We start from the raw sequence: 57,671 nt of genomic DNA, 5'->3' as shown, positions 1-57,671 counted from the left end.
GGTACCTACTACCCGATGACGGTCAAGAAGCACCTCCGCGCCCAGGAGATCGCAGAGCAAAACCACCTGCCATGTATCTACCTCGTTGATTCCGGTGGCGCGATGTTGTTGCAGCAAGACGATGTATTCCCGGACCGCAATCACTTTGGCCGTATCTTCTTCAACCAGGCGAACCTGTCAGCGAAAGGGATTCCACAACTATCTGCTGTGATGGGTTCCTGTACCGCAGGCGGTGCCTATGTTCCTGCCATGAGTGACGAGACGATCATCGTGGAAAACCAGGGCACGATCTTCTTGGCTGGCCCTCCACTGGTGAAGGCTGCGACCGGCGAGGATGTCACCCCGGAAGAACTCGGTGGTGGAGCAATGCATTCCCGTATTTCCGGTGTGACGGATCACCTGGCCGCCGATGATGAAGACGCACTGCGGATCATGCGTGGGATCGTCGAAACTCTGCCAGAATCCAAGCCGACTCCCTGGAAGCGCAGTGCCCCCGTGCCGGCTCCGCGCCCGCAGGAGGATCTTTACGACATCGTGCCCACCGATCCGAAGATTCCCTATGACGCGCATGAGGTCATCGAAACGCTGTGCGACGAGGGCAGCCTCTCGGAGTTCAAAAGCGAATATGGCAACAGCATCATCACGACCTTTGCGCGGCTGGAAGGCCACCAGGTCGGAGTGATCGCCAATAACGGCATCATCTTTGCCGAGGCCGCCATGAAGGGCGCACACTTCATCGAACTTTGCGAGCAGCGCAACATTCCCATCATCTTCTTGCAAAACACCACCGGCTTTATGGTGGGGCGTCAATACGAAGAAGGCGGCATCGCCAAGCACGGGGCGAAGATGGTTAACGCCGTGGCTACCGCATCGGTGCCCAAGCTCACCGTTGTCACTGGTGCGGCTTTCGGCGCTGGCAATTACTCCATGTGCGGCCGAGCGTATTCGCCGCGATTCCTGTGGATGTGGCCGAATGCGCGTATCGCAGTGATGGGCGGACCACAGGCGGCCATGACACTTTCTACCGTCCGACGTGCGCAGATTGAGCGCCGGGGCGAGGAGTGGTCTGCCGAGGCACAAGAGGCCTTCGAAGCGCCAATTCGCGAGATGTTCGACGAGAAATCCACCTGCTGGTACTCCACAGCACGACTGTGGGATGACGGAGTGATCGATCCTGCGGACACACGCCGCACGCTCGCCATGGCCCTCGATATCTGCGCTCAAGCTCCGCGCGAGGAAACCGGTTTCGGCGTTTTCCGCATGTAAGGCGTTCAAATCCTTTCAACGCAGCCCACCAACGCAACGCACCCACAGAAAAGAGAAACTGCCGTGAGTAAAACAACTGCTACCACCGGCCCGTTCGATACGGTGCTGGTCGCCAACCGCGGTGAGATCGCCCTGCGCGTGATCCGCACCGTGCACCGCATGGGGCTTAAGGCCGTGGCCGTCTACTCCGATGCCGACTCCGCAGCACCGCACGTCCACGCTGCAGACAAGGCTGTGCGCCTAGGTCCTGCCGCCGCTGCCGAGTCCTACCTCAAGATTGACAAGGTTATTGACGCCGCGAAGGCGGCCGGCGCCGGCGCTATCCACCCCGGTTACGGATTCCTCTCGGAAAACGCGGCTTTCGCCAAGCGCTGTGAAGATGAGGAAATCATCTTCATTGGTCCACCGGCCAGCGCCATCGAGACAATGGGTGACAAAATCACCGCCCGCGCGACCGTCGAATCCCGCGACGTGCCCACCGTTCCCGGAATCTCCCGGCCAAATCTAACGGACCAGGAGATCATCGACGCTTCTGAATCCGTTGGCTTCCCCGTGCTCATCAAACCCTCCGCTGGTGGTGGCGGCAAGGGAATGCACTTGGTGGAGGAGCCGGAGAAGCTGGCCAGCGCGCTGGTCTCCGCCCGCCGCGAGGCCGCAAGCTCCTTCGGCGACGACACGTTGTTCTTGGAGCATTTCGTAGATACTCCGCGCCACATCGAGGTGCAGATCGTCGCTGACTCCCACGGCAATGTGATTCACCTGGGTGAACGTGAATGCTCTCTACAGCGTCGCCATCAAAAGGTCATTGAGGAAGCACCCTCTGCACTGCTGGACGAAAAGACTCGGCAGGAGATCGGCGAGGCTGCCTGCGATGCCGCCCGAGCCTGCGGTTACCGCGGTGCGGGCACGGTGGAGTTCATCGTCTCGGCCAAACAACCAGAACGCTTCTTCTTTATGGAAATGAACACCCGCCTTCAGGTCGAGCACCCGGTCACCGAAATGGTCACTGGTCGCGACCTGGTGGAATGGCAGATCCGTGTGGCGCGCGGGGAAGCTCTGCCCATCTCACAGGACGACGTGCAGCTCAACGGCCATTCCGTAGAAGCGCGTGTTTATGCTGAGGACGCAGCCGCCGGGTTCCTGCCCACCGGCGGAATGATCACGGGACTCTCCTGGCCGGGTGGGGACGGGGTACGTGTGGACGCTGGTGTAGTCGAAGGCCAAGAGGTCAGTTCTGATTATGACCCAATGTTGGCGAAAATCATTTCCCACGCTGAGACGCGCGAGGCTGCCCTTCAACGCCTCGACCAGGCGCTGGCCCACACCCGCATTGAAGGTCTGACGACCAATATTGACTTCAACCGCTTCCTGGTCACCCGCCCGGAGGTTATCGCTGGAGACCTGCACACCGGCTTACTGGATTCCATCGTCGAGGACTTCCAACCTCGCGCAGTCCCCGTGGACACTCTCGCCGTTGCCGTGCTCCACCTGGCGGGCGCGCTAGGTGGGGGAGACGAAGGGGCGTCACAAAGAACGACCTCGGAACTCACCCTCGGCAGTGCCTGGACCGCGTGCGACGGGTGGCGCGGCGCTGGGAAGCGAGCACCTTTGCGTTTGGTGCTTGCCGATCCAGGCGGGGTAAGCGCGCCGGTTGAGGCACGTGCCGAATTTGAAGACGACGCGTGGACGATACGGCTCACTCCATTAGTCAGCGATGAAGGGGAAGACGAAGCGTCAGCTTCGGAAACCCGCCGCATCAAGATCGTTGCCGACCCGCAGGCCACGCGCAACGAATGGCGGCTGTCCATCGACGGCGCGCCTGCTGAGAAGTGGAGTGCCGGAAGACACGGCAGCATCACTGGACCGAACGGCACCCACGTGGTGGAGGTGTTCTCCGGCACGGCGCACGACGCAGAGGCCAGCACTCAGGATTCGCCGGACATCCTCAGTCCCATGCCCGGCACCGTTATCGCAGTGGAAGTCGCAGATGGCGATGAGGTCACCGAAGGCCAACCCGTAATCGTGATTGAGGCCATGAAGATGGAGCACACTCTGGCAGCGCCTCGCGGCGGAAAAGTCAAGGTCAGCGCTGAAGTTGGCCAGAAGGTCGGCACTGGAGAAGTCCTGGCGGAAGTCATTTCTGCGAACGACGCGTCCGATTAGCCAGCAGCTAAGCACATTCAACAGTTCACAAAACACAAGCACACCAAAAACCCACAGAAAGAGGAGAACAATGAGCCAAAGCACCAAGGACCGCAACCCCTACCTCTCCGACGAACTGCACGAACTGCGCGCCAGCGTGGAGGACTTCGCCAACTCCGTAGTCGACCCCGTGGCCGCCCAGCACGACCGCGACCACACCTTCCCCTATGATGTCGTCCGCCAGATGGGCGAGATGGGTCTCTTCGGCCTGCCAATCTCCGAGGAATACGGAGGCATGGGCGGTGACTACATGGCCCTCGGCGTGGCATTGGAGGAGCTGGCTCGTGTGGATCAGTCCGTCGCCATCACCCTGGAGGCCGGAGTTTCCCTGGGAATCATGCCGATCTACCGCTTCGGCAGCGACGAGCAAAAACAGACCTTCCTGCCGAACCTGGTGGCGGGCAAGAACCTGGCAGGCTTCGGCTTGACCGAACCTGAGGCTGGTTCCGATGCCGGTGGAACCAAAACGACCGCCAAGCTTGACGGCAACGAGTGGGTGATCAATGGATCGAAGCAGTTCATCACCAACTCTGGCACGGACATCACCTCCCTGGTCACGGCCACCTGTGTGACCGGCCAGCGTGACAATGGCAAGAAGGAAATCTCCGCCATCATCGTGCCGACCGGCACACCGGGCTTTACCGCCGAGCCCTCGTACAACAAGGTCGGCTGGAATGCCTCCGATACTCATCCGCTTACCTTCGATAATGTCCGCGTACCCGAGGAGAACCTGGTCGGCGAGCGTGGCCGCGGATTCGCCTACTTCCTCTCTATCCTCAACGAAGGCCGCATCGCCATCGCCGCCCTGGCCACCGGTGCTGCGCAGGGCTGTGTGGATGAATGCGTGCGCTATGCGAAGGAGCGCACCAGCTTTGGCAAGCCCATCTCCGAGTACCAAGCCATCAGCTTCAAGATTGCCCGCATGGAGGCTCGCGCCTGGACTGCCCGGCAAGCCTGGTATGCCGCGGCGGCGAAGATGGCCGCAGGCCTGAACTTCAGTAAGGAAGCCTCCATCGCGAAAATGGTTGCTTCTGAGGCAGCCATGGATAACGCCCGTGATGCCACTCAGATCCACGGCGGCTATGGATTCATGAACGAATATCGCGTTGCTCGCCACTACCGCGATTCCAAGATCCTCGAGGTAGGCGAGGGAACCACCGAGGTACAGCAAATGCTTATCGCCCGCGCTCTCGGCGTATAGGCCGCGCTTCAACCCCTAAGCACGTCGGATACCGACGAGGCGTCACAAAGAAAACTAAGGAGACCTGTAACAATGAGCGAAGAAAAAGAGGTTGTGCAGCGCGGCCTGTGGTTCGAGGAGTTCGCCGAGGGTGTGGTGTACCGGCACCAACCCGGGCGCACCGTCACCGAGGCGGATAACACGCTGTTCACCACCATGACCATGAATACCCAGCCGCTGCACATCGACGCAGCGTGGGCTGCCGCCCAGGACGGCTTCCGCGGCGAGCGACTGGTGAACTCCATGTTCACCTTGTCGACGGTAGTGGGGCTATCAGTGAGCCAACTTTCCCTCGGCACGATTGTGGCCAACCTGGGATTCAGCGAGATTTCCTTCCCGGCCCCCATGTTCCACGGCGATACTCTCTACGCCGAAACGCGCTGCGTGGGCAAGCGGCTTTCGAAGTCGCGCCCTGGGCAGGGCATCGTGGAACTCGAACACATCGGGCGCAACCAGGATGGCACCATCGTCTGCAAAGCCACGCGCAAGACACTGATGCAATGCGCACCGGGTGGGGAGGAGCCCAGCAATGGTTAGTTCGAGAACTCCCCAGCCGAACTCTTGGCTGCCGAAGGGGCCTGCGCTTTTGTTCGCCCCTGCCGACCGACCCGAGCGTTTTGCAAAGGCCGCGGATCGTTCAGACATGGTGATTCTCGACCTCGAAGACGGTTGTCGCGCCGAGAACCGAGAAGAAGCCAGGAAGAACGTCCAACATGCAGACCTCGACCCGGAGCGCACTATCGTTCGCATCAACGCAGTGGACTCGCCGGATTTCGCCGAGGACCTCGCCGCCGTCGTCGATTCGCCGTATCGAACCGTGATGGTGCCGAAGGTAGAGTGCGGTTTCTCTCTTGGTGACGCCAACTCCAACGACCGTCCGCTGCCCGCTGACTTTCGAGTGATTGCGTTGATCGAAACCCCCAGGGGCGTGGTGAACCTCCCGGAAATCGCGGCAGACCCGCAGGTTGTTGCTTTGTTTTGGGGTGCCGAGGATCTGACTGCTGCACTGGGCGGGACAAGCTCGCGTTACAGTGCCGACGAGGTTCCCACCCCGGGAGGTGGCCCATCAGGCCATCCAGGTGGTTACCGCGAAGTACCGCGCCTCACCCGTGCGCTGGTGCTTACGCATGCGGCGGCGGCTGGCATCGTCGCGCTGGATTCGATTCACGCCGACACGACGGACACTAAAGGCGCCAGTGCTGAAGCCATCGACGCAGCTGCCAGCGGCTTTACCGCCACCGTGTCCATTCACCCTGGCCTGGTGCCCGTTATTCGCGAGGCCTATGCCCCAACCGAGGAACAGGCCACGTGGGCGCGCCGCGTCATTGAAGGCGCGGCCAAGAACACCGGGGCTTTCGCCCTGGATGGCCAGATGATCGACGCACCTTTGCTCCGCCAAGCGGAAATCATCGCCGCCAGAATCCACTAGTTTCCTCCGCCAGTTTTCTCTATTCCTCTTCTCACAACTCTTTAGCGAGATTCCTTTCGCACGAAAAGGTTGATATCCATGACACTTCCGATTCGCAACGACCGTCCGATTGTGATTTCCGATCCGGCGGATCTAGACCCCACACTGTCGCACCAGGTTGGCCGCACTGACGTCGATCTGCTGGACGAGACCATTGGACAGTGTCTAGCCCGCATTGTGGCCGAGTATCCAGAGCACGATGCGGTCATTGACTTCTACGGTGATGTGCATCTGACCTACACGGAGTTCTATCGCAAGGTTCAACGTCTGGCCTCTGGGCTGCACGCAGCTGGTTACCGCAAGGGCGATCGTATCGGCATTTGGGCTCCCAACCGCTGGGAATGGACTCTGGTGCAGTTCGCCACCGCTGAGATCGGCGCGATCCTGGTGTGCATTAACCCCTCCTACCGTCACAAGGAATTGGTCTATGCCATGGGGCAGTCGGGAGTAAAAGGACTGTTCTCCGCCGGTCGCTTCAAGGACTCGAATTACCGGGCGATGATTGATGCAGCAGAGAGCCAGTTCAGCCGCCACAATTACAAGGAAACGATCTTCTTTGGTTCGGAACGTTGGGATGAGCTAGCTAACCACGCCATCTTGGACCTCAACCCAGTTCGCGAACAGCTGCACCCGGATGATCCCATTAATATCCAGTACACCTCCGGCACGACAGGTATGGCCAAGGGGGCGACGCTGACCCACCGCAACATTCTGAACAATGGTTACCTGGTGGGGGAGACCCTCCAATACACAGACCGCGACAAAGTCGTCATCCCCGTACCTTTCTTCCACTGCTTCGGCATGGTGATGGGCAACCTCGGCGCCATCACGCACGGTGCGACGACCATTATTGCGGGCCCAGTGTTCAACCCTCAATCCGTGTTAGAGGCAGTGGAGCACGGCAAGGCCACCAGCCTTTTCGGCGTTCCAACGATGTTTATGGCGGAGCTGGATGAGATTGAACACGCCAAGGCCAAGGGGAAGACCTACGACCTATCCAGCCTGCGCACCGGCATCATGTCCGGAACTGCCTGCCCCACCCGCACGATGCGGCAGGTGATGGACATCATGAATATCAATGAAATCACCATTGCCTATGGCATGACGGAGACCTCGCCGGTGAATCACCAGACGTTGGTCGACGACCCGATTGAAAAGCGTGTGGGTACTGTTGGACGCCCCAATCCGCACATCGAAGTAAAAATCGTTGACCCGGAGACCGGGGAGACCGTTAAGCGCGGAGAGCAGGGCGAGATTCTGATCCGTGGCTTCCTGGTGATGCAGGGCTACTGGGACATGCCCGGGAAGACCGCAGATGCGATTGATGAGGACGGCTGGATGCACTCTGGTGACCTCGGAACGATGGACGAGGAAGGCTATGCCCGTATTACGGGTCGGGCGAAGGACATGGTGATTCGCGGCGGAGAAAACCTTTACCCGCGCGAAATTGAGGAGTTTCTGATGACCCACCCGGATATCTCCGATGTGCAGGTCGTGGGTGTGCCAGACGAGAAGTACGGCGAGGAACTAATGGCCTTCCTCATCATGCGGGAGGATACCGAACCGCTGGACAAGGAAGCTATCCGCGAGTTCTGCGACGGTGAGCTGACCCGACACAAGATCCCCAAGTACGTCCAGTGCGTTGATTCCTTCCCCATGACCCTGTCGGGCAAGGTGCGCAAGGTTGAGCTGCGCGAACAGGCCGTCGAGATCCTCGGAATCTACCAGAAGTAAGCCGTCACTCAAACAGTGTCAAGCAAGCAAATTCCTGCCATCAGATCCACGCCGACAGATCCAAGCAGGGACATCCACACAGACACACAGAAAGGAAGCAACCGTGAGCACTACAGCGCCACATCATTCAAAACTGCGTACCGCCGCGGAGGCAATTGCTGATATCCCAGACGGCGCCACCCTGGCCGTCGGCGGATTCGGAGTATGCGGAATCCCGCAAGTCCTCCTCGAAGAGCTAAGCCGATCCAATGTGAAAGACCTGGAGGCCGTAAGCAACAACGCCGGCCTTGATGGTCGAGGCCTGGGTCTGCTGCTGGCTAACCATCAGTTGCGCCGCATAGTGGCCAGCTATGTGGGGGAGAACAAGGAGTTCGCCCGCCAGTACTTGGACGGCGAACTAGAGGTGGAGCTCACTCCGCAAGGCACCCTGGCGGAGCGTCTACGCGCCGGCGGTTCGGGCATCGGAGCTTTCTTCACCCGCACCGGCGTGGGCACGCTTGTTGCCGACGGTGGGATGCCATGGAAGTACGATGCCAACGACAAGACGAAGGTGCAGGTGGCCTCGCCTGCGAAGGAAACCCGCACCATCGACGGCGAGGACTATGTGCTGGAAACCGCTATCCGCGCCGACTTCGGCCTGGTTCGGGCCGCAATCGCAGATAAGGATGGCAATCTGCGCTTTTCCAAGACCGCCCGCAACTTTAACCCCCTGGCCGCCATGAGCGGCAAGATCTGCATCGTGGAGGCCGAAAAAGTTGTGGAAGTCGGAGAACTTGCCCCGGACGATATCCACCTGCCGGGTGTTTTCGTCCACCGCATTGTGGAGCTGACCCCAGAACAGGCAGATGACAAGATGATCGAAAAGGAGACCGTACGATGACCGGCTGGACCCGCCAGGAAATGGCCGCCCGTGCCGCCCAAGAACTCGAAGACGGCCAGTACGTAAACCTGGGCATCGGTATGCCCACGCTCGTACCCAACTATGTGCCAGAAGGCGTGACTGTATCTCTGCAATCGGAAAACGGCATGCTGGGAATCGGCCCGTACCCGGAAGCCGGTCAGGCTGACCCGGATCTCATCAATGCAGGTAAGGAAACCGTCACAGCTTTGCCTGGCACTAGCTACTTCGACTCTGCCTTAAGCTTTGGCATGATCCGCTCGGGCAAGATCGACGTCGCCATCCTGGGCGCCATGGAGGTCAATGCCCGCGGCGACATCGCCAATTGGATGGTGCCCGGCAAAATGGTCAAAGGCATGGGTGGTGCTATGGATCTGGTCGTTGGTGCGCGCCGGGTGATCGTGTTGATGGACCACACCACCAAAACCGGCGAACCGAAGCTCATCAAGGAACTCACTCTGCCCACTACCGGGCTTGGAGTGGTAGATCGGATCATTACGGATCTGGCCGTATTTGATCGTGACGACGATGGTTTGAAGCTCGTGGAGCTGGCACCTGGCGTCACCACAGAAGAGGTAGAAGAAAAGACCGCAGTTCCGTTTACAACGGCCCTGAGTTAGACCAACCAATCGGCTTCGCTGAGCGGTCGTTCGTGCCATACTTGAGGGCACAACGCAGGCTTTTTAAGCGATGACGCCACTAGTTTCGAAAGTTAGGATTTATCAGATGACCTTGCAGGAAGACCCTAAGGATATTGTCGTTGTAGGTGCAGCACGTACCCCGCAGGGACGCATGCTCGGTGCGCTGGCGAAGAAGAGCTCGGTTGATCTGGGTGCAGAGACCATCAAGGCCGTATTGGAGCGCTCCGGTGTGGCAGCGGGAGACGTGGATTACGTACTGATGGGGCAGGTCGTACAGGCAGGTTCCGGGCAGAACCCGGCGAAGCAGTCCGCTGTGGCGGCGGGTATTCCGATGAACGTTCCGGCCATGACTGTGAACAAGGTGTGCCTGTCCGGCCTGGATGCCGTTATTAATGCTTCCCGTCTGATCCGCCTGGGCGATGCCAGCATCGTCGTCGCCGGTGGTCAGGAGTCCATGACCAACGCCCCGCACATCGCCGCAGGCGTGCGAGCAGGTAAGGGCTATGGCTCCCTGGCGTTGCAGGATTCCCTGGAGCGCGATGGTCTGTCTGACCCGAACGAGGGTACGGCCATGGGCCTTGAGACCGACGAGGGTAACGCTGAGCGTGGCATCACCCGCGAGGAGCAGGACGAGATTGCAGCCCGCTCTCACCAGCTCGCCGAGGCTGCCACCAACGAGGGCGTCTTTGCCGAGGAGATCGTTCCGATCGAGGTGAAGGGCCGCAAGGAAACCGTAACCGTTACCGCCGATGAGGGCATCCGCCCCGGCACCACAGCCGAGGGGCTAGCGAAGCTGCGCCCGGCCTTCGTGAAGGACGGTACGATCACCGCTGCTTCTGCCTCCCAGATTTCCGATGGTGCTGCGGCCGTGGTGCTGACCACCCGCGAAAACGCTGAAGCCAAGGGGCTGGAGATCCTGGCCACCCTGGGGGAGTACGGACAGACTGCCGGCCCGGACACTAAGCTGCACTCCCAACCGTCGCAGGCCACCGCTGCAGCGCTGCAGAAGGCCGGCTGGGAGGCTGGCGACCTGGACTTCCTGGAGATCAATGAGGCATTCGCCTCCGTGGTTGCACAGTCCATCAAGGACCTGGACTACCCGCTGGACAAGACCAACATCCACGGCGGCGGCATTTCCCTGGGGCACCCCATCGGTGCCTCCGGCGCACGCCTGGTGGTACACGCAGCGCATGAGCTGAAGCGCCGCGGCTCCGGCAAGGCCGCCGTTTCTCTGTGTGGCGGTGGCGGCCAGGGTGACGCTCTGCTGCTGTGGTGCTAAGCCGGCTTAAGAGCGGCGGGGCTTTCTCCAAGCTGCTGCCCTTAGCAGTTGGTGCGGCAGCCGTCTGCGCGTGCTGCGCCATTGCCGCAGCTGACCCACAGACCCCGGGCGGGTTCATCCCGGAATGCCCCACGAAAGCGCTTTTCGGATTCAACTGCCCGGGCTGCGGCTCGATGCGCATGATCCAGGCGCTGGTACAGGGAGACTTCGGCGCGGCGCTGCGCTATAACGCCGTTGGGGTACTCGGACTATTCCTCCTCGTGTGGAGCTGGTTAGTCTGGGCCGGGCGAGCCTGGGGGAAGCACATACCCAATTGGGAACACTATCGACACGCACCTCTGGTCGTAGGGGTGGTGATAGGGCTGTGGTTTATAGCTCGCATACTGCCGTTTTCGCCATTTTTGGAACTTCGAGTGTAGGTTCCTACAGCCTTTAGGCTTTGCTCGTAGTATGGGTGTGCTAGGAAGATAGCGTCACTTGAGAACCCAAAGTGCGAAAAACTAAGGACACCAATGACCAATCCCTATGACCAGGGGCCTTCCAATGAAGACCCGTTTGGACTAGAGGACAAGCAGGTTTATCCGTACAACAGTGGGTATAACCAGACTCCCTCCCCTGACCAATCTTCCAGCTATGGCGGTTACCAGAACAGTGGTTACCAGAATGGCGGGTACAGCGGCTACCAGAACCAGTCAGCTGGTTATGGAGCGCAACTGGGGCAGGCATACCAGCCGGGAGTGGGACGAACTCCACCCGATAACTGGATGTGGGCAACGATTTTGGCCACTATCATTTGCTGCCTACCGTTGGGGGCAGTTGGAATCTACTTTTCCTCCCAAGTGGAAAGCCGCTGGCTCCGTGGGGACTATGCAGGCGCACAAAGTGCCTCCGACACTGCGAGAAACCTGGCTCTCGCATCAGCATGCGTCTTCGCCGTGGGTTTCATCGTCTACTTCGTTATCTTTGCGGGTTTTCTAGGACTCAGCCTTAGCGACATCTAGACTCTTAGCAACATCATTATGAGCGCCATCACCGGTAGCGCGAGACCCGTGGAAACCACCGCGGTGTCTCGCGCTAGTACTTTATTGACGCCGAAGCGCTGCGCATAGGTAAAGACGTTCTGTCCGGTCGGGAGGGCGGCCAGGAGCACCATGGCCAGAAGCAACTGAGACGAGGCGTCACAAAGAAAAACGCCGTAGAACGTGGCGATGGCGGGGTGCACGACAGTTTTGACCAGCGACGCCGCCCACACAGAACAACGGGGCGATAGACCAGGTTGGAGTACGCGAACCTCCGCCATCGACATGCCAAAGGCAATGAGGGCACAGCCGACAGTCGCGTCTGCAATGATTCCCATTGGGTCGGCGATGATGCCGGGCAGAATGAAGCCCGTGTTGTGCTGCAGCAGCGAGATGACGATTCCGATTACGGCGCCGATGATGAGTGGGTTCTTCAGGATCGTCAGCACAGTGGAGCGGACGAAGCTGGTGGTCTGATTGCCCGTGCGCATGTCCAGCGCAAGCACGCTCAGCGGGCCGTAGAATCCGACCTGGAAGAGGATGACGGGGAGGGTAAGGGTGGGATCGTCCATCAAGTGGGCGGCCAGGGGGATGCCGAGGTTTGAGCCGTTGCAGTAGGTGCAGGCGAGCATCGCGATGATGGAATCCTCGGTGGAACGCCTAGTGAGCCAACGATAGCCCAAGAAGGCCATAAAGCCCGTGGTGAGGGTGGACAGCGCCACAACCAACAAATTCGGCCCGAAAAGCTGGGCGATGTCCGTTTTGGACATGAACGTGATCAGCGTGCAGGGCAGCGCGATCCAGAACACGAACATGTTGAGGGTGTAGACCGCATTGGGGCCTAAGAGACGAAGACGCCCTACTCCGAAGCCGATCGCGATGACGAAGATGACGACGGCAAAGCCGGAGAGGACGTTGAGCATTCGTTTTAGATACGGGAGTGGACTGGCTAGAAGCTACTTGTTCACTACGTAGGCATTAGCAAGTTTGTCGGTGAACGACTGCTTCTGAGAATTGGTACCGATGCTGACGCCGACGGCGATGTAGACGGCGAGCAATAGGAAGGAGCCAACAGTAGGAATGAAGTTGAAAATCACGGTGAGGAAGTACCAGGAGTTCCGCTTCATCGAGTCAATTGGGGTGATGTTCTGACCATTGGCAGAGACCACGCGGGCTCCGATAGCCATCTTGCCGAGAGTGCCACCCTTCTTGGACTCCATGAAGACACGGTAAACAAACCAAAGGATTGCCGTGAGCACATTAGCGATTGCCATCTTCGCAGTGGGGTAGGGGACGCTTGGCGTTTCACCGGGGTTAGCTGAGGAACTCGCCTCGACCCAATCCATAAAGTCCTGGCCGCCAATGACAAGCACCAAGATGATAGCAGGGATCAGAATCAGCAAGCTGTCGAGGAATAGCCCCAGGAAACGCTTCCAAGCGCCGGGACGACCATTGCCAAGAAGCGGGGCGTTCCCCGGAGCATCGTTGAAGGCCGGAGCGTTAGGGAAGGCAGGGGCACCGTATTGATTGTTATTTACTGCGCCGTAATTATTTCCGCCGTAGCCGTTGCCAACACTCTGATCATAGGAGCCGGCTTGCTCGTAGGGATTTCCCTGATTGAAGGGATTCGACTCGCCGGCATTGCCTCCGGGTTAATCGTTGAAGTTCGGCAGATCGCCATTCGGGTTGGAGTTATTGGGGTAGTTGTTGCTCAACGGCAGACATCCTCACTGTTTCTCAGTACGTGCACGAGTGTGCTCGAATTGGTTTACTGTGCCAGCATAGCCGACATTTTTCTTTGCTGGCGGAGGGTACGAAAAAGACCCACCGCCGGGCTCGTGCTTTAGAGCACAAGGGCGTTGGGTCTTTAATCGTGTCTGTTAAACGTCTGCGGGCAGCGACGCTTTAAGCGCGCAGCCCTGCTGCGCAGCCACTGCGCATCCCCTTTTTGCAAAGGAGACGGCTATTTAGCGGCTGTGGAAGGGCAGGAGTGCCATCTCGCGCGCGTTCTTCACGGCGGTGGCAACCTGGCGCTGCTGCTGCGGGGTCAGGCCCGTTACGCGACGAGAGCGAATCTTGCCACGCTCGGAGATGAACTTACGCAGCAGGTCGTAGTTCTTGTAGTCAACCGTCTCAATGCCCTCGGCCTTGAGTGGGTTCTTCTTCGGGCGGCGGGACTGTTCCATCCGCGCCTTCTTCATGTTGGTGCGCTTCATTGTTAAAGCTCCCCCTTACCAGCTGGACTTGCGTACGCCCGGCAGCTCACCGCGGTGAGCCATGTTGCGGACACGTACACGGGACAGGCCGAACTTACGCAGGTAGCCGCGCGGGCGGCCATCGGCTGCGTCGCGGTTACGGACGCGAACCGGGGAAGCGTCGCGGGGCTGACGGTTCAGCTCCCACTGTGCATCCAGGCGCTCCTCGTCGGTGCTGTTCGGGTTCTTGATGATCTTCTTGAGCTCAGCGCGACGCTCCGCGTAGCGGGCGACGATTTCCTTGCGCTGCTCGTTCTTCGCGATCATGGACTTCTTAGCCATAAATTATCGCTCCTCGCGGAATTCGACGTGCTTGCGGGCGATCGGATCGAACTTCTTCAGGGTGATGCGATCCGGGTTGTTGCGCTTGTTCTTACGGGTGACGTAGGTGTAACCGGTGCCAGCCGTAGACTTCAGCTTGATGATTGGGCGGATATCGTTACGTGCCATAGTTAGATCTTCTCCCCACGGGCGCGGATCTTGGCAACGACAGACTCGATGCCGTCACGGTCAATGGTCTTCAGACCCTTAGTGGACACGTTCAGCGTGATGGAACGGCCCTCAGAGGGCAAGTAGAACGTACGACGCTGGATGTTCGGGTTCCAGCGACGGTTCGTGCGGCGGTGCGAGTGGGACACAGACTTGCCGAAGCTCGGCTTGCGTCCCGTGACCTGGCAATATGCCGACATGGGTTTTCTCCTTCCGCCGGAGATCAAAGGTGCCAGCGCCGCGCACATCTAAAACCCATGGTTAGACGGGCCTTGAGTTTTACGTGGTGGGGCGCTGTTTTTAGCCTTAAATCCGTCCGGCGATGACGTTTACATAGACAACAGCGGGAGCTAACTTTACCCCACGGGTGCGCTATAACCTAATCGCTCTTTGTGACGCCCTATGCTTCCGTCGCGCCGTGCTGTGACACCGTCCCAGCACGGCAAACGCGATTTTATTAATGAGGTGTTCGTTCGCTATCATAGTCCCTCGTTGTGCGACTAACCTTGTCGCGCCTTGATAGCTCCTCGGTAACCGAGTGGCCTGAAGGGCGTCAATAAAGAAGGCAGAGAAGGCGCACTGCTTTTTATGACCCGACTCAGGCACGACCTTCGTAACAGATTCGCAGGACCGACCTGATGTACACACACCTAAGGGAATAAGAGGAAACCATGAAGAAGGATATCCACCCCGACTACCACCCCGTAGTCTTCAAGGATGCGAGCACCGGACACCAGTTCATCACTCGCTCCACCGCTACCTCCGACCGCACCGTTGAATGGGAAGACGGCAACGAGTACCCGCTCATCGTCGTTGACGTGACCAGCGAGTCCCACCCCTTCTGGACCGGCGCTCAGCGCGTTATGGACACCGCCGGCCGCGTGGAGAAGTTCCAGCGTCGCTACGGCAACATGACCCGCCGCAAGAAGAAGTAAGAACTCTTCTCGCTAAACAGATCCCAAGAAATCTATTTCACACCTTTAATAAGGAGGTAGAAGACAATGGCAGTACCGAAGCGCCGTATGTCTCGTGCAAACACGCACTCCCGCCGTTCCCAGTGGAAGGCCGACAACGTTGCTCTGCAGAACGTTAAGGTCCAGGGCCAGGAAGTTCAGATTCCTCGCCGTCTGGTAAAGGCCGCTCAGCTGGGTCTCATCGACCTGGACTAGGTCTGATTCCATAGCGATTTTAAAGCTACGTTCGTAGCGTATCGATCCCCACCGCACACACAGTGTGGTGGGGATTTTGCCTTGTTAAGACATATAAGAAAAGCTGTGTGTTCATTAAAAAAGTTGTTGCGCACGAGCATGGCCACAGATTCGAAGGCACAATGGTTCGTATGAAGATTCTTGTTGTAGATGACGACCAGGCAGTGCGTGAATCCCTACGCCGTTCCCTGATCTTTAACGGCTACACTGTCGTACTGGCGACGGATGGTGAAGAAGCTCTGGAATCCATCACCAATGAGCGACCAGACCTTGCCATCCTTGACGTGATGATGCCGAAAAAGGATGGGCTGGATGTCTGCCGCGAACTGCGCAGCCATGGCGATGATCTGCCTATCCTTCTACTCACTGCCCGCGACTCCGTGGAAGAGCGCGTTGCCGGTCTCGATGCTGGTGCAGACGACTACTTGCCGAAGCCCTTTGCGTTGGAGGAGCTGCTGGCGCGTACCCGCTCACTGTTCCGTCGCGCTGCCCGCCCGGCGATTCAGGAGGGTGAGTCCCACGAACCGCTGCGTTTCGAGGATCTAACCCTCAACCCGGAGACTCGCGACGTGTACCGCGGCGACCGCCAGATCAGCCTGACCCGCACGGAGTTCGCCCTCCTGGAGCTGCTGATGAGCAACCCGCGAAAGGTTCTTTCTCGCAACACGATCCTGGAAGAGGTTTGGGGGTACGACTTCCCAACCTCCGGCAATGCTCTGGAGGTGTACATCGGTTACCTCCGACGCAAGACCGAGGCCAATGGCGAAAGCCGTTTGATTCACACTGTGCGGGGAGTGGGCTACGCGCTGCGTGAGACTGCACCGTGATCCTGCGTAGGCTCCCGGAGGAGAATCTTGCGGTCGAGCCCGGAACGGATTACACCCAGGCCGAGAAAGACGGTGGCTCTAGCGAAAGCAGAAGCGGCCGACTAGTAAAGTCGGTGCGTTTTTCTCTGCGCGGATTATCTCTGCGTGTCCGCTTGGCTGGGCTCACAGCCATCGTAGTGATGCTGTGTATCGCGATTATCACCGTAGCTTCCTATGCCACTGTCAAGCAGGTGCTATCGCAAGAAATGGATAAGACGCTGCAGACTCAGGCACAGGCTTATATCGATTCTGGATTCGAGTTTCCAACCAGTGAAACCGGCGAAGGGGAGAATTACCGCCCTCGCTTCTTTGACTCCGACAACAACATGAGTGTGCTCGTCGTCCCCGCTGAGCAGGCGGGACGGCAGGCAGATTTATCGAAGTTCGAGGGTATTCTCAGCGCCGACGAAGTCGGTGTGTTGGTGGGCGATGACCCATACGTTTTCGAAAGCAACGGCGATACCCGCAGTTTCGCCATTGCTGCGCTAGACGGTCGTGTCATCGTGCTGCGTCTGGATATTTCCTTTACCAATCAAACCCTGGAATCTCTGTGGCTAGTGTTGATTCTCATTGTCACGACAGGTTTTATTGCCTCGATTATCGTGGGCATAGCGGTGGCGAACTCCGGTGCTCAGCCGATCACCCGGCTGCGCCGGGCTGCTGATGAAGTCTCCCGTACCGGTGAGCTGCGGCAGATCCCCGTCTACTCTCAGGACGAGCTAGGGGCGCTGACCGTGTCGTTCAACAACATGATGAATGCGCTGCAAGAGGCCCAGACGAAACAGAAGAATCTGGTTGCGGATGCCTCACACGAGCTGAAGACACCTCTGACGTCGCTGCGTACAAACGTGGAGCTGCTGATGTTGGCGTCGCAAAGAAAAGACGGTGACGGTCCCGGCATAAGTGATGAAGACCGCAAAGACATAGAGCGAGACGTCATTGCGCAGATCGACGAAATGAGCGGTCTGATCGGCGATCTTGTTGACCTAGCCCGTGAGGACTCCGACCCAGAGGTCTTGAGCACTGTCGAGATTTCCGAGCTCATCGCGCAAGGCATTACACGCGTGCAAAGGCGTCGTCCCGACGTGACCTTCGATACCCACCTCATTGAGTGGAACCTGCAGGGAGATTCTTTCGCCCTGTCGCGTGCGCTGCTTAATTTGCTGGATAATGCGGCCAAATGGTCGCCCGAAGGCGGTGTGGTGCGGGTCTGGATGCAGCCAATCGCTGGTGAGGGATGTGACGCCGCAGCTTCCCATCTAGAAGATTCAGCATTGCAAGAGGTGGAGATCCGTGTGGCAGATTCGGGGCCGGGCATTCCGCAGGAGGATCGAGAACTTGTATTCGATCGCTTCTATCGGTCAATAAAGGCTCGATCAATGCCAGGATCCGGTTTGGGGTTGGCGATCGTGAAGCAAGTTATTGAGCGCCACCACGGTGTGATCGTGGTTGACGAGTCCGATGACGGCGGTGCTCTCATGCGTGCCGTTCTTCCTGGACTGCCTGGGGAATCGCAGGAGTGACGTGGGTCGGGAACATTTGTCCGCTGATTTTTCTTAAACTGGCAGAAAAGTTACAGCGTTCGTAGCGCTGACCTACATATATGACAGACATACTGGTGTCCATGAACGAAAGGGAACACGATATGGGTGAGAACACTTCGGGGAATGGGCAGCGAATGCCGGGCGAACCGGACTTTTCCGATGGGGGACGGGAAGCAGCTCAGAATCCTGGAGCTAGTGCAGGCGCTAGCGGCGCCAACGCGGACGCTAATGCAAACGGTAACGTCGGTGGTGGCACAGAGGCTCGCAAGATAGGGCGCGAGCATATTCATTGGAATGGCGAGCAAGGTACGCCACAGTATCCGGCAACGCACGCTGGCTCGCCGGTGCAACCGGGAGCGTGGCCAACGGGTCTGGAGGATAATCAGACTCAACAGATCCAGGCTCAGCACATTCAACCCCAGCAGATGCAGCCCCAGCAGGCGCAGAGCCAACCGTTCCAGGATCCGCTAGTGCCACAGGATCCGATGGCGCCGCAGCCACGGGAGAAGAAGCGTTGGTCGACACCAGCGGTTGCTGCGTTGTTGCTGACCGGTGCCGTGGTGGCCTCTGCGGCGACTTACGTGGGCATGGATGCCTTGAATGACAACAAGTCCAGCAACAATGCCACAACGTCTTTCGACAGCTCTAACACCACCAATAAGTCCGCAAAGGAAAAAGAGGCTTCTAACCCGGTAGAGCCGGGAAGCACCTCCGATGTGGCTAACAAGGTTCTACCTTCAGTCGTGTCGATTCGCGTCACCACGTCTCAAGGCGGTGACGAGGGATCTGGCTCGATCATTTCCTCTGATGGTCTCATTTTGACGAATAACCACGTTGTCTCTGCCGCTGAAGGCGGAAAGGCGAAAATGGAAGTGGCTCTCAACGACGGTCGTACTCTCGAGGCGGAGGTCGTAGCCACCGATCCGCAGACTGATATTGCGGTGATTAAGGCCAAGAACGTCACGGACCTTAAGCCCATTGAGTTCGGTGATTCGAATGCTGTGAACGTGGGCGAAGACGTGATGGCGATTGGTTCCCCCCTTGGGCTATCGGCCACGGTGACGACGGGCATTGTTTCTGCTAAGAACCGTCCTGTACAGGCATCTGGCGAAGATGGTGGCGAAGCTTCTCTGATTGATGCGATCCAGACGGATGCTTCCATTAACCCCGGCAACTCCGGTGGTGCACTGGTGGATATGCAAGGCAAGCTCATTGGCATCCCCTCTGTTATCGCCTCCACTGGTGGTGAGTCAGCGGGCTCCATTGGCTTGGGCTTTGCCATCCCGATTAACCAGGCCGAACGCATCTCTAAGCAGCTGATCGATAAGGGTAAAGCAGAGCACCCGATTATCGGTGCGAAGGTCAATACTCGATCCAATGAAGTGGGCGCCGTCGTCGTCGACGTCAACAAAGACAGTCCTGCGGATAAGGCTGGTTTGAAGAAGGGCGACCTGGTTACTCACGTCGACGAGCGACGTGTGGATTCCGGCGTTGCTTTGATTGCGGCTATCCGATCGCACGCAGTGGGAGACACTGTAAAGCTCAAGGTTAAAGAAGGTCGCGATGGAGAAGAACGTGAGGTTGAGCTCACTCTAACTACCGCCGAGTAGTCCGGCATTCCCGTTCGCCTGTACAGCAGTAGGCGGACGGGATATTTTATTAGTTACGTTCGTTTATTTATTCAGGAGGATCGCAGTGGCCGTTCGGAAGGCTAACCCAGAGTCTGCGGACATCAATGAAGTCGCGGCCATGAAGTCCGTGGATCACGCACAGGTGGAGCGACTGGCAGAGGAGATCCCCGAGCCGGATGACGCACTGTTTCACTCCTTGGACGCCAAGGAGCGAACCCGCGAGCAGCTTCTCGATGATCCGCCCCTGCACGCCATGGTTGTTCTCGTAACCGATTTCCCTGAGGAAAAAGCGAAGAACGGGGAACTGGTTGCAGAGCTGCTGGTCGAGGAAGGTTTCTTGGTCGACGCCGTTCTCAGCGTTGAGTCCCGAAAGGGGGCGATCCGCAAGGCTATTCAAACCGCCGTTGTCGGAGGCGCGGATCTTGTTGTCACCATCGGCGGAACCGGAACCGGTCCGCGGGATAAGACGCCGGAGGCTACACGCGCGGAGTTGGATCGCAAGATTCCGGGCATTGCTGAAGCGCTTCGATCCTCGGGCTTGGCGGCGAACTCTTTGGATGCGGGCCTTTCCCGCGGTGTTGCGGGCATCTCCGGTTCCACCGTGGTGGTGAACATCGCCGGTTCTCGCGGAGCGATTCGCGACGGTATGGCCACTTTGGGGCCGCTGGTTCGTCACGTTGTCGACGATATGAATAACCGGGCTTAGCATGGCCCGACGGCACTCGGGTTCGAACCAACCCGGTTACCGCAATCGCTATGACCTAGAGGTTCCACAACCCGTTTCTGGTCGTCGCCGCAGGTTCTTCGGCAAGGTCGGCCAGGCGCAGAACCCGGGGACTTCTTTTCTTGACGCCATCGCCTCCAAAACGACGAAACCCCACTCAGACCTTGTTCAGGATGAGTGGGGTGATGAGCTGCCTTCTGCGGAATTGGAACGCCGCTACCTAGAGGAGCAGCGTCCACCGCATTGGGGTTAGTCCGGTGGACTTTAGTTGGCGTGCTTGCCGGTCGGCTCAGCCTCGCCACCGCGTTGCTCGATGAGCAGGTCTCGGATCTCGGCCAGCAGCTCAGTCTCGGTTGCAGTAGCCTCCTCCGGCTCAATGCCCTTACGGCGAGCGTTGATCTCTGCCAGCTTGTTCATCGGCATGATCATCAGGAAGTAGATAACGCCAGCGATGATCAAGAAGTTGAAGATTGCGGTCAGGATGCCACCGATATTGACGAAGGTGGCGGGGTTACCCTCACGCAGGTGGAAGCCAAGGCCAAACTCAGGGGATCCACCAACGGCTGCGAGCAGCGGTTCGATGATGCCACTAGTGAAAGCAGTAACGATAGCGGTAAACGCACCGCCGATGATAACGGCAACGGCAAGCTCAATAACGTTGCCGCGCATGATGAACTTCTTAAAACCTTCGAGCATTGTGCTGAAAGACCTTTCTTGTCCGCGACGCATGCGCGGTCAGTACAAGCAACTACATGACGGGAAAGAAACCGAGGTCGTTGATCACAGCGTCGACGACCAAGTCGTGCTCCCGGCTAGGGACGATGCGTGTGAACTCTTCGTGATCCACCACTGCCCACACATTGATGTGTGAGGGGCGGTCGGCCAGTGCCCGGTCGTAGAAGCCACCACCTTGCCCGAGCCGTATCCCATGATAATCAATCGCCAGCGCAGGTGTAATAATTACATCCGCGCATGTTGGAAAAGTGTGAATCGCATTACCTTCCGGCTCAAGAATCCCCCAAGTTCCAGCAACCAGGTTCGGGTTTTCGGGATGAAACTCGACCCATTCGAGGACAGGGACGTGAGTAGATCCTTCAACGGTGCCGTCGCTGGGGGAGTCGCTTGAGGTTGAGGCTTTGTTTTGGGGCACCCTCGGGAGAAGAACTCCCGCGCCAGTGCTGGCAAGAACGTCAGGGAGGTCAGCGCCTCCGGGCTCGCCCGGTAGGGGAACATAGCCGGCGATAGTGAGAGTTGAGGGTGCTGCAGGCAATTTCGTGAGGGCTTTAAGAAGATGGGACTGGATTGCGCGGTCGCGCGCTGGGCGCTGATCAGTTCGGGCGGTGCGAGCGGCACGGACTGCGGCGCGGGCAAGTTTTTTGCTGGTAGAAAGATCTTTCATCGCCTTCGAGCCTACTGCAGAGGGCAAAATGCTTGATCTGGGAAAGAAAACTGTGCATAGGCGGTGTGTAGAGCACAAATCGGTTCATAGAAGCGCTACTATTCCGGCATGACTTCTAGCCCTACGATCTCCACGTCCGAGCAAGCTAACCTGCATACCGTTGTGGTGCCAGCTGCCGGACTTGGAACCCGTTTCTTGCCTGCTACTAAGACTGTTCCGAAGGAGCTGCTTCCAGTTGTAGACACTCCCGGTATCGAGCTAATCGCCAAGGAAGCTGCTGACGCGGGGGCTGGTCGCCTCGCTATTGTGACAGCCCCGAAAAAGGGAGGTGTGCTCGGTCACTTCGATACCGACGCTGAGCTGGAAAGCACGCTGGAACAGCGAAACAAGACCGAACAATTGGCAAAGGTTCGAGCCACCGATGGATTGATCGATGTGGTCGCTGTGGAGCAGGAAAAGCCTTTGGGGCTGGGGCACGCTATTGGGCTGGCCGAGGAGACGCTGGATGATGACGAGGATTGCTTCGCCGTCATGCTGCCGGATGACCTGGTGCTGCCGATGGGCGTGATGGAGAAGATGCTGGCCGTACGTAAGCAGTATGGTGGGTCGGTCTTGTGTGCCTTCGAGGTGCCACGTGAGGAAGTAAGTAACTACGGCGTTTTTGAGATCGACGAGGCTGACCACGCCGATGTCAAAGTCGTCAAGGGCATGGTTGAGAAGCCGGCGGTGGAGGATGCTCCGTCGAACTTCGTTGCAACGGGTCGCTATCTGCTGGACCGTCAGGTATTCGACGCGCTGCGTCGCACCAAGCCTGGTAAGGGCGGCGAAATTCAGATCACCGATGCCATCGAGTTGATGATCACCGAAGGTCACCCAGTACACATTATTGTCCACCATGGTCTGCGCCATGATCTAGGTAACCCCGGTGGGTACATTCGAGCTTGCGTCGATTTCGCGTTGCAGAATGAGACTTATGGCCCCAGCTTGAAGACTTGGCTGCAAGAGCGCCTGGCACAAGAGAACTTGGGATCATAGAGAACTAACAAGCTTTTTAAGCTGAAGGGAACCTCTCATGCGATCGGTTGAAGAACAGCTGGCAATCATCACCTCTGCGGCGGTGACGCCTGAGCCAGTGCGCATCGCCATCACCGAGACCCTGGGCCTGCGCTGTGCGGAAAGGGTCGAAGGTTCCGAACCTTTGCCGGGCTTCGATCAGGCAGCGATTGACGGTTATGCCGTGAGAAGCGTCGACATCCGCCAGGCACTTGCCCTCGCGCGAGGCGGGGATCACGGTGATACGTCAGAGGGCGGTAAAGCGGCTGAGAACCTCAGCGGAGTGAAGGAAACCCTGCCGATCGTTGGCGATGTTACGGCTGGTTCTCTAAGGCCAATTCGCCTACAACCGCGCCAAGCTGTGCGCGTTGAAATGGGAGCTCCGCTGCCGACCCTTGCCGATTCTGTGCTGCCGCTGGACTGGGTGGAAAAGGAAGGCCGTAAAATCCGCCCGCTGGAAGCCATCGCGTCCGGCGAGTTCGTCCACCGCAAAGGCTCTGATGTTCAGCCCGGAGACGTGGTCGTCGAAGAAGGTGCCGTCATTGGGGCAGCTCAAGTAGGACTTTTGGCGGCAGTGGGACGCTCCAAAGTGCTGGTGTACCCGCGCCCGCGCCTGTCGGTGCTCTCCTTTGGACGCGAGCTATTGGATATCGACCGTGACCCGGCCGTTGGACAGGTTTATGATGTGAACTCCTATGCGCTGGCTGCTGCTGCACGGGAAGCAGGCGCGGACGTCCACCGCGTCGGCATCTTGAGCGGTGAACCGCGCAAGATGCGAGAGGTTATCGAAAGCCAGCTACTCCGCTCCGAGGTAGTCGTCATCTCTGGTGCGATAGGCGGAGCCGCCAGCGATGAGCTGCGCGAGATTCTCTCTGAAATGGGAGAGATGGATATTCAGCGCATCGCTATGCACCCTGGTTCCGTAATGGGATTCGGCACCCTGGGACAAGACAAGGTGCCAACGTTCCTGCTGCCCTCTAACCCCTCGGCGGCGTTGGTGGCTTTCGAGGTTATGGTGCGTCCACTAGTGCAGCTGATTCGCGGACGTCGTCAGGCCACTCGCCGGGTGGTGTCCGCCCGCACGATTGCAGCCATCGCCTCTGCCCCTGGTCGGCGTGGATTTATCCGCGGTCAGCTGATGCGTGACCGCGAAACCCGGGAGTTCCTGGTGGATCCACTCGGTGCGGTCAACGGCGGCGAGCCGACCCACCTGTTAGGCAGCCACGGACAGGCAAACTGCCTGATCGTAGTTCCTTCCGACGTCACCGACGTGGCGCCGGGGCAGGTCGTTGACGTGCTATTCCTCAGCAACAAGGAATAGTCCGCTCGTGTTGCACCGCCTCCGCGCTGCTCTTTCCTCCGCAGCGCTCGAAACCCGTGCGTCGGAACTGCGAACGCGTACCGTCCTCAGCCGCGGTCATCTTTATGGGACTGCCGAAGACACTGATGACGCCTTCACTCCCGGCCTGCCAGTCTCTCTGCGTCCCATTCGCGCAAGCGATGGCTCTCAGTGGAGAGCTGCGCGCATCGAAGATCAACACTTGCTGCAGCCATTTGAACCAACCACAGCCGTGGGGTGGGACGACGCACACAGCCCGGAGGCGTGGCGCAAGAACTTCCACAATCTGCAAGTTCTAGCTGCTGATCGCCTTATCGTGCCAATGGTCATCGACGTCGACGGGGAGTTCGCCGGCCAATTGACGATTGGAAACATTCAATACGGAACTATCTCAAGTGCCTGGATTGGTTACTGGGTTCACTCGCGATTCCAAGGTAGGGGAGTGGCCACCGCCGCTGTCGCTTTGGGCGTGGATCTGGGGATGCAAGAGGTGGGGCTGCACAGGATAGAGGCAACGGTCATGGCGGAGAACGTGGCGTCACGAAGAGTCCTTGAGAAAACCGGCTTCCGTACCGAGGGGCACCTGCGTCGAAACCTGCACATTAACGGCCAATGGCGGGATCACTATCTGGTGGCACAGACGCAGGAAGAAGTGCTGCCTGAGGGGCTGGTTCGCAGGTTGGTGAACCGAGGACTCTTGGGGCTGGCTGTGAACCGCCAATAGCCTCGGCGTGGCACCGCAGATTAGCCCACTGCACGGGTAGCGTGGCAAGCACTTGACCACTCACGCTGCCCGCATAAAGAACCCGAGGAGAACTGATACTCGTGTCCGGCTCCCTTTTGCTCATCGCCGCCGTATGGCTGGTGCTGTTGGCGCCACTTTTGCTGCGCAACCAAAAACCCGTGCGACGGACTGCTCAGGCACTGAGTGAAACGAGGGTGCTGCACCGAGGGGGAAGCGAGCTTAATGCAAAGCGCAAGCTCAAGCCCGCAAAGGGGCTGTACATGAGCTCCGATGACGAGGAGCTGGAGCTGGTAGACGCGGAGCCGGAGTACGTCTTGCTGGAAGACGAGGATTCCAACGCGAACAAGAAGAAGGGCGCGTCGCGTGGGCTGCGAGATCTGATGACTTCTAAGAGCTCTGCGGATGAGGAGGCCGAGAAGGCCGCCGAGGTGATTGATGGTGAGGTTGTGGAGACCAACGATGACGATGTAGAAGACACCGGCGACGTTGCCGAAAAGGTCGTTTCTTCTGACGTGAAGGCTCCCTCGGCGACCGCCAATGTGTCGGGTGCTGCTGTGCGCTACACCGCTCAGGATGAGATGGACACTGGAGAGTTTTCTCCGGTGAAGAAGGCAGAGATGAGCGGTGAGGCAGACGCGGAAGGTGCTGATAGCGCCGCCTTTGCCGCGAATTCCGACAGCACCGGTGGTGCCGAAGTTGCCGAAGAAAACGCTGAAGAAGGCGCCGCAGAAGACAATGAAGAAGACACCCAAGAAGACACCCAAGAAAACACTGAAGAAAACACCGCTCGCCAAGCTGCGTACGCCGCCGTTCCTACCCAGTACGTGCGCGGCGGGGACGTGAAGGCGTCACCGGGCTTGGTCGATGAAGTCGACGCAGCTCCGGCAAGTAAGGCTGTGGATATCCTCGAGGATTCCGACGAGCTGAGCGAGGCCGACCTGAAGTACCTCGCTGCTCGCCGTGGCCGCGGCGTATATGACCCCGTGGCTTCCGCGGAGCTGGCTCGCCAGCGACAGAATCGTCGCAAGAGGGTTCTGCTGGTGCTGCTCGCGCTGTGCGCACTAACTTTCGGTACGAGCCTCGCGCTGGGCGGCGCAGTGTGGCTGACCTTTATCGCAATGGTTGCATTCACTGCGTTCTATCTAGTTATGCTGCGCCGACAGGCCGTTGAAGAACGTGAACTGCGGCACCGTCGCCTGGCGCGCATGCGCCGCGCTCGCCTGGGCGTGCGCAACACTGAGGACGACGAGCTGGGTGTCCCGGATCGCCTCATGCGACCGGGTGCAGTGATCTTGGAAACGGATGACAACGATCCGGCCTTGAGCAATCTGGAATACGCCGACGGCGCCGACTTCTTCGACATGCCAGGCACCGAAACGCATGTGGGTCCTGGGGCGAACTCCAACACCAACTTCGCTAACCCCCGTATTGCCGATCGCGACGAAGAATACCTCGACCCGCGCTCCGGCATCCGCGCGGTATAGGAGCGATCCGCGCGCATGCTGAACCACCCCGCCACGCGTGACGCGGCTCTGCTGTTGGTACGCCTCGTTACTGGAGTGATTTTCATCGCCCACGGCTGGCAGAAAGTCTTTATCGACGGCATGGATGGCAAAACTGGAACTATTGCCACCTTCGAAAGATTGCATATTCCGCAGCCGAAAATAAGCGCCTGGGCGGCCGCCATTTGCGAGATGATGGGCGGAGCGATGCTCATCGCAGGCTTGCTGACCACAGCCGTAGCCGGACTGTTCGTGATCTACAGCGCACTGGTGCTCTACTTTGTGCACTGGTCAAATGGTTTCTTCGTTACCGAAGGTGGCATGGAGTTTATGTTGCTCTTGGTCGTCTCCCTTATGATGATTGTTGTTTTCGGTGCGGGACGCGCGAGCTTGGACAAGGCACTGTCGCGCTTCGGCTGAGGTTAATAAACACGCAAGAGACGGGATGAGCGCATGGACTGTCAGGAAGTCAGAACCTCCATGTCGGCCCGCTTGGACGGAGAGACTGCGGAGCTGTCCGACGAGCTCATTGATGCGCACCTCGCAGGCTGCGAGGACTGCCAACGCTGGTACGCCACCATCACCGCGCTGGGCCGTCGCATGAATCTCACCACAGCGCCCGCTGAAGAGGAATCGAACCCCGGTGCTGAACATGACGACCGAAAGGCCGCACTGCTAGAGCAGGTTCTTGCCCAAGCCGATAGCGATCCGCAGATCAGTGTGGGACTCCGCCGTCGCCAGCTGCCTTTCGCGTTCGGTCGTTTTGCCCTGGTAGGGGTCGCCCTGGTCTATCTCGTATGGGGACTGTCGCTGTTGTTCGGAGGGCCGATTGGGGACGACGCCGACTCGTCCCAACTCCACCTCGTTTCCGACGCTGCGACGATGCGCTTTGCCCTAGCTAGCGGATTGCTATGGGCGGCCTGGCGCCCCAAAGTTGCCTCTGCAGTCTTGCCGATCTACTTGGCCATGTGGGCTTTCGGCCTGGGTTTTGCCACCAGGGAAATCGTGCTGGGGCTAATAGGGGAAAGCGGCAACCTCAACGCCCTATGGCTGTTGTTTGTGCATCTTTTCGCAGTAGTGGCTTTGATTGTCGTGTGGGCTGGGCGACGAAACGTGTTCATGCCTCTGAAGCAATCCTTGCGCGCGCTCATGGCTCAGCCTGTCACTTTTAGCCCCAGCGATGCGCGCCGTCACTCTACGTACGAGGTAGGTCAACCTCGCCCGCGCGGATGGGAATAACCCATACCGTCGCCTACTTCTAACGCCAAGAAGGCAACCACATGCGCATATCGAAAGCAGCGTCACTGAGGGGTGCGGCTGTGTAAATCGGCAAGAAATACAGGAAATTCCAGACCACCAGCATCAAGTAGACGACGACCAGCAGCTGTCCAGGGCGAGCCTTGACGAATGTTCGAGGGGAGGAATACGGCTGGGCTACGCCCGGGCGCTGCCAGCGCACCAACTGACCCAGAGCCATAGCCAATGCGATGGCAAGGAATGGAACCAGGTTTGCAGCGTAGAACAAGTACATCTGGCGATCGAGGTTAAACAGCCAAGGAACAAATCCAGCTGCGAAGCCAAGAACCGGCACCACCCAACGGCGATCCTTGTGCACGATGAGGCACCACAGACCCCACAACATCACTGGAACGCATACCCACCACACAGCGGGAGTGCCGACCAGCAGGATCACCTTATGGATACCTTCATCGTTGGAGGGACTGTAATACATTAGCGAACGGCTGGAAACGAGCCACGACCAGGGCTTTGATTCCCAGTTGTGGTGGTGGCCATTGGAATTGGTCAGCTCAGTATGAAAACGCAGGACAGACACGTGGTAGTAGATAAAATTCTGCACGGTGTCTGGCAGGAAAGACCAGAACCAACCCTCCGTAGTACTAGCGAACTCACCGGATTCCACTGCGTGACGGAACACTCCCGCTTCGGAGGCGAACCACGCGCGCCAACTGACGACGTACAGGATTACGGGCACGATCACGATGGAGAAGAAGGAGGGTACAGCGTCGAAGAAGGCGGTTCCGAGAAGGGGACGGGCTACGCCGAAACGGCGGCGTCGAAAATAATCAACCGCAACGATCGTCACGCCGAAAAAGGCCATGTAGTAGAGGCCATTCCACTTGACCGCCAGCGACAGGCCCAGCGCGACGCCGGCGGTAAAGCGCCACCAGCGATAACCCATGCGGGGACCAAAAACCGAATCCTGGATGCGATCCGAAGCCCAGACGCGCTGGAAGCGATCCTCCATCTGCTCAGCATCGCGGACGGCGCAATAAGCGGCCAGGCACAAAAGGAATACCTGGAAATGGTCCAACATTGCCGAGCGCCCGGTGACGAAAAGAATGCCATCGCAAATGGCGATGATGCCGGCGAACATACCCACCAAATCCGACTTAGAAATGCGCCGAGCAATGGAGGCGATCAGCAGAATCACAACGACAGCCAGCAGAGCGGACATAATGCGCCAGCCCCACGGCGTATAGCCAAAAAGGGCCATGCCTAAAGCTTCGATTTGTTTACCGAGCGGTGGGTGGACGACCAATCCATAACCCGGGTTATCCTCGATGCCGCCAATCAGCGGATTAGACCAGCTCTGAAAAATTTGCCAGGCTTGCGGCACATAGTGTTTTTCGTCGAACACGGGAGTGCTCGCATCCGTTGGCCGCTGCAGCATCATGAGGCGACTCAGGGCGCCCAGCACGCCGAGGGCGAGCATGATGCCAGTCCAACGGGTCAGTGTGAATGACCGTGCCCGCGCAGCGATAGTTGCCCGACGTGCGCTTTTCCGTGCCCTTTCGGGGGTTTTCGGGGTAGCTGCTTTCACAGGCGTCGTCGGCGGCGTGGGTGGGGTCGTTGACGAGGTCGGCACGAAAGACAACCTTAGTAGAAGCACCGGACAAGCGGGAGCAATGGCGGGCATACTGGCGGTTATGAGTGATGCTGTTGATGCCGTAGCTACCGTTGATGCCAATGCGCTCGTCGCCCGCGCAGTCGAGAACCGTCCCTTGCCACGGGGCGGGATTATCCTGGCGGCCACGCCCTTGGGCAATCCACTGGATGCGTCTATACGCCTTATCGACGCCTTGGCGAGTGCCGATATCGTGGCCGCGGAGGATACCCGGCGTACTCGCACACTCGCGGACACACTGGGAGTGGAGATCGCAGGCAGGCTCTATTCAAACTTTGACCACAACGAATCCGAGCGGGCCGAGTTCTTCGTCGAGCAGGCTGAGCAGGGGCGTCGTGTGCTGGTGGTCACTGACGCAGGTATGCCCTCTGTTTCCGACCCCGGTTTTCCGCTGGTCGTTGCCGCTCGGCGCGCCGGAGTGCCGGTGACCTGCTTGCCGGGGCCTTCTGCTGTGCCGACTGCCCTGGCGCTATCGGGTTTGGGCATGGGGCACTTTGCATTTCTGGGATTCGCACCGCGCAAGGACGGCGCCCGGAGGTCTTTCTTTCAAGCTTTGAGTGACGCCACCTACGCGGTTTGTTTCTTTGAATCTCCGCACCGGCTGGCCAAGACTCTGCAGGTGGCAGCAGACGAATTGGGGGAGTACCGCCAGGCAGCGGTGTGCCGTGAACTGACAAAAACTTTCGAAGAAGTAAAGGTTGGCGGATTGGGGGAGCTGGCTCAGTGGGCGGCTGAAGGTGTGAAAGGGGAAATATGCGTTGTGGTGGATGCCGCTGCAGAAACAGAGGAACCAGATGTTGATTCTCTGGTCGAACTGGTGGAGCAGAAAGTTGCACAGGGGGACCGGTTAAAGACAGCAGCAGGGGAGGTGGCGAAAGCCAAGGGAGTGAGCAAGCGCGAGCTTTATGAGGCCGTCCTGCGCGGTCGCGGGGAATGAAGCGGTTGAAAAGTTCCAGCGTAACCCCCACTATGTAAAGAATGACTGTGTCAAGAGAAGAAGTGTTAGCGAAAGAAACTGAAGAGGTGGATGCTGGTCAGCTCAGAGACGAGTCTGAACAGGATCAACCGATCGATTGGGTGGTAACCGGCAGTGCTGCGGCTTTGATTTTGGCAGTCGTGCTGTGGGGCGTGTTCGGTGGCGATAGCTTCGCCGCATTCGCTTCTACTGCCCTGAGTTACGTGGTGGGCGACTGGGGCTGGCTGTACGTGCTAGCCGGAACCGTGTTCGTCGTTTTCATTCTGTTCATTGCGTTCAGCAAGTTCGGGCACATCCGATTGGGTAAGGATAACGAATCTCCAGAGTTCAACAGTGTGTCCTGGGTGGCGATGATGTTCGCTGCGGGCATGGGTATTGGCTTGATGTTCTATGGCGTCACTGAGCCACTGACTTATTACCGCAACGGCGTGCCAGGATCGAAGGATCACGACGTGGCAAGTTCCTTTGCTTCCACACTTTTCCACTGGGGCCTGCACCCGTGGTCTCTGTATGCCATCGTGGCGCTTGCTATCGCCTACAGCACCTTTCGCTTGGGGCGCAAGCAACTCCTCTCCGCAGCCTTCATCCCACTGATCGGAGAGAAACGCGCCGAGGGAGCACTCGGCAAGATCATTGATGTCGCCGCTATTTTCGCCACCGTCTTTGGCACCGCCGCGTCTCTGGGTTTGGGCGCTGTGCAGATTCAGTCTGGCCTGAAAGCAACGGATCTTATTTCCAACCCGGGTACTTCCGTGATCGTCGGCACGATTGTGATCCTGGGTCTGTGCTTCCTGGTTTCCGCTGCGTCCGGCGTAGGCAAGGGAATTCAGTACCTCTCTAATGCGAATATGATCCTGGCCGGTCTTATCGCACTATTTGTCCTGATTGCCGGGCCAACTGTGGTGATTTTGAATCTGATCCCGACTTCGCTGGGCAACTATTTCTCCCAGTTCTTCAGCATGGCAGCCCGTACCGCCGACTCGGGCGAGGGCGCGGGCGAGTGGCTGGGCTCTTGGACCATCTTCTACTGGGCATGGTGGGTCTCCTGGTCCCCATTCGTCGGGATGTTTGTCGCACGTATCTCCCGCGGTCGTACCATCCGCGAGTTCGTATCCGTTGTGCTCATGGTGCCTACTGTGGTCACCATCATCTGGTTTTCGATCTTCGGTGGCTCTGCCGTTCACGCAGAGGACACGGGCAACTCCATCTGGGGCGATGGTGAGGCCACCAGCCAGCTATTTAACCTGTTGCACACTCTGCCTATGGGCAAGGTCGCAAGTATCGTTGCGATGATTCTGCTGGCGACCTTCTTCATCACGTCCGCCGATTCTGCGTCCACGGTCATGGGCTCAATGTCGCAGCGCGGCAAGCTTGTCGCTAACCGTGGTGTCACGGTTCTGTGGGGCGCCCTGACCGCAGTGATTGCTCTCATGCTGCTGCTCACCGGTGGTGACGAGGCACTAACCAACTTGCAGAACGTCACGATCATTGCGGCAAGCCCCTTCCTGCTGGTGATCATTGCGTTGATGTTTGCCATCTTCAAGGCCTTGTCCAACGATCCTCTCTACCTGGATCAGAAGGCGCAGCGAGAATACGCTTTGCGCATGGCACGCGAGCGTCGTATCAACAAGCAGCGAGAAGCTGCGAATGCAAAGAAATCCCGGCGCGTCGAGGGAGCTGCCAAGGGAACTCAAGACGCATAAACTGACGCTATAGAAAAGCAGCCCAGGTAACCTGGGCTGCTTTCGCATCGTATAAGCGGATCACCTAATCTTAAGGTTATGTCTAAACGAGTTCTCACCTCAGTTGCATGGCCTTATGCCAACGGCCCCCGTCACATCGGCCACGTCGCCGGGTTCGGTGTGCCCTCGGATGTTTTCGCACGCTATCAGCGAATGGTCGGCAACGAGGTGCTCATGATCTCGGGCACCGACGAGCACGGCACACCGCTGCTGGTGCAAGCGGAAAAAGAAGGCACGACCGTTCAGGAACTTGCGGATCGTTACAACCGCATCATCGTCGAAGATTTGGCGGGACTCGGACTTTCCTATGATTTATTCACCCGCACCACCACGCGCAACCACTACGCCGTAGTGCAAGAGCTCTTCACCGGCCTTTACAACAACGGCTACATGGTCACCCAAACCACTCGCGGAGCCATCAGCCCGTCAACGGGGCGTACCCTTCCGGATCGCTATATCGAAGGCACCTGTCCGATCTGTGGCGCTAAGGACGCCCGTGGCGACCAATGTGACAACTGCGGTAACCAGCTGGATCCCGAGGATCTCATCGACCCGCGCTCCAAAATCAACGGCGAAACCCCGGAATTCGTCGATACCGAGCACTTCATGCTGGACCTTCCCGCTCTAGCCGACGCGCTGAGCACCTGGCTCAAAGGCCGCACCGATTGGCGACCGAACGTCCTGAAGTTCTCCCTCAACTTGCTAGAGGATATTCGCCCGCGCGCTATGTCCCGCGATATCGACTGGGGTGTGCCGATCCCCGTCGAGGGATGGCAGGACAACAACGCGAAGAAGCTCTACGTGTGGTTCGACGCCGTCGTGGGCTATCTCTCCGCGTCCATCGAATGGGCCTGGCGCATCGGTGACCCTGAGGCATGGCGCAAGTGGTGGAACGAACCGGAAGCGCTGTCCTACTACTTCATGGGTAAGGACAACATCACCTTCCACTCCCAGATTTGGCCTGCCGAACTGCTGGGATACAGCGGCAAGGGAGCCAAGGGCGGAGAGGCCGGCGAGTTGGCCGAGCCTGAGCTGAACCTCCCGACCGAGGTTGTGTCCTCCGAGTTCCTGACAATGTCGGGTTCCAAGTTCTCCTCTTCCAAGGGAGTTGTGATCTACGTCCGCGACTTCCTCAAGGAGTTCGGTCCCGACGCACTGCGTTACTTCATCGCCACCGCCGGCCCGGAGACCACTGACACCGATTTCACCTGGGATGAGTTTGTGCGCCGCATTAACTCCGAACTCGCAAATGAGTGGGGAAACCTGGTTAACCGCACGGTCTCTATGGCCTACAAGAACTTTGGCGAAGTGCCTACCCCAGGACCGCTCACTGCAGAAGACGAAGCACTGTTGGCCGAATCCGCCAAGGCTTTCGACGTGGTCGGCGACAACCTCAGCCGCTCTCGCTTTAAGGCCGGCATTACCGAAGCCATGCGCATTGCGGGTCGTGCCAACCAGTACATCGCCGCAATGGAGCCATGGAAGCTGGCGAAGGACGAATCGCAGCGCGAGCGTCTCGCCACGGTTCTGTACACCGCACTGCAGGTCGTCTCGGACGTCAACACCTTGCTCACCCCCTACCTGCCGTTCTCCGCGCAGAAGATTTATGAAACTCTCGGCGGGGAAGGGACTTGGGCAGCTCAGCCAGAGGTTATTGAGGTGACTGATGAGTCTCCGCGGGAGCCAACGGGCGTCGGCCTACCGGAAAAGGGACGTACGTACCCCGTCATCATGGGCGACTACACAAAGCAAAAGGCGACATGGGCACGCCAAGAGATTCAGCCCGGAACGGTACTGCACAAGCCAAAACCACTGTTCCCTAAGCTGGACCCAGAGCTGGCAGAGACCGGACCCGAGTGGGCTCCTGTCCAGAAGTAACGCGGAGCTAGTCCGCGCGGCGTAGACCCGTAATCGGCATCAGCACCTCGTGGACGGATTCCACGCCGCGCCATGGGTACGCATCCCAGCCACGGCGCTCAGCAGCATCCAAGTTGGCCTGGCGATCGTCAAAGTAAACCAGGGAAGCGTCCTCGTAGCCGGCTGCGGCCGCGGCCTGCTCGAAGCGACGGAACGCGCCCTGGTGGGGCTTAGTGAACCGCAGGTCGGGGGAGAAACAGGTGACGGCTGCACCATCGGTCCAATCCTGGCTCAGCACCGCCTCCATCACCGGTCGCGGCGCGTTGCTGAAAATGCCCCATGGCTGATCAATAGCGTTGAGATGGTTCAGCAGGTTGAGCACAGACGTGTTAACGGTAGAGCACAGTCGGGTGTCCGTCTCCTGCAACTCGGCGAGGAGTTCCGGGGTAGGGCTTACCCCAGCTGCGCGGCAGAGCGTGGTGAAATAGTCGTTCGGCCCCATCGAAAGACTATAGCTTTCACGGTAGCGACCATAGGCGGCCTCGAAGCTGAACGGATCAGTGATGATGGTCGGAACGCTAGTCTGACTGCCGGTATTGTCGCGGGACTGGATGCTGGCGTGGCGGATCATCACAGTGGTGAGCTCGCGCAGAGTGTGACGGCGCTGAACCAGTACGCCACCCAAGTCGAAGACGATGAAGTGTTCCATGGTCAGAGTGCTTTCCTTTGCAGTTGCAGTGGTGTGGGAAGTAGCTGGTGGGAACTAGTAGGTTTAAAGCTAGTGTGCCCCGCCTGCATGGCCAGAAAGTGGCGCCAACGCGAAGCTAAAACGAACCGGGGGTGAACAAAATGCCGACTGTGCGACAAGGAGCGCGTCGCATCCCTTCCGCCGTCGCTTTCATTGCGGCATTGGCGGTATTGCTGACTAGCTCCAACTTGCGCAGCCCTGTGAGCACTTTTCCGCCCATCGCGGACCAGGTCGCCGATGGGCTGGAGGCTTCCGGGCTATTCATCGGCTTAGTGGGAATGGCTCCTACCGCAATGTTTGCCGTTGCCGCGATCCTTTCTGGTCCCATGGCCAAGGCGTTGTCTTTTCGGGCCGTCATTAGCACGGCAATGGTGCTCGCTACCGCCGGATTTGGACTAAGAACTATCGCATCCAACGAGATGCTGTTCCTTGCCGGCACCATGATCGGGCTGGTTGGGGTTGGTATAACCAACACCCTCTTACCCGCCGTGATTAAGGACTATTTTCCTTTCAAGCTCACGGTCATGTCCATTGCCTACATGGCAGTCGGGCAGGTCAGCATGGCCACTGCTTCTGTCGTTGCCGTGCCGCTCGCCGAACTCGGAGGCTGGCGTGTGGCGATCGGAGTGTGGGCCATCCCGCCGCTTTTGGCGCTGCTGTGCTGGGGCGTGCTTGTGTTCGCTGTGACTCCGGGAACCGCCAGCCAACGCGGTGGCGAGATGTTGCGACAAGCGCACCCGCGGAAGCTGATGGGCGTCATAAACAACAAAAACAACGAGTCCCGCGGCGCCTATAGTCATATCTGGAAGAACCCCGTGAGCTGGGGGATTGTGGTCATGTTCGCCATGACCTCCTCGATTTCCTACTGCTTTATCACCTGGGCGCCAAAGATCATTGTGGAGTCCGGTGGCTCGGCACAGCTCGGTGGGGTTATCGGCGGAGTGTTCGCCATCGTCGGCACGGCGTCATCCTTCTTGGTGCCGTGGATGACCTCGCGCTTCGAACGCGGTGCGGCGGCGGTGACGATCCTCTCTTGTAGCTGCATGTTCGTTGCGCTGCTGATGGTGATTACTGACCCCATGCGCCTGCCGGTGGCGTGGATTTCGCTGGTGTCGCTGGGATGCTCGACCTTCCCGCTCGGGTTGATGCTGATCGCCACCCGCACTCGCGAACCGAAGGCCGCCGCGGTGCTCTCGTCGGGCGCGCAGGGCATCGGGTACACCGTCGCCTGCATTGGGCCTTTTGGTTTTGGTGCTCTTTATGACGCCACTGCGTCCTGGACCACCGGACTGAGTGTTCTCGTGGGATTCAATGTCGTCCTGCTGGGCGCGGGATTGGTGGCTAGCCGGAGGGTATTCGTCGACGATCGCTGACAGCCGAAGTCGGTTGCGGAAAGCCAGCCGCCACAGGGTACTAAGGTGGTGCGTATGGCTAAAAAGAAGCGACCCACCCCTGTTCCGCCCGAGCCGATTGTGCCCCTTTTCGATGCGCACACTCACCTCTGGTCCACGGTATTGAAGAACCAGCGCAGGGAGGATGCGGATGCTCGCGAGTTCGGCGAGGACGATCACCAGCGCTTGGTGGGGGAGTTTATGGATCGCGCCTATGCAGTTGGCGTGCGCGGGGTATGCACGGTAGGCGATGGTATTGAGGAAACAGAGAAGGCTCTGCAGGCCGCGGAGTTTCATGATCGTGTGTGGGCAGCTTGTGCTGTGCATCCCACAAAGGCACAGACGGTGACAAAAAAGGTGCGCGAACGTTTGCGAGAGATGGCCTTCCACCCACGCTGCGTGGCGATTGGCGAAACTGGATTGGATGCCTATTGGATTGGCAAAGATGCAGGGGATGGGGAGGAGACCCCGAGCATTGAGGTGCAGGAGGAGGCACTGCGCTTCCATATTGACCTGGCCTGCGAATCCGGCAAGGCGTTGATGATCCACAACCGTGAAGCGGATGCTGATCTATTGCGAGTGCTGGCCGATGCGCCCCAACCGGAGAACGTGATTCTGCACTGTTTTTCCTCTCCACTGGAGGTGGCCAAGGAAGCTCTGAATCGTGGCTATGTGCTCTCCTTTGCGGGCAACGTGACTTTCAAACGCAATGAGGAACTTCGTGAGGCAGCACGGATTGCGCCGCCGGAACAGATTCTCGTCGAGACCGACGCTCCCTATATGACGCCTGAACCTTTTCGCGGTGCACGCAACGAGCCGGCTTTTGTGGGGTACACGGCGGCGTGTGTGGCGAAACAACGAGGAGTAAAGCCGCAGGAGCTCGGTGAGCTAGTGACAGCCAATGCTGCACGGCTCTATGGGATCGAGCTCCACTAGTGAGGTGTGTGTTTCTGCTGTGACGCGAGGTGACGAAAACGTATAAAAATTAACGCAAGTTAGCCTGCGTGTTTGCTGTTGTTGCAGATGTACCCCCATATTTGTGATTTGTGGAACAATTTGCCCCGGATCTTTGTCTCACAAGGATCGTTATCGTATTGTGACAAAAGTTGAAAAAATCGGCGTTCGGGCGCCCCGAGCAACAAGCGCAGTCGAAAAGCGCAGTCGAGACCTCGGGGCGTCACAATGAGAGAGGCAACGATCTAGTGTCACCGAAGAAGAAGTCCCACCTGCACCGCATTAACAACACCAACTCCACCCCGCTGCGCATCGCCACGGGTGGCATGCTCGCCACCCTGGTTGTCGGCGGCGGCGTTGCGGTCGCTGGGCAGAAGTCGGTCACCCTCGACGTCAACGGCGATATCATCCAGGCCAGCACCATGTCCGGCGACGTCAAGGGCGCCCTAAAGTCCGCTGGCGTGGAAATCGATAACCGTGCCATGGTTACCCCGGCACTCGATGAGGCCATCGGCGACAACTCCACGATCACCGTGCGCAGCGCTCGCACCGTGGCGCTCACCATCGACGGCAAGCAGGAAAAAATTGATACCACCGCGCTGACCGTAGGCTCCCTGCTGGATCAGATCGGTCGTAGCGATGCTGCAAACCAGCTGTCTCAGACGCGCAACAAGGAAATCCCGCTCGACGGCATGGAGCTGGAGATCGTTACCCCGAAGAAGTTCACCTTGAACGACGGTGGTGAAGAGGGTCGCATGAGCCTGCCCGCCCGCACCGTGGGCGAGATCTTCGAAATGCGTGGCACCCCGCTGGGCAAGGAAGACAAGGTCACCCCGGCCGCAGACACCCCGCTGGCAGAGGGGATGCACATTGACGTCACCCGCATCGCCACCCGCGATGAAACTAAGGTGAAGGAAGTTCCGGCTCCGGAGCGTGTGAAGGAAGACCCGAACATGCCAGAGGGCAAGGAAAAGATTGTCGAAAAGGGTGCTCCGGGCAAGGCTCGCGTCACTGTCACCGTCCGTACCGTCAATGGCCAGGAAGTAAGCCGCGACGAGAAGTCCTCCAAGGAGATCGCTGCTCCGAAGGAGCGCGTAATCATCCGCGGCACCAAGAAGGCTGCCGACAGTGAGGATTCCAAGGACTCCAACACGGGCGCAGCTGCACCGTCTGTAGCCGACGGTTCCGTATGGGATCAGCTGGCACAGTGTGAGTCCACCGGCAACTGGTCCATCAACACCGGCAACGGTTTCTCCGGAGGCCTGCAGTTCACCCCGTCCACCTGGGCAGGCTTCGGCGGCACGCAGTACGCACCGGCTGCCCACATGGCAACCCGAGAGCAGCAGATCGCCGTGGCAAAGAAGGTACAGGCTGCCCAGGGCTGGGGTGCATGGCCTGCCTGCACTTCCAAGTTGGGTATACGCTAACCCGCTCGCCTCACCGCGCACCTTCATCGGTTTTTATCGGGCACTAGCTCGACTATCCTGTGAATGGTGAATGAACGGAAGATTCGGCTGCTGGGGCCAAATGAGATCCGGCAGCTTGCCGAAGAACTGGACCTAAACCCCACCAAGAAGCTGGGGCAGAACTTCGTCCACGACCCCAACACAGTGCGCAAAATCGTGAAGGCCGCCGACGTGTCCGCCGCGGACAACGTGGTAGAAATCGGACCTGGCCTGGGGTCTTTGACTCTGGCGCTGCTGGAAACCGGAGCGAGTGTCACTGCCGTCGAAATCGACCCACGACTGGCCGGAAAGCTACCCGCAACCCTTGCAGAACAAGGCGCCGAAGGCCTTGACACTGCGGTGATTCTCAAGGACGCAATGGTCGTCACGGCCGAGGACTTTGCGAACGCGGGACGCCCACTTCCCACCGCACTTGTCGCGAATCTTCCCTATAACGTTTCCGTGCCTGTGCTCTTGCACATGCTGGAGGAATTCCCCAGCATCGATCGCGTGCTCGTCATGGTGCAGCTGGAAGTTGCAGACCGCCTAGCTGCGACTCCTGGCTCCAAAATCTATGGAGTGCCCAGTGTGAAGGCTGGATTCTATGGTTCCGTCAACCGCGCGGCGACCATCGGTAAAAACGTTTTCTGGCCTGCCCCCAAGATCGACTCTGGTCTGGTGCGGATAGACCGCTATGCCGAGGGAGAGCAGCCATGGGCGGAGATCGTCCGTGAAGCTGGCGAAGACACTGAATCAGAAGACACTGAAGCAGAAGACACTGAATCAGAAGCGCTGCGCCGTGAAGTGTTTGCTTTGGCCGATGCGGCATTCCTGCAAAGGCGCAAGACCTTAAGGGCCGCACTGTCCGGCCATTTCGGTAGCGGTCAAGCTGCCGAGGAGGCGCTGCGCAGCGCGGGGATCGATCCAACCCTGCGTGGCGAGAAGCTCTCCACCCAGCAATTTGTGCAGCTTGCCGTGACCTCCCTGCAAGGAAGTCAGCGAGGGGCTCGATGAGCGTGTCGCATATTTTTGGACCCCAAAAACCTCCATATCGCTCCATAACGGCGAGTGCGCACGGCAAGGTTAACTTGCACTTAGGCGTAGGTCCGGCCAGGGAAGATGGATACCACGAGCTGGACACGATCTTTCAGGCTGTCTCCCTGAAGGAGGAGGTCACCGTAGCTCTGCGCGAGGATGATGATCCCGCGGAGTGCACGTGGAGCGTCTCCGGCTTTGACGCACACCTGGTACCGCAGGATTCCAGCAACCTGGCGTGGAAGGCTGTGGCTGTTATCCAAGACTTGGCACGGAAAGCTCATGTGCCCTGGGCAGACAAGCCCGTGCATATCCATATCGACAAGGGGATCCCCGTTGCTGGTGGCATGGCCGGTGGTTCGGCAGATGCCGCGGCGGCGTTGATTGCCGCTACAGAGCTGTACTTTCCGGACCCCCGTGCTCCGCGTCGCCCGGATAGTGCAAAACTGGTAGAACTGGCCGCTGACCTGGGAGCAGATGTTCCTTTTTGCCTCCTCGGCGGCACTGCATGGGGCACAGGCAAGGGCGAGAACCTCATGCCCGTGATAGCCACAGGTAGATATCACTGGGCCATCGCCACTGATAAACGCGGCCTGTCCACCCCGTCGGTTTTCAAACAACTCGATCAGCAGCGTGCTAGTGCAGAAGTGAACAGCCCAAAGGCCACCCGCGCGGGCAGCCCCGAAGCTTTGATCACTGCCCTTCGCGGGGGTGACCCCAAAGAGGTAGGCAAACTTCTAGTCAACGATCTGCAGGCACCGGCCATTAGTCTGCTGCCCAGTCTGCGGGAAACCCTCAGAGCCGCCGCTGAAGCCGGGGCCATTGCCGCAATCGTTTCCGGCTCCGGCCCGACCGTGGCCATGCTGTGTGCTTCTGCTGACGACGCGGTGGAGGTTGCCACAGCCGTAAGCGTTGCTGGAAAAGCCAGCTCCACAATGACGACTAGTTCCCCAGCTGCAGCTGCGGGCGTCATAAAAAGGGAGGAAGTACGTGACTAACCTCATCAACCTAGAAAAAGTCTCGAAGAGCTACGGGCTAAAGACCCTGCTTGATGACGTGAGCCTCGGCGTGGATAGCAACGACCGGATTGGCGTAGTGGGACTCAACGGTGGGGGTAAGTCCACCCTGCTGAATATTCTGAGTAAGAAGGACGAACCGGATTCCGGGCGTGTGAGCCACAACAACGACCTGCGCATGGCCATGGTCACCCAGGATGTACTGCGCGACGCACCGGCAGCTATGACCGTCGCTGGGGCAGTGCTGGAACCACTAGGGCTGCAGGAGTACGAATGGGCGGGCAATCCGAAGGTCCGCAGCGTGCTTAACGGATTGGATATCGCCCGCCTGGGGCTGGATGCGAAGGTGCAGGAGCTCTCCGGTGGTGAGCGTCGTCGCACGGGCCTGGCCGCTGCTCTAGTGCAGGATCTCGACCTGTTGATTCTGGATGAGCCGACCAACCACCTGGATGTCGAGGGCGTGCAGTGGCTCGCTGAGCACCTACTGAGTCGCAATACTGCGCTGGTTATCGTCACCCACGACCGCTGGTTCCTGGACACAGTCGCCAACCACACCTGGGAGGTACACGACGGAGTGGTGGACGTGTACGAGGGCGGCTACAACGACTGGACTTTCGCTCGCGCGGAACGTGCCCGCCAGGCCGATGCCGCTGAACAGCGACGTCAAAACTTGGCGCGTAAAGAATTGGCGTGGCTGCGCCGCGGCGCACCGGCGCGTACCTCCAAGCCGCGATACCGCATTGAGGCCGCGGAGTCTTTGATCGCCGATGTGCCGCCGATGCGAAACAAAGTGGAGCTCATGAGCTTCTCCGCACGCCGTCAGGGCAAAAAGGTCATCGATCTGGAAGACGCGCGTATCACCACGCCCGACGGGCGCACTCTGGTCGATGACCTGACCTGGCGCCTCGGCCCCGGCGAACGCATTGGCCTGGTCGGAGTAAATGGCTCTGGAAAGACCACACTGCTGCGCACTTTGGCCGGTGAAGCGCCATTGGACAACGGACGTCGTGTGGAAGGCAAGACTGTGCGCCTGGGATGGTTACGCCAGGAGCTGGACGACCTGGATCCCACGAAGCGGTTGCTCGAATCCGTTGAGGATGTTGCCAGCTATGTGACCTTCGGGGAAAAGGAAATCACTGCTTCGCAACTGGCTGAGCGCCTGGGCTTTAGCGCGAAGCGGCAACGCACACCCATCGGCGATCTTTCTGGTGGCGAAAAGCGCCGCCTGCAGCTCACTCGCGTGCTCATGAGCGAACCGAACGTGCTGCTGCTGGACGAGCCGACCAATGACCTCGATATCGATACGCTGCAAGAGCTCGAAAGCTTGCTGGATGAATGGCCCGGCACGCTCGTGGTCATTTCCCACGACCGGTATCTGATCGAGCGCATCTGCGATTCCACCTGGGCGCTTTTCGGCGATGGACAGTTGACTAACCTGCCCGGTGGAATTGAGCAGTACCTAGAGCACCGCAAACAACAGGCCAGTGCGGAGGAGCGCAAGAACACCCTGTCGTTCGACGCTGCTGGTTCTGCCGCCGGTGCAGAGTCTGACGCTGTTTCTTCTGGACGCCCCAGCCTCGGTGCCAAGGAGGTTCATGCTCTCACTAAGGAAATGAGTGCGCTGGAAAGGAAGATGACCAAGGTCGAAGCAAAGATCAATTCCTTCCACGAGAAGATGAATGAGGTGGCAGAAAAGGCGGCCACTGGGGAGCCTGTCACCGAGGAGTTAGCTGCACTTGATAAAGATTTGAAGGCAGCCCAGGATGAACACGGCGATCTAGAGATGAAGTGGCTGGAAATTGGGGAGAAGCTTGAAGATAGCTGATGTTGCCTCCGATGCCGAGGAGGAGCTTGCGGAGAGGTTTAGCGCCGCCAGGGATCAGTGGGAGTCCCACGTTGATCCCGGTGGCGTGGTTGTCGGTGCGCTGTTGTTTGCAGCCTCGCTGACCCCTTCGCTGTTGCCACGCGACTGGCTTTTCCAGGGAGTCGTCGCTGGTATCTCCGGTGGTACGGGCTACATCATGGGCGTGTTTCTGCATTGGCTGTGGGAGGCGTTTCTGCACAAATACTTCAGCGAACCTCTGTGGAAGTGGCGCCGCAAAGCCAGGGAATATGTGCGCCGCTTCCAACTCCGCGCTGGTCTGAGTGACCAGAGGATGGGGAAACTCAAGACCGGCCTGGAGGTCGTCTTCGTCCTTATTGTGATTCTGGCTCTATTGGTGTGGATCTCCTTCGCTGTCCGCTGGCAGCAGGAGCTGGCAAACCTAATGGGCGCGGAGGCCTATACGGCGGGAGAGTTCCTGTTGGTGTTGCCCGTTGGCATTGGCTTGTGGGCGCTGATTGTCCTTGTGGGCAAGGGGTTGCTCTGGCTGATCGAAGTCTTGGAGGAAGGCCCAGTCGGGCGCCGTCTCGGCGGAGTTACTCGACAATTGTTTGCCTGGATGGCGGTTGTGCTGGCCTTGGGGTTCGTTGTAGATACGGTTGTGCCCGGCACGATCGTGCACGCAACTGAAAATGTGTTTTCTGTCCGTGACCAGGAGATTAGAGCGGACCTGAAACAGCCTCATGTGCCGGAGCGTTCCGGTAGTTCGGCGTCACCCAATAAATGGGAAGACCTGGGTGCTTTCGGTACGCGCTTTGTTGGACTGGGGCTCTATAAGAACGAACTTGAAGAGCTCACCGGCCGCCCTAGCAAAGAACCCATCCGGGTATATGCCAGCTTGAAGAATGGCAACGAGGATACCGACGCGGCGCGCGCGGAAAGTGTGGTCAATGAGTTGAAACGGACAGGGGCAAAGGACCGTCGGGCGCTGTTGGTGGTTCCCGCGACCGGCACAGGGTGGGTGAACCCCACGGCTGCTCAAGCTTTCGAGCTGATGTTTGATGGTGACTCCGCTATCGCTTCGGCGCAATACTCGTACCTGCCTAGCGGCGTACAGTTCATCGCTGATCAGCAGCGTGTGGAAGACGCTGGCGAGGCGCTAGTTTCCACCGTCGTCGACTGGTGGCACACTTTGCCGAAGAACCATCGGCCTAAGCTCTACGTCTATGGCGAATCCCTAGGTACCAATGCCGGCAGTGGCGCGTTTTCAGGTGTTCGGGACATCGCCGCCAGCGTTGATGGTCTGCTATGGGTGGGGCCACCGAATTCCAACAAGTTGTGGCACGGCCTGGTTGACCGGCGCGATCCCGGTTCGCCGCAGGTTTCTGCGGAATACGCGGGCGGGTTGAATGTGCGCTTCGCCGAAAACACCGATGAAATCTGGAGTTGGCGTGATGAGGTGGACTTGAATTCCCCAGGTGGTTGGCACCACCCGCGCATCCTTTTCCTGCAACACCCCTCTGATCCAGTGGTGTGGTGGTCACCGTCGCTGATAGCCAGGGAACCAGACTGGTTAAAGGAACCCGCTGGGTTCGACCGCTCGCCGTCGATGTCGTGGATTCCTTTTGTTACGTTCTGGCAGGTCACGATGGATCTTCCCGTCGCGGCCAATGTGCCGAATGGACATGGGCACAATTACGGCAATGGGGTGCTGGACGCCATGCTCGCGATGGTCGGCGGGGAAGACTTCAACCCTGTTCGGGCTGAAGAACTGCGGAAACAACTGGACGAGGCAATGCTCACCCAGGGGCCGGAGAAAGAAGTCGGTGTCGACAACGGCTAATACGAGCCGGGGCTGCTTGCATACCGCAGAAAAGCGTAGGCTGGGGAACCATGATCCTTATCAACGTTAAGTACAAGGTTCGCCCAGAGTTCGCCGACACCTTCCTGCAGGAGGTCTCCTGGTTCACCGAGTCCACCCGTGCGGAGGAGGGCAACATCTTCTTCGACTGGTTCCGCGATCCGGAAACCCCGAATGAGTACCTACTGATCGAAGCTTTCCAGGACGATAGCGACGTTGCACACGTTGAGTCCGAGCACTTCAAGCGCGCCTGCGATGAAATGCCGAAGTACCTGCTGGAGACCCCGGAGATCATCAATACGAAGATCCCGGGCAAGACCGAGTGGGATCGCATGGCTGAGTTCCGCGTCGAGGACAACTAGCCCAGTAATCAGCATGACCGTCAGTGTTTTCGATCTCTTCCAGATCGGCGTAGGCCCGTCATCCTCACACACCGTCGGACCCATGCGCGCGGGGCTCTCATTCGCGCAGCAGGTCAAGGCGCTTTTTGCCGATGACGCCGCGTCCCCCAGCGCCACCGATTCAGGCTCCGACGAGGGCTTGCACCCGCTGGGCGCTGACAAGCTGGCGAATGTGGTGAGCTTACCCGATGAGGGCGAGAACGGTCCCAGCATCAGCATCATCCTCTATGGCTCGCTGGCGGCTACGGGCGCGGGCCACGGAACGCTCGGAGCGTGTCTGCTGGGGCTGGACGGTGCCGATCCGGCGCAGATCGACCCGGATTATATGCAGACCCGCCTGGAGGAGATCCGGGCTACGCGCACCATCCATCTGGCAGGGGATAAAAACTTGCCGATCACATGTGGCTTCGAGGACATTGTTTTACGTCCCACTGTGCGTCGCTCGGTGCATACAAATGCGATGACCTTTGTGGTCAACGGTGTGAATGGCGTGGAGCCACTAAAACAGACCTACTATTCCATCGGCGGTGGCTTCATCCGCACCGAAGAGGAAGTTCCCACTCTCGATGAACTATCCGGTCCGTGGTTGTTCGAATCCGGTGACAAGCTGATCTCGCTGGCCGAACACGAGGGATTAAGTCTGGGAGAGGTGCAGCGGCGCTGTGAGCAATCGTTGCGCACCGATGAGCAGATCAATGCGAACCTTGATGCTATTGCGCAGGCCATGCAGGATTGTGCCAAGCGGGGCGTGTCCTTTGCCGGAGTGCTGCCCGGCGCTCTGATGGTACGCCGCCGCGCCAAGCGCTGGTACGACCAGCTCATGGAGGAAGATCCGCATCGCAGCGCGGAGTTTTCCGAGGACTGGGTGAACCTGGTGGCGCTCGCTGTGAATGAGGAAAACGCTGCCGGTGGACGGGTGGTGACCGCCCCGACCAACGGAGCGGCAGGCATTATCCCGGCTGTGATGTTTTATGCCCGCGAGTTCACCCCTGCGGGGAAGCAGGATCCTTTTGACGTCAACCGGCGATTCTTGCTGGCCGCGGGAGCGATTGGATCGCTGTACAAGGAACGCGCCAGCATCTCCGGAGCTGAGGTCGGCTGCCAGGGCGAGGTTGGCTCCGCTGCCTCTATGGCCGCAGCTGGATTGGCGGAGGTACTGGGTGGTTCACCACGCCAGGTCGCCAATGCAGCGGAGATTGCCATGGAGCATTCGCTGGGGCTTACGTGTGATCCGATCGGTGGTTTGGTGCAGATTCCATGCATCGAAAGAAATGCCATCAGCGCCGGGAAAGCCATCAATGCTGCGAAGATGGCTATGCGCGGGGACGGAGACCACCATGTCACCTTGGATGAGGTCATTGAGACCATGCGACAGACCGGAAGGGACATGTCCGAAAAGTACAAGGAAACTGCCGGCGGAGGCTTGGCGACGAATGTTTCAGTCAATGTCCCTGAGTGCTAGGACACGCTAGTTCTGTGTCTCAGCGGGGGACGGAGGGACAGGGCGGCTCTTGTGGGACAACGCGAAGTGAATGGTCATCACTGCCAACGCAAGGATGGTCCACCACAGGTAAGAGTTACCCACAATGACCTGCCAGAGATTCCAATCCAGCTCACGCTGTTCCTGGAAGGGGACGAAGGCGGTGGGTTCGAAGGCGAAGGCCGCGAACCCCAATACCACCAGGGAAGTCCACAGCCAGCGCGGGGTGCCCACAGGGGAGGCAGGGGTGGCGAAGGCGTAGCCCGCTAATGCCACCAGAAGTACCGGTGCCCAAGACCAGTGGTGATTCCAGGAAATCGGGCTGGCTAGCAGAGCAAAGAACGCGTTGACGCTAAGAGCAGCGATGGGAGCATCGGCCTTGAGCAAGCTGAACATGACGAAGGTGATGACCACTAGCGAGACGCACACCAGGATTATCCACAGCAAGCTTGAGGAGTCCTGCGTCTGTAGCCCGAAGCGGTGAAGGAGGCCGTTAAGGCTTTGGTTCAAGGCATACTCATGGTTGCCGATGCGTCCGGTTTCGCGCAGCGTGTGAGTCCAATATTCCTTGGAGTCACTGGGCAGAATCAGCCAAGCCAGAGCCGTGGTACCCAGCGTGCCCGCACCCATGCGCACGATGGAACCCCAGTCCTTGCGCAACAGGAACCACAGGCCGAACACTGCGGGCGTCAATTTGATGGCTACCGCAGCACCCGTGAGCAGACCCCGATAACGACGAGGAACGACCAGTGCATCGGCAAAAACCATGCCCATCAACAACACGTTGATCTGCCCATAGGCCAAGGTGGTGTGGATGGGGCTCAGGTGGATAAGAACAGTTGTCAACGCGACCGAGACCCATGCGGCAGAGGTGCGATCCACCCTCGCCGCCATGTGCAGAGTGTAGGCGAACATCCACCAGGTAAGGAGCACCGTGGCGGAAGCGAGCAATACGGCTGAGAGGTCATAGGGAAGTACCGCAAGAGGAGTGAACAATACCGCCGAAATAGGAGGATAGGTAAAAGGCAGGAACGTATCGCCGATGATGTGGAAGTGGCCGCTATAAAGCTCCTGACCATCCAGTACTCGTTGCGCGCCCACCCGGTAAACATCGAGATCCAGGTGATAGTGGAAGCCCCGAGTGTTCACAATCGTGGGAAGGAAAGACAGCACCGCGAGTACGCTGAGTACGACTTTCAGAGGGAAGCCGATTTTGAGGTGCCTGAAATCTTCGACGTGCGCCGGGGTGTCTTCCTTAGTCTGCATAAAGGCTTATTATTCCATCTTCATCGCGGAAGGTTCGCGAGCGGTTGACGATGGTGGTGCATTAGGCGTTGCCGCCTGCAAAGAACTAAGCTTGGAACAATGAACAACGCACTACCCAAGCTGGACAAACAGGCCTATGAAGAGGAGCTGAAGAGGCTCCAGGCGGAACTCGTCGAAATGCAGCAGTGGGTGGTGGAAACCGGCGCGCGCATCGTCATTGTGATGGAGGGGCGCGACGCAGCGGGCAAGGGGTCCGCGATCAAGCGCATCACTCAGTACCTCAGCCCACGTGTTTGTCGCATCGAGGCGCTGCCCGCGCCGAACTCTCGCGAACAAGGTCAGTGGTACTTCCAGCGCTATATTGAGAAGCTGCCGACGGCCGGTGAGATCGTTATCTTCGACCGCTCGTGGTACAACCGCGCTGGTGTCGAGCGCGTGATGGGCTTCTGTACAACCCAGGAGTACCGTCGCTTCCTGCACCAGGCGCCTATCTTTGAGCGACTGTTGGTAGAAGACGGCATTATCTTGCGCAAGTACTGGTTCTCTGTTTCCGATGAAGAGCAGATTCGCCGCTTCCAATCTCGCCAGTCGGATCCACTGCGCCAGTGGAAGCTGTCCCCAATGGATTTGCAGTCCATCACCCGTTGGGAGGACTACTCGCGTGCGAAGGACGAAATGTTCGTCCACACCGACATTCCCTCCGCCCCGTGGTACACAGTGGAGTCTGAGGATAAGAAACGCTCCCGAATTAACGTGATCAACCACCTGTTGAACACGATTCCGTGGGAGTATGTCGAAAAGAACGTTCCGAAGATCCCGGAGCGGCCGGAATCCGATTCCACCTATGAGCGCCCGCCGCGTACCCAGTTCCGTTATGTTCCGGATGTGGCGAAGATGCTGGAGAAGGATCTGGTGAAGAAGGAAGCCAAGCGTGTGGCCGAGGAGGCTGCGGCGTCCAAAAACGGCAGTGACGGCAAGAAATCCAAGTCCAAGAAGGGCGATAAGGAAAAATCCAAGGACAAAAACAAGAAGGATAAAGCCAAGTCCAAGTCCAAGAAGAGTGACAAGAAGTCCAAGAAGAAGAAATAGGAGTTCTCAAGGTCACTAAAAGCTAGGCAGGTCTGAGAATCTGCCTAGCTTTTTTCTATTCTGATGAGGGAAAACTTACTTTAGGCTGCGCGCTTTTCTGGTTCCTGCAATTATAGTTGCATGGCAGACAAGAAGAGGAAGCAGCCGATGTATGACCCGGAGGCGGAGGTTACCGCTGTTGTAGCGGGACGCGTCGGAGTGATCGAGCTGAATCGCCCGAAGGCTCTCAATTCCTTGAACGCGGAGATGATTCGCCTGATCCGCGAGGCGGTCGATAGATGGGCCGATGACGATTCGATCCGCTTCATTGTCATCAAGTCCTCCTCCGATCGAGCATTTTGTGCCGGCGGCGACGTGCGCTACGTGCGCACGCGGGACATGAAGCGCATGTACCGATTCGGTGACGCCTTCTTCGAGGAGGAATACGACCTCAACGAACGCCTGTCCATAGTCAACAAACCCGTCATTGCACTGCTTGAAGGAATCGTTATGGGCGGGGGTATGGGCATTTCCGTACACGGATCGCACCGCATCATCACTCCCCGTACGCTCGGCGCTATGCCAGAGGCGGCGATCGGGTTCGTGCCCGACGTAGGGATGTCGCACAAGCTGACCCATCTGGATGTTCCGCCAGCCATTGGCCTGTTTATCGCTACGACAGGGTGGCGCCTAAGCCCGGCAGATATGCTTTACACCGGGCTGGGTACGAACCTGGTGGCAGATGTTCACGCTTTCGAAGCTGCTTTGCAAACAGATGAATTGCCAGAGGCACTGCGCGAACATGCGCTGGAACTACAAGAGCTGGACGAACCAGTTTCTACGCTGCAGAGCCACTCCGAGTGGATTGAGCAGACTTTCGCCGAAGGCTCGTGGGCCGAAATCGGGGCCCGGATTGCTAAGGATGCGGATTCTGTTTCTGACGCCGAGTTGGCGCAGTTCATAACCAAGGTGACAGATTGCTTGAAGGGAGCCAGCCCTGAGAGCCTGGTGGCTACCGTGGAGCTGTTCCGTCGTGCGGAAAACTCAACACTGCGTGAGGCTTTGGACATGGAGTACAAGGTTGGCTCAGAGCTGCGTCGGGGGAAGAATTTCATTGAGGGTGTTCGCGCTGTACTGGAACACAAGGATTTCAATGCTCAATTTGAGCCTGCGTCCACGGACGAAGTGGATGTGCAGAAATGGCAGGAGCTGCTGGGATAGTTAGGGGATTAGGCGCTTTCCTTGCGTTGCACCCGCAGCCATACGAAAAAGCCCCACAGAACGAATGCGCCGTAGACCAGGTATAGCGCGGCTGAGGGGTAGTAGCCGGCAGACAGTAGGAGAGGCACCCCTACGATGTCCACGCCGATCCAAATGAGCCAGAACTCCGTCCAGCCTCGAGCCATTCCGAAGGTGGCGAGGATAGAGCCGGTGAAAATCCAGGCGTCTGCCCATGGGCCCCAGGAGCCCAGCGTATCGAAGACGAGTGCGAAGCCGATGGTGCCGAAGACGGCGAAGGCGAGCATCCCCAGGCGTTCCTTGGCGCTGGCCCAGCTGGGCTGAACGGCGGCACTGTCCGCCGCGGGTTCACTGACGATGGAGCGCGAAGGATCAGTGTTATCTGGTTCGCGCAGACCGGCGGTACGGGCGCGATTCCACTGATACCAGCCGTAGACAGAGACGATCAGGAACATCACCTGGCGCCCAGCTTGGCCATAGAGGTCGAGGTCTTGTGGGGTGTGGAAGAGTCCGCCCAGGAATACGGTGAATAGCAGGATATTGCCAATGATGCCGACGGGCCAGGCCCAGACCACGCGCTTCATTCCGCCGACGGCGGAGGCGAGGCCGAACAGATTGCCGATGATCTCTCGCCAGAGGATCGGGTAGCCGCCTATGAACAGTGTTGCGTTGAGAAGTGTTGTAAAGATTCCCTCGGATTCCACAGTCACCATCTTTCCCCATTCGGGTCCGCGGCAGAAAACCGGGTAAGCACTTCAGAGTGTATTAGCCCTTTAACTGCATTGGTCTTTTAACTGCGATCTACGCTAGCCAGCATGTCGAAGGCTCGATCGTAGAGTTCCCGCGGGGTGGCATCGCCTGCGAGCCTCTCGTCCACCGCGGCCTCCATAGCGCGCAGAGCAATGCTGAAAGCAACATCTAATAGAAGGAAAGCATCGAAGGGGGTGAGGTTGGGATCGATCTCACATAGCGCCTGAGTGCCGGGTGCGGTAAGGGTTGGGAGATCTACTTCCAGGCTGTCGCCGCTACTGTTCTGATGAGGATGTTCCAGCATGATGAGTAGAGGCTTGAACTTGCGGACATCTGGGGTGATGGGGTCGGAGATCTGTGAAGAGTTGTCCCCGGACTCCGGCCCTAGTGGGGAGCAGTAGATCCACATGGTGTCGCGCAGAATGTCGGCGGTGCGGCCAGTGCGGTGGTCTGTGGCGACCTCTTTGACGCGCCGGGCGAAGTTCTCAAAAACGTCGTGCAAATAGTATGCGAAGACATCGTCGCGGCGTTCGAAATAGTTGTGGAAGGTACGGGGAGACACACCAGCGTTCTTAGTAATAGCATGTACCGTGGCTGCATCCGGTCCGTCGTTCAAATACAGATTGATCGCGGCATCAATAAGGTTTTGTTTAGTCTCGGCCTTTTTCTGTTCACGCCTAGAGGCAGAGGGGTCGGGAATGGTCGCGTTTGCCGCCATGAGAGTGAGGAAACCTTTCAATATGCCCAATGTGTTCGATGAGCGCGATAAAGCTGATTGAAGAGTAGTGTAGCAGGACTGCTGCAGCTGAAGCTTGAACTCGATAATGAAAACTGTTCATCTAGCGTTTTCTAAGAGTTAACGGAGTTCAGAGAGGCCATTTGCCAGTAATTGGAAAACGTTTCGAATATCTTGTTCGGTGGTGACATCGCCCGTCTTATTGAGCTCCACGAAGATGCCGGGAATGAACATCATGGTATTGATGAGGAGTAGTGCATTGACAGTGGATAGGGTGTTTCCTGCCCGCTTGCTGTATTGCTGAAATGCTTCTACAAGTGGGGAAAAGAACTCCACTCCGGAACTGAAGTGCCGCTGATCCTCTGCGAAAAGTTCCTCTCGTTGATGAGGTGGAATACTGCGGAGGTGGTCAGCGAGGCGGGGGAGAGTGTCGATACTCCTGGGATTTTCTGACGGGCGATTATAGAGGTTTACCGCAATGTTCTCGGCGATTGAGATTAAAGGTTGGCCGGGTCTTGCGACTTCCACAATGTTAACCATTTCGTCGACAAATTGATTAAGTATGAATAACAAAGCTGCTTCCCGGTGGGGGAAATAGTTGTGGAAAGTGCGCGCGGAAATGTCCGCCTTTTCTGCGATACGGGCAATTGTCGCATTCTCTGCTCCCTCGTTGACCAGAATTTCAACGGTAGCCTGGGCAATGCGTTCGCGAGTCTCAGCTTTCTTGCGATCTCTTAGGCCAAGTGTCTTTTCCGCAGGTTGATTGCCGTTTTGGTTACTCATTTCGCGCGCCATCCTTCTTTGACTACTGTTCGCCTGTTTGCCTAACGACGCCCTCTATCGTCCCTCCTGCTGGGATTCTTGAAGGTGCGCCCCGTCAGCTTTGGCTTCAGGTTCCGAATCGCGGCTTCCGTCAGCTTTGAGACCGATCAGGCTTTCGCCTTCGACATCGACCGTGGGGATGATCTTCCCTAGCCACTTGGGGAACTTCCACGCATGCTCGTCGAGAAGGAACATAGTGGCTGGGATGAAGGTCATGCGGACAATGAAGGCGTCAAAAAATACGGCGGCGGCTAGAGCAAAGCCCATCACCTTGATGAATGGCTCGTCGGCGAGAGCGAACGCAGCAAAGACCGACATCATAATGAGCGCTGCGGCCGTAACTACTCGGGCCCCGTGCTTAAAGCCATTGGCGGTAGCGTTGCCGGCAGTCTTGCCGTGCGCCCAGCCTTCGCGCATGCGGGTAACAAGAAAGACTTGGTAGTCCATCGCTAGACCGAACACGATGCCGATCAGCATGATTGGCAAGAAGGAGATGATCGGCTGGGGGTCGTCGACAATACCTCCGAAACCTTCCTGCCACAGTGCGACGGTAACGCCGAACGTGGCGGCCACCGACAGTCCGAAGCCGACCGCTGCGATCAGCGGCACCCAAATGGAGCGGAAGACGACCATGAGCAGGATGAATGCCAGTACCAGGACGATTGCGATGTAAGGGATGAGAGCCTCTGATAGACGCTGAGAGATGTCCTCGTACATCGGGGTTACACCGGTAATGGCGTAGGTGGCACCGGTCTTCTCGGAGTAGCTGGACTCCTCAGCGCGGATCTGTTCGAGTACGTCAGCAGCACGGGCATCCGTAGCACCATACGACGGGGTGATCATCACCTGAGCGGCCGTGCCCATGTCAGCAGGATTCTGTGGGTCGCCGTTGGTCTGAACCAACTGGGCATTTTCAACGCCGTCGGTGCCCTGGATGGTAGCGACGGCCTGCTGGGCGGCTGCGGCCTTTTCCTTGCCCTTTAGGTCCGGATACTCCACGAGTGCGAGCATTGGAGCGTTGCGGCCAGCACCGAAACCCTCCTCTGACATCTCGTAGGCGATGCGGTTGGGAGTGCCCTTGGCCATGGATCCGTCAGATGGCATGGCGAGCCGGAGGTTCATTGCAGGGATGGCAAGCAAGACCAGTAGTACTGCCGCGCCGATTAGCCACAAGGCGGGCTTCTTACGGATGATGCGCACCCACTTGAGACCCATTGTGGGCTTTTCGTTTTCCGGATCCGGCGCCTTCACAATCGGGGCACGGCCAGCGAAAACCTTTGTGCCGATCAGACCCATGATGGCGGGCAAAAGGGTGATCGCGACGATGACTGCAATGGCTACGGTGCCGGCTGCGGCCAGAGCCATGGCGGTAAGGAACGGAATGTTGATGATGGACAATGCGGCCAGAGCGATCAATACGGTGAGGCCTGCGAAGACCACTGCGGAACCGGCCTTGCCGACGGCGAGACCAGCCAAGTGGGCGCGGTCCTTGACCGGAATAGCCTTGAACTTCTGCTGCAGTTCCTTGGGCTCGAGATCCTGCCCGTCCACGTGCGCGATCAATTCGCTGCGGTAGCGGGAGAGGATGAATAGCGCGTAGTCAATGCCCACAGCCAGGCCGATCATGGATGCCAGGGTGGGGGTCATGGAGTTGATGCTGTCGGTGACGGAGGTGGCTGCCATGACGATGCCGATGCCAGTGCCCACGCCGATGACTGCGGACAATAGCGGCAGGCCAGCGGCCACAAGGCTGCCGAACGTGACGATCAGGACGATGGCGGCGACGGCCAGACCAATGATCTCGGAGGTCATGTTCATTTCGGGTTGCTGGAATGCGTTGCCGTTCCAGCCGACCTGGAGATTGCCTTGGTGATTCTTGACCGCTTCTTCGAACTTCTGGATGTCTTCGGCGGGTACGTCGGTGGCGGTCTCTGCGTCGAATGCGACTTCGATCGTGCCAGTACGCTTATCGGGACTCAGCGGGCTCAAAGCTGCGATGTCAGAGGCGATCTGCTCCTTCGGCATGCCCTGCTTCTGTTTCATCGGAGCCATCTGCTGGTGCATGTTTTCGCTGGCCAGGACAGGGGAAACGAGTTTTTCCTTGTCCTTCAAGAAATCGAGTTCTTGCAGCGCCTGCAAAACGTCTTCAGTTGCCTGGGCGGCTTCACCTTCGGCAAGTGTTTGCCCCTCGGGAGCCTGTATAACTAGCTTGCCCTTTGCGGCCTCTAGCTGGTTGGTGTTTTCACTATTAGGAAAGTCCTCCTTGATCTTCTCCTGGGTCTCGATCGATTCCAGGCCCGGGATGGTGAAGGACTGCGAGGTGGGTTTGGTGAGGAGGGCGGAGGCGGTGCCCACGCCAATCAGTACGATCAGCCAGACGGCGAGGAAGCGCCATTTGTGTTGGTAGGCGGAACGGCCTACGTGGTAGAGAAATTTTGCCATGCGAAAAATATTGCACAGGTAGCGAAGAATTGCAATACCTGCACAAGATTATGGCGGGAAGTCGTTCCCAGCAAGGCTGGCCTTACTAGTAGGCACTAGTCAGCGACCAATGTCTCCATCGTTAGCTCTGGGTGTTCCTTTTCCACAAAGGCCAGTTTCCACTTGTCGCCGAAGAGAGCAATGAGTTCCCCGTCGGTGCGGGTGAAAATTTCCACACCGCGCTGCTTCGCCAACATCGGCGCGGATTCGGCGTCGGTACGTCGCGCGACAGAGTAGGGCACAGGATCGGCCACTGTCTCCACGTTGTATTCAACATCCATTCGAGCTTGCATGACCTCGAACTGCATGGGGCCGACTGCGGCCATCACTGGGTTCGCGTCACCGCGGGCATCGTTGCGCAGAATCTGTACAACGCCTTCGGAATCCAGCTGCTCAAGAGCCTTACGGAACTGTTTGTACTTGCCCAGCGACTTCGCGCGCAGAGTGCGGAAATGCTCGGGGGCGAACTGCGGCATGGGCGGGAACTGAACCTTCTTGCCGCTGTAAATCGTGTCACCGGGAGCGAGCGAGCCGGCATTGACGAGACCCACGATGTCGCCGGGGTAAGCAGCTTCGACCGTCGCACGAGTGCGGCCAAAGACCGTCAGTGCGTACTTCGTGGAGAAAGATCTGCCCGACTGCGCATGGGTGACCTGCATACCACGTTCGAAAACACCCGAGACCACTCGCATGAAGGCCAGGGAATCGCGGTGGTTGCGATCCATGCCTGCCTGCACCTTGAAGATCACGCCAGAGAATTCGTCAGTCGGGTCGCGATGCTCATCGATGGAACCGGAGTTCCCACCTGCAGCGGCTTCCAACACCTTCGGGTCGGAATCACGGCCAGCGGGTGCAGGTGCCAGGGCGCAGAGGGTATCCAGGATCTGGTGGACGCCGAAATTCAGCATGGCGGAGGCGAAAATCAACGGAGAGGTGGTGCACTCCAAGAACAATTCTTGGTCATGTAGTGCGCCATCGGCAGCCAGCAGCTCAACTTCCTCGGCTGCGGTATCCCACGCATCTTCCTCTCGCTCTGAGGCTTGTTCCGGGGTGTAGTGCTCTTCCGGGGCAATCGTGGAACCACCCGCCGTGCGAAGGAAATGAATGTATTCCTCGGCTTCACCGTCGTCGTTAATGCGCGCCAAGCCACGGAAGTCTCCGGCCTCGCCGACCGGCCAGAACAGGGGAGTGGGCTGTAGCTGGATCTCGTTGACGATTTCGTCGACCAGTTCTAGAGGGCTGCGTCCTGGACGGTCCCACTTGTTTACCACGGTCACAATAGGTAGGCCACGCGCCTTGCACACGCGGAACAACTTCAGCGTCTGAGGCTCAAGGCCCTTTGCTCCGTCAATCAGCATCACTGCGGCGTCAACAGCAGAAAGAACGCGGTAGGTATCCTCCGAGAAGTCGGCGTGACCCGGGGTATCGACGAGGTTAATCATGAACGGCTCGCCCTCGTGCCCTTCCGGTGCGTACTCGAACTGAAGGGCAGAGGAGGCAATGGAGATACCGCGATCCTTTTCCATGTCCATCCAGTCGGAAACTGTGGACTTGCGGCCCGCCTTGCCGTGCACTGCGCCTGCTTCCTTAATCATGTGGGCATGCAGGGCAAGTGCCTCTGTGAGAGTGGATTTACCGGCATCCGGGTGGGCGATGACGGCGAATGTGCGGCGGCGTGAGGCTTCGGATGCGGTTGTACTCATAGTGCCAATTAGTCTAGCGGGTTAGCCCTCAATGGCTGGAAACGCATTGGCACACAACGCCCGGAGGAGAGCACCTAGGCGCAGGAGGACGTGGTCTTCTTCTTATGGGCTGAGGATTGCTCGAGAGCTTCACCGAATGCCTTCGAGTACTCCTCAGCGCCTTCCGGCATAGGGTGAACGCCATCTTCGAACAGCAGATCCGGATGGGCTTGCGCATGGCCACACCAGTCCGCCAGGTAGACGTTGTCATGGGCTTTGGCTGCTTCGATGACCTCCTGGCGTGCCTGTCCCATCCACTCGCGATCGCCGTAGGGGGTAGCCATCACAATCGTGTGATCCGGCCCGATGAGGTTGATCATTTCTTCCATCTGATCGGGGAATGCAGCGCCGTTTGTTCCGAATCCCAGGAACACCGTGGAACGCAACTGTCCGGAATCCTTAAGCTGTCGCAGTACCTCGACGCCTGCGGTGTAGTGGCGGGATACATCTGCGTCGATAAAAATCCCGGGGTAGTCGGCATTCAGGGCTTGGCTTGCTGCAAGCATCACAGAATCGCCTACGGCCGTAATGTCTTTACCTTGAACCGGAGCTGACTTCTGGTCAGGCTTCGGGGATGGAGCGGCAGGTGCAGGCGCGGCCTTCTTGTTGTTATTTGCCGACTGGTTCATTTGTTGCAGCTGATCCAGCTGTTGTTCCAGCTCAGTCTTATCGTTCGAGTTGACCACACCGTAGATCACGCCGCCTACACTAGCTACGACAAGAAGCGGTACGAAAGGCCAGGCGACCTTCTTGAACCCTTCATTGATCTCGTGATAGCTCGGTCGTGCGTTCACGTAGTTCTTCCACGTCTGCTTGTAGCCGCGACGGCGGAAGGGATTCTCGACGTGCTGGTAGGAGATCTCGGAGATGAGCAGAGCAATGGGGAGCGCAACTAGCCCCAGAATCCATTCGTGCTGCATGCGTCCGTCCTCATTAAAGAGCTCTCGCAGGATCATGATGACGGGCCAATGCCATAGGTATAGAGAGAACGACCGCTGCCCCAACCAACGCATGACTTTGGTCCGGAAGATCAAAGTCAGCGGGCCTGTTTCGCGGATCACGCCCCAGATCATCAGGACACCCAACACGCTGGTGAGAGCCAGGCCACCACGGTAGGTGAAAGCAAGGTCGTCACCCATGAAGAGAAGCTGCGCAGCGTAGCCGATGAAGGCCAGGAAGCCGATCGCTCCGGCTACGCGTGCTTCGAACTTACCTACTGACGCCCACGAATCCACCCGCGGGTCGTTCTGAGTTGACGTGACAAGGAGCGAGAAGAAAGCTCCGATGAGTAGGCCAAAAGCATGTGTATCGGTGCCGTAGTAAACCCGTGTTGGATCCTCACCCGGGGTGAAGAGCAGCCACATACCCAGCACGGAGGCAACTGCCAGAAGAACCGTTACCAACATGGGAA

The 57,671-nt window shown here is 58.5% G+C and carries 55 protein-coding genes (2 of these 55 cut by a window edge); 38 read left to right on the top strand and 17 right to left on the bottom strand.

Going from position 1 to position 57,671, the window contains the following annotated elements:
- The 11 genes from AC06DS_RS00555 to AC06DS_RS00505 all read left to right on the top strand — a co-directional run.
- A protein-coding gene (locus tag AC06DS_RS00555) for an acyl-CoA carboxylase subunit beta (protein WP_434828445.1) crosses the window boundary here: on the top strand, positions 1-1,266 show its 3' portion. 306 nt of this gene lie to the left of the window's left edge; only the last 1,266 of its 1,572 coding nucleotides appear in the window; its start codon lies beyond the left edge, outside the window; the stop codon is at positions 1,264-1,266.
- 63 nt (positions 1,267-1,329) lie between these two features.
- Positions 1,330-3,429 carry an acetyl/propionyl/methylcrotonyl-CoA carboxylase subunit alpha gene (locus AC06DS_RS00550; RefSeq protein WP_293790951.1) on the top strand — a complete coding sequence of 700 codons (2,100 nt, stop codon included), beginning with the start codon at positions 1,330-1,332 and terminating at the stop codon, positions 3,427-3,429.
- Between the two features lie 70 nt (positions 3,430-3,499).
- Entirely contained in the window at positions 3,500-4,669 is a 1,170-nt protein-coding gene (locus tag AC06DS_RS00545) for an acyl-CoA dehydrogenase family protein (RefSeq protein WP_476728328.1), read from the top strand.
- A gap of 72 nt (positions 4,670-4,741) precedes the next feature.
- Positions 4,742-5,245 carry a MaoC family dehydratase gene (locus AC06DS_RS00540; protein WP_293790953.1) on the top strand — a complete coding sequence of 168 codons (504 nt, stop codon included), beginning with the start codon at positions 4,742-4,744 and terminating at the stop codon, positions 5,243-5,245.
- Positions 5,238-6,137, top strand: a complete 900-nt coding sequence (locus AC06DS_RS00535) for an HpcH/HpaI aldolase/citrate lyase family protein (RefSeq protein ID WP_477100721.1) — start codon at positions 5,238-5,240, stop codon at positions 6,135-6,137. The genes AC06DS_RS00540 and AC06DS_RS00535 overlap by 8 nt, the downstream gene beginning before the upstream one ends.
- 78 nt (positions 6,138-6,215) lie before the next feature.
- Positions 6,216-7,910: an AMP-binding protein gene (locus tag AC06DS_RS00530; protein WP_477100720.1), complete on the top strand. Its 1,695-nt coding sequence runs from the start codon at positions 6,216-6,218 to the stop codon at positions 7,908-7,910.
- A gap of 103 nt (positions 7,911-8,013) precedes the next feature.
- Entirely contained in the window at positions 8,014-8,790 is a 777-nt protein-coding gene (locus tag AC06DS_RS00525) for a CoA transferase subunit A (protein WP_477100719.1), read from the top strand.
- Positions 8,787-9,428, top strand: coding sequence for a CoA transferase subunit B (locus AC06DS_RS00520; RefSeq protein WP_473963746.1), 642 nt, complete (start codon positions 8,787-8,789; stop codon positions 9,426-9,428). The genes AC06DS_RS00525 and AC06DS_RS00520 overlap by 4 nt, the downstream gene beginning before the upstream one ends.
- Before the next feature lie 106 nt (positions 9,429-9,534).
- Positions 9,535-10,728: an acetyl-CoA C-acetyltransferase gene (locus AC06DS_RS00515; protein ID WP_477100718.1), complete on the top strand. Its 1,194-nt coding sequence runs from the start codon at positions 9,535-9,537 to the stop codon at positions 10,726-10,728.
- A 173-nt stretch (positions 10,729-10,901) separates the two neighbouring features.
- Positions 10,902-11,147 carry a DUF2752 domain-containing protein gene (locus AC06DS_RS00510; protein WP_477101208.1) on the top strand — a complete coding sequence of 82 codons (246 nt, stop codon included), beginning with the start codon at positions 10,902-10,904 and terminating at the stop codon, positions 11,145-11,147.
- A 93-nt stretch (positions 11,148-11,240) separates the two neighbouring features.
- Positions 11,241-11,729: a CD225/dispanin family protein gene (locus AC06DS_RS00505; protein ID WP_293790960.1), complete on the top strand. Its 489-nt coding sequence runs from the start codon at positions 11,241-11,243 to the stop codon at positions 11,727-11,729.
- Here the strand turns inward: AC06DS_RS00505 and AC06DS_RS00500 are convergent.
- The 6 genes from AC06DS_RS00500 to rpmB form a co-directional block, all read right to left on the bottom strand.
- A complete protein-coding gene (locus tag AC06DS_RS00500) occupies positions 11,726-12,670 on the bottom strand; it encodes an AEC family transporter (RefSeq protein ID WP_477100717.1) in 945 nt (314 codons plus the stop codon). The genes AC06DS_RS00505 and AC06DS_RS00500 overlap by 4 nt on opposite strands.
- Positions 12,671-12,703: 33 nt before the next feature.
- Complete coding sequence (locus tag AC06DS_RS00495; protein WP_477100716.1) at positions 12,704-13,150, bottom strand: RDD family protein; 447 nt, start codon at positions 13,148-13,150, stop codon at positions 12,704-12,706.
- 564 nt (positions 13,151-13,714) lie between these two features.
- Positions 13,715-13,963 (bottom strand): 30S ribosomal protein S18, encoded by a 249-nt coding sequence (gene rpsR / locus AC06DS_RS00490; protein ID WP_005293672.1) that lies wholly within the window; start codon positions 13,961-13,963, stop codon positions 13,715-13,717.
- 15 nt (positions 13,964-13,978) lie between these two features.
- A complete protein-coding gene (gene rpsN, locus AC06DS_RS00485) occupies positions 13,979-14,284 on the bottom strand; it encodes a 30S ribosomal protein S14 (protein WP_005293669.1) in 306 nt (101 codons plus the stop codon).
- Between the two features lie 3 nt (positions 14,285-14,287).
- Positions 14,288-14,452, bottom strand: coding sequence for a 50S ribosomal protein L33 (rpmG, locus tag AC06DS_RS00480; RefSeq protein WP_005279910.1), 165 nt, complete (start codon positions 14,450-14,452; stop codon positions 14,288-14,290).
- Positions 14,453-14,454: 2 nt separating this feature from the next.
- Complete coding sequence (gene rpmB, locus AC06DS_RS00475; protein ID WP_005293665.1) at positions 14,455-14,691, bottom strand: 50S ribosomal protein L28; 237 nt, start codon at positions 14,689-14,691, stop codon at positions 14,455-14,457.
- A gap of 471 nt (positions 14,692-15,162) precedes the next feature.
- Here rpmB and AC06DS_RS00470 point away from each other — a divergent pair, with 471 nt between their 5' ends.
- From AC06DS_RS00470 to AC06DS_RS00440, 7 genes are all read left to right on the top strand, one after another.
- The gene (locus AC06DS_RS00470; RefSeq protein ID WP_005293662.1) at positions 15,163-15,426 is read left to right on the top strand and encodes a type B 50S ribosomal protein L31; all 264 of its coding nucleotides are present in this window, start codon (positions 15,163-15,165) and stop codon (positions 15,424-15,426) included.
- 66 nt (positions 15,427-15,492) lie between these two features.
- Positions 15,493-15,660 (top strand): 50S ribosomal protein L32, encoded by a 168-nt coding sequence (rpmF, locus tag AC06DS_RS00465; protein WP_293790963.1) that lies wholly within the window; start codon positions 15,493-15,495, stop codon positions 15,658-15,660.
- 170 nt (positions 15,661-15,830) lie between these two features.
- Entirely contained in the window at positions 15,831-16,526 is a 696-nt protein-coding gene (locus tag AC06DS_RS00460; protein WP_293790964.1) for a response regulator transcription factor, read from the top strand.
- Positions 16,523-18,088: a sensor histidine kinase gene (locus tag AC06DS_RS00455; RefSeq protein WP_477100715.1), complete on the top strand. Its 1,566-nt coding sequence runs from the start codon at positions 16,523-16,525 to the stop codon at positions 18,086-18,088. Before AC06DS_RS00460 ends, AC06DS_RS00455 begins: the two co-directional genes overlap by 4 nt.
- Positions 18,089-18,189: 101 nt before the next feature.
- Positions 18,190-19,719 carry a S1C family serine protease gene (locus AC06DS_RS00450; protein WP_477100714.1) on the top strand — a complete coding sequence of 510 codons (1,530 nt, stop codon included), beginning with the start codon at positions 18,190-18,192 and terminating at the stop codon, positions 19,717-19,719.
- Positions 19,720-19,858: 139 nt separating this feature from the next.
- Positions 19,859-20,446 (top strand): MogA/MoaB family molybdenum cofactor biosynthesis protein, encoded by a 588-nt coding sequence (locus AC06DS_RS00445; RefSeq protein WP_448308393.1) that lies wholly within the window; start codon positions 19,859-19,861, stop codon positions 20,444-20,446.
- Position 20,447: 1 nt separating this feature from the next.
- Entirely contained in the window at positions 20,448-20,717 is a 270-nt protein-coding gene (locus AC06DS_RS00440; protein WP_476728333.1) for a hypothetical protein, read from the top strand.
- A gap of 11 nt (positions 20,718-20,728) precedes the next feature.
- Here AC06DS_RS00440 and mscL read toward each other — a convergent pair whose 3' ends face one another.
- Both mscL and AC06DS_RS00430 read right to left on the bottom strand, forming a co-directional pair.
- Positions 20,729-21,160, bottom strand: coding sequence for a large conductance mechanosensitive channel protein MscL (gene mscL / locus AC06DS_RS00435; protein WP_293790969.1), 432 nt, complete (start codon positions 21,158-21,160; stop codon positions 20,729-20,731).
- Between the two features lie 52 nt (positions 21,161-21,212).
- The gene (locus tag AC06DS_RS00430) at positions 21,213-21,863 is read right to left on the bottom strand and encodes a 5-formyltetrahydrofolate cyclo-ligase (RefSeq protein ID WP_477100713.1); all 651 of its coding nucleotides are present in this window, start codon (positions 21,861-21,863) and stop codon (positions 21,213-21,215) included.
- Positions 21,864-21,971: 108 nt separating this feature from the next.
- On the opposite strand from AC06DS_RS00430, the gene AC06DS_RS00425 reads away from it, so the two are divergent.
- The 6 genes from AC06DS_RS00425 to AC06DS_RS00400 all read left to right on the top strand — a co-directional run bounded on the left by AC06DS_RS00425 (position 21,972) and on the right by AC06DS_RS00400 (position 27,741).
- Positions 21,972-22,898: a UTP--glucose-1-phosphate uridylyltransferase gene (locus AC06DS_RS00425; protein ID WP_293790971.1), complete on the top strand. Its 927-nt coding sequence runs from the start codon at positions 21,972-21,974 to the stop codon at positions 22,896-22,898.
- A gap of 37 nt (positions 22,899-22,935) precedes the next feature.
- A complete protein-coding gene (glp, locus tag AC06DS_RS00420; RefSeq protein ID WP_448308370.1) occupies positions 22,936-24,237 on the top strand; it encodes a molybdotransferase-like divisome protein Glp in 1,302 nt (433 codons plus the stop codon).
- Positions 24,238-24,244: 7 nt separating this feature from the next.
- Positions 24,245-24,979, top strand: a complete 735-nt coding sequence (locus tag AC06DS_RS00415; RefSeq protein WP_448308371.1) for a GNAT family N-acetyltransferase — start codon at positions 24,245-24,247, stop codon at positions 24,977-24,979.
- Between the two features lie 101 nt (positions 24,980-25,080).
- Positions 25,081-26,484, top strand: a complete 1,404-nt coding sequence (sepX, locus tag AC06DS_RS00410; protein WP_477100712.1) for a divisome protein SepX/GlpR — start codon at positions 25,081-25,083, stop codon at positions 26,482-26,484.
- A 15-nt stretch (positions 26,485-26,499) separates the two neighbouring features.
- On the top strand, positions 26,500-26,922 hold the full coding sequence (locus tag AC06DS_RS00405; RefSeq protein ID WP_473963752.1) for a DoxX family protein: 423 nt from the start codon (positions 26,500-26,502) through the stop codon (positions 26,920-26,922).
- A 60-nt stretch (positions 26,923-26,982) separates the two neighbouring features.
- Positions 26,983-27,741: a zf-HC2 domain-containing protein gene (locus AC06DS_RS00400; protein ID WP_476728336.1), complete on the top strand. Its 759-nt coding sequence runs from the start codon at positions 26,983-26,985 to the stop codon at positions 27,739-27,741.
- Positions 27,742-27,760: 19 nt separating this feature from the next.
- Here the strand turns inward: AC06DS_RS00400 and AC06DS_RS00395 are convergent, their stop codons facing one another.
- Positions 27,761-29,236: a dolichyl-phosphate-mannose--protein mannosyltransferase gene (locus AC06DS_RS00395; protein WP_477100711.1), complete on the bottom strand. Its 1,476-nt coding sequence runs from the start codon at positions 29,234-29,236 to the stop codon at positions 27,761-27,763.
- Between the two features lie 214 nt (positions 29,237-29,450).
- On the opposite strand from AC06DS_RS00395, the gene rsmI reads away from it, so the two are divergent.
- The 3 genes from rsmI (at position 29,451) to metG (ending at position 34,024) form a co-directional block, all read left to right on the top strand.
- Positions 29,451-30,365, top strand: a complete 915-nt coding sequence (gene rsmI, locus AC06DS_RS00390) for a 16S rRNA (cytidine(1402)-2'-O)-methyltransferase (RefSeq protein WP_477101207.1) — start codon at positions 29,451-29,453, stop codon at positions 30,363-30,365.
- A 41-nt stretch (positions 30,366-30,406) separates the two neighbouring features.
- A complete protein-coding gene (locus AC06DS_RS00385; RefSeq protein ID WP_477100710.1) occupies positions 30,407-32,107 on the top strand; it encodes a BCCT family transporter in 1,701 nt (566 codons plus the stop codon).
- Positions 32,108-32,185: 78 nt separating this feature from the next.
- Positions 32,186-34,024, top strand: a complete 1,839-nt coding sequence (gene metG, locus AC06DS_RS00380; RefSeq protein WP_477100709.1) for a methionine--tRNA ligase — start codon at positions 32,186-32,188, stop codon at positions 34,022-34,024.
- Between the two features lie 7 nt (positions 34,025-34,031).
- Here metG and AC06DS_RS00375 read toward each other — a convergent pair whose 3' ends face one another.
- Positions 34,032-34,712 carry an HAD family hydrolase gene (locus AC06DS_RS00375; protein WP_293790979.1) on the bottom strand — a complete coding sequence of 227 codons (681 nt, stop codon included), beginning with the start codon at positions 34,710-34,712 and terminating at the stop codon, positions 34,032-34,034.
- A gap of 140 nt (positions 34,713-34,852) precedes the next feature.
- Here AC06DS_RS00375 and AC06DS_RS00370 point away from each other — a divergent pair, with 140 nt between their 5' ends.
- The 9 genes from AC06DS_RS00370 (at position 34,853) to AC06DS_RS00330 (ending at position 46,138) form a co-directional block, all read left to right on the top strand.
- Positions 34,853-36,124 (top strand): MFS transporter, encoded by a 1,272-nt coding sequence (locus tag AC06DS_RS00370; protein ID WP_477100708.1) that lies wholly within the window; start codon positions 34,853-34,855, stop codon positions 36,122-36,124.
- 54 nt (positions 36,125-36,178) lie between these two features.
- Positions 36,179-37,078, top strand: coding sequence for a TatD family hydrolase (locus AC06DS_RS00365; RefSeq protein WP_477100707.1), 900 nt, complete (start codon positions 36,179-36,181; stop codon positions 37,076-37,078).
- Positions 37,079-37,344: 266 nt separating this feature from the next.
- Positions 37,345-38,523, top strand: coding sequence for a resuscitation-promoting factor (locus tag AC06DS_RS00360; protein WP_293790982.1), 1,179 nt, complete (start codon positions 37,345-37,347; stop codon positions 38,521-38,523).
- A gap of 63 nt (positions 38,524-38,586) precedes the next feature.
- Positions 38,587-39,555: a 16S rRNA (adenine(1518)-N(6)/adenine(1519)-N(6))-dimethyltransferase RsmA gene (rsmA, locus tag AC06DS_RS00355; protein WP_477100706.1), complete on the top strand. Its 969-nt coding sequence runs from the start codon at positions 38,587-38,589 to the stop codon at positions 39,553-39,555.
- Entirely contained in the window at positions 39,552-40,574 is a 1,023-nt protein-coding gene (locus AC06DS_RS00350; protein ID WP_477100705.1) for a 4-(cytidine 5'-diphospho)-2-C-methyl-D-erythritol kinase, read from the top strand. The genes rsmA and AC06DS_RS00350 overlap by 4 nt, the downstream gene beginning before the upstream one ends.
- The gene (locus tag AC06DS_RS00345; RefSeq protein ID WP_477100704.1) at positions 40,567-42,417 is read left to right on the top strand and encodes an ABC-F family ATP-binding cassette domain-containing protein; all 1,851 of its coding nucleotides are present in this window, start codon (positions 40,567-40,569) and stop codon (positions 42,415-42,417) included. The genes AC06DS_RS00350 and AC06DS_RS00345 overlap by 8 nt, the downstream gene beginning before the upstream one ends.
- The gene (locus AC06DS_RS00340; protein WP_477100703.1) at positions 42,404-44,257 is read left to right on the top strand and encodes an alpha/beta hydrolase; all 1,854 of its coding nucleotides are present in this window, start codon (positions 42,404-42,406) and stop codon (positions 44,255-44,257) included. The genes AC06DS_RS00345 and AC06DS_RS00340 overlap by 14 nt, the downstream gene beginning before the upstream one ends.
- A gap of 50 nt (positions 44,258-44,307) precedes the next feature.
- A complete protein-coding gene (locus AC06DS_RS00335) occupies positions 44,308-44,637 on the top strand; it encodes a putative quinol monooxygenase (RefSeq protein WP_448308384.1) in 330 nt (109 codons plus the stop codon).
- A 13-nt stretch (positions 44,638-44,650) separates the two neighbouring features.
- Positions 44,651-46,138: an L-serine ammonia-lyase gene (locus AC06DS_RS00330; RefSeq protein ID WP_473963764.1), complete on the top strand. Its 1,488-nt coding sequence runs from the start codon at positions 44,651-44,653 to the stop codon at positions 46,136-46,138.
- Between the two features lie 6 nt (positions 46,139-46,144).
- Here the strand turns inward: AC06DS_RS00330 and AC06DS_RS00325 are convergent, their stop codons facing one another.
- Complete coding sequence (locus AC06DS_RS00325; RefSeq protein ID WP_473963765.1) at positions 46,145-47,422, bottom strand: glycosyltransferase 87 family protein; 1,278 nt, start codon at positions 47,420-47,422, stop codon at positions 46,145-46,147.
- Between the two features lie 99 nt (positions 47,423-47,521).
- Between AC06DS_RS00325 and ppk2 the strand changes: the two genes are divergently transcribed.
- On the top strand, positions 47,522-48,511 hold the full coding sequence (gene ppk2, locus AC06DS_RS00320; RefSeq protein ID WP_293790990.1) for a polyphosphate kinase 2: 990 nt from the start codon (positions 47,522-47,524) through the stop codon (positions 48,509-48,511).
- Positions 48,512-48,631: 120 nt separating this feature from the next.
- The gene (locus AC06DS_RS00315) at positions 48,632-49,711 is read left to right on the top strand and encodes a 3-hydroxyisobutyryl-CoA hydrolase (protein ID WP_477100702.1); all 1,080 of its coding nucleotides are present in this window, start codon (positions 48,632-48,634) and stop codon (positions 49,709-49,711) included.
- Positions 49,712-49,719: 8 nt separating this feature from the next.
- Here AC06DS_RS00315 and AC06DS_RS00310 read toward each other — a convergent pair whose 3' ends face one another.
- From AC06DS_RS00310 to AC06DS_RS00285, 6 genes are all read right to left on the bottom strand, one after another.
- Positions 49,720-50,442, bottom strand: coding sequence for a nicotinamide mononucleotide transporter family protein (locus AC06DS_RS00310; protein ID WP_293790992.1), 723 nt, complete (start codon positions 50,440-50,442; stop codon positions 49,720-49,722).
- 77 nt (positions 50,443-50,519) lie between these two features.
- Positions 50,520-51,197, bottom strand: coding sequence for a TetR/AcrR family transcriptional regulator (locus tag AC06DS_RS00305; protein ID WP_477100701.1), 678 nt, complete (start codon positions 51,195-51,197; stop codon positions 50,520-50,522).
- A gap of 138 nt (positions 51,198-51,335) precedes the next feature.
- Positions 51,336-51,998, bottom strand: a complete 663-nt coding sequence (locus AC06DS_RS00300) for a TetR/AcrR family transcriptional regulator (protein ID WP_477100700.1) — start codon at positions 51,996-51,998, stop codon at positions 51,336-51,338.
- 54 nt (positions 51,999-52,052) lie between these two features.
- Positions 52,053-54,479, bottom strand: coding sequence for an MMPL family transporter (locus AC06DS_RS00295; RefSeq protein ID WP_477100699.1), 2,427 nt, complete (start codon positions 54,477-54,479; stop codon positions 52,053-52,055).
- Positions 54,480-54,574: 95 nt separating this feature from the next.
- Positions 54,575-56,221: a peptide chain release factor 3 gene (locus AC06DS_RS00290; protein ID WP_293790996.1), complete on the bottom strand. Its 1,647-nt coding sequence runs from the start codon at positions 56,219-56,221 to the stop codon at positions 54,575-54,577.
- A 74-nt stretch (positions 56,222-56,295) separates the two neighbouring features.
- A protein-coding gene (locus AC06DS_RS00285) for an acyltransferase family protein (protein ID WP_477100698.1) crosses the window boundary here: on the bottom strand, positions 56,296-57,671 show its 3' portion. It continues 568 nt past the right edge of the window; only the last 1,376 of its 1,944 coding nucleotides appear in the window; its start codon lies off the right edge, out of view; it ends in the stop codon at positions 56,296-56,298.

The sequence above is a fragment of the Corynebacterium sp. TUM25015 genome (genome assembly GCF_056393505.1).
This window is presented reverse-complemented; position numbering and strand designations above follow the sequence as displayed.

Bases quoted from the DNA above. Each gene is read 5' to 3' on its own strand.
- AC06DS_RS00385 (WP_477100710.1), top strand. From the start codon at position 30,407: ATGACTGTGTCAAGAGAAGAAGTGTTAGCGAAAGAAACTGAAGAGGTG.
- rpsR (WP_005293672.1), bottom strand. From the start codon at position 13,963: ATGAAGCGCACCAACATGAAGAAGGCGCGGATGGAACAGTCCCGCCGC.
- AC06DS_RS00545 (WP_476728328.1), top strand. From the start codon at position 3,500: ATGAGCCAAAGCACCAAGGACCGCAACCCCTACCTCTCCGACGAACTG.
- AC06DS_RS00290 (WP_293790996.1), bottom strand. From the start codon at position 56,221: ATGAGTACAACCGCATCCGAAGCCTCACGCCGCCGCACATTCGCCGTC.
- AC06DS_RS00450 (WP_477100714.1), top strand. From the start codon at position 18,190: ATGAACGAAAGGGAACACGATATGGGTGAGAACACTTCGGGGAATGGG.
- rpmF (WP_293790963.1), top strand. From the start codon at position 15,493: ATGGCAGTACCGAAGCGCCGTATGTCTCGTGCAAACACGCACTCCCGC.
- AC06DS_RS00540 (WP_293790953.1), top strand. From the start codon at position 4,742: ATGAGCGAAGAAAAAGAGGTTGTGCAGCGCGGCCTGTGGTTCGAGGAG.
- mscL (WP_293790969.1), bottom strand. From the start codon at position 21,160: ATGCTCGAAGGTTTTAAGAAGTTCATCATGCGCGGCAACGTTATTGAG.
- AC06DS_RS00505 (WP_293790960.1), top strand. From the start codon at position 11,241: ATGACCAATCCCTATGACCAGGGGCCTTCCAATGAAGACCCGTTTGGA.
- AC06DS_RS00500 (WP_477100717.1), bottom strand. From the start codon at position 12,670: ATGCTCAACGTCCTCTCCGGCTTTGCCGTCGTCATCTTCGTCATCGCG.
- AC06DS_RS00325 (WP_473963765.1), bottom strand. From the start codon at position 47,422: ATGCAGACTAAGGAAGACACCCCGGCGCACGTCGAAGATTTCAGGCAC.
- AC06DS_RS00335 (WP_448308384.1), top strand. From the start codon at position 44,308: ATGATCCTTATCAACGTTAAGTACAAGGTTCGCCCAGAGTTCGCCGAC.
- AC06DS_RS00535 (WP_477100721.1), top strand. From the start codon at position 5,238: ATGGTTAGTTCGAGAACTCCCCAGCCGAACTCTTGGCTGCCGAAGGGG.
- AC06DS_RS00425 (WP_293790971.1), top strand. From the start codon at position 21,972: ATGACTTCTAGCCCTACGATCTCCACGTCCGAGCAAGCTAACCTGCAT.
- rsmI (WP_477101207.1), top strand. From the start codon at position 29,451: ATGAGTGATGCTGTTGATGCCGTAGCTACCGTTGATGCCAATGCGCTC.
- AC06DS_RS00395 (WP_477100711.1), bottom strand. From the start codon at position 29,236: ATGCTCGCCCTCGGCGTGCTGGGCGCCCTGAGTCGCCTCATGATGCTG.
- rsmA (WP_477100706.1), top strand. From the start codon at position 38,587: ATGGTGAATGAACGGAAGATTCGGCTGCTGGGGCCAAATGAGATCCGG.
- AC06DS_RS00470 (WP_005293662.1), top strand. From the start codon at position 15,163: ATGAAGAAGGATATCCACCCCGACTACCACCCCGTAGTCTTCAAGGAT.
- AC06DS_RS00305 (WP_477100701.1), bottom strand. From the start codon at position 51,197: ATGGCGGCAAACGCGACCATTCCCGACCCCTCTGCCTCTAGGCGTGAA.
- ppk2 (WP_293790990.1), top strand. From the start codon at position 47,522: ATGAACAACGCACTACCCAAGCTGGACAAACAGGCCTATGAAGAGGAG.
- glp (WP_448308370.1), top strand. From the start codon at position 22,936: ATGCGATCGGTTGAAGAACAGCTGGCAATCATCACCTCTGCGGCGGTG.
- rpmB (WP_005293665.1), bottom strand. From the start codon at position 14,691: ATGTCGGCATATTGCCAGGTCACGGGACGCAAGCCGAGCTTCGGCAAG.
- AC06DS_RS00330 (WP_473963764.1), top strand. From the start codon at position 44,651: ATGACCGTCAGTGTTTTCGATCTCTTCCAGATCGGCGTAGGCCCGTCA.
- AC06DS_RS00310 (WP_293790992.1), bottom strand. From the start codon at position 50,442: ATGGTGACTGTGGAATCCGAGGGAATCTTTACAACACTTCTCAACGCA.
- AC06DS_RS00300 (WP_477100700.1), bottom strand. From the start codon at position 51,998: ATGAGTAACCAAAACGGCAATCAACCTGCGGAAAAGACACTTGGCCTA.
- AC06DS_RS00440 (WP_476728333.1), top strand. From the start codon at position 20,448: ATGGCCCGACGGCACTCGGGTTCGAACCAACCCGGTTACCGCAATCGC.
- rpsN (WP_005293669.1), bottom strand. From the start codon at position 14,284: ATGGCTAAGAAGTCCATGATCGCGAAGAACGAGCAGCGCAAGGAAATC.
- AC06DS_RS00400 (WP_476728336.1), top strand. From the start codon at position 26,983: ATGTCGGCCCGCTTGGACGGAGAGACTGCGGAGCTGTCCGACGAGCTC.
- AC06DS_RS00365 (WP_477100707.1), top strand. From the start codon at position 36,179: ATGGCTAAAAAGAAGCGACCCACCCCTGTTCCGCCCGAGCCGATTGTG.
- AC06DS_RS00430 (WP_477100713.1), bottom strand. From the start codon at position 21,863: ATGAAAGATCTTTCTACCAGCAAAAAACTTGCCCGCGCCGCAGTCCGT.
- AC06DS_RS00370 (WP_477100708.1), top strand. From the start codon at position 34,853: ATGCCGACTGTGCGACAAGGAGCGCGTCGCATCCCTTCCGCCGTCGCT.
- rpmG (WP_005279910.1), bottom strand. From the start codon at position 14,452: ATGGCACGTAACGATATCCGCCCAATCATCAAGCTGAAGTCTACGGCT.
- AC06DS_RS00315 (WP_477100702.1), top strand. From the start codon at position 48,632: ATGGCAGACAAGAAGAGGAAGCAGCCGATGTATGACCCGGAGGCGGAG.
- AC06DS_RS00375 (WP_293790979.1), bottom strand. From the start codon at position 34,712: ATGGAACACTTCATCGTCTTCGACTTGGGTGGCGTACTGGTTCAGCGC.
- AC06DS_RS00520 (WP_473963746.1), top strand. From the start codon at position 8,787: ATGACCGGCTGGACCCGCCAGGAAATGGCCGCCCGTGCCGCCCAAGAA.
- AC06DS_RS00405 (WP_473963752.1), top strand. From the start codon at position 26,500: ATGCTGAACCACCCCGCCACGCGTGACGCGGCTCTGCTGTTGGTACGC.
- AC06DS_RS00295 (WP_477100699.1), bottom strand. From the start codon at position 54,479: ATGGCAAAATTTCTCTACCACGTAGGCCGTTCCGCCTACCAACACAAA.
- AC06DS_RS00445 (WP_448308393.1), top strand. From the start codon at position 19,859: ATGAAGTCCGTGGATCACGCACAGGTGGAGCGACTGGCAGAGGAGATC.
- AC06DS_RS00510 (WP_477101208.1), top strand. From the start codon at position 10,902: ATGCGCATGATCCAGGCGCTGGTACAGGGAGACTTCGGCGCGGCGCTG.
- AC06DS_RS00460 (WP_293790964.1), top strand. From the start codon at position 15,831: ATGAAGATTCTTGTTGTAGATGACGACCAGGCAGTGCGTGAATCCCTA.
- AC06DS_RS00515 (WP_477100718.1), top strand. From the start codon at position 9,535: ATGACCTTGCAGGAAGACCCTAAGGATATTGTCGTTGTAGGTGCAGCA.
- AC06DS_RS00530 (WP_477100720.1), top strand. From the start codon at position 6,216: ATGACACTTCCGATTCGCAACGACCGTCCGATTGTGATTTCCGATCCG.
- AC06DS_RS00350 (WP_477100705.1), top strand. From the start codon at position 39,552: ATGAGCGTGTCGCATATTTTTGGACCCCAAAAACCTCCATATCGCTCC.
- metG (WP_477100709.1), top strand. From the start codon at position 32,186: ATGTCTAAACGAGTTCTCACCTCAGTTGCATGGCCTTATGCCAACGGC.